The organism is Elusimicrobiota bacterium (genome assembly GCA_026388095.1).
Lineage (GTDB): Bacteria > Elusimicrobiota > Elusimicrobia > UBA1565 > UBA9628 > UBA9628.
Map to the genome: position 1 here is coordinate 57,672 of JAPLKL010000069.1, position 51,015 is coordinate 108,686.

General features: G+C 67.4%; 62 protein-coding genes and 1 pseudogene (1 of these 63 cut by a window edge). 10 read left to right on the forward strand and 53 right to left on the reverse strand.

The genetic code is table 11. From position 1 onward, the window contains the following. The 6 genes in view from NTY77_17590 to NTY77_17615 are tightly spaced (at most 11 nt apart) and all read right to left on the reverse strand, a layout consistent with a single transcriptional unit that may run on beyond the window. Positions 1-381: the 5' portion of an AAA family ATPase gene (locus NTY77_17590; GenBank protein ID MCX5797308.1), read on the reverse strand. 2,022 nt of this gene lie to the left of the window's left edge; the window shows 381 of its 2,403 coding nt (coding positions 1-381); the start codon lies at positions 379-381; its stop codon lies beyond the left edge, outside the window. Further along, the gene (locus NTY77_17595) at positions 381-1,307 is read right to left on the reverse strand and encodes a radical SAM protein (protein MCX5797309.1); all 927 of its coding nucleotides are present in this window, start codon (positions 1,305-1,307) and stop codon (positions 381-383) included. Before NTY77_17595 ends, NTY77_17590 begins: the two co-directional genes overlap by 1 nt. Beyond that, on the reverse strand, positions 1,304-2,527 hold the full coding sequence (locus NTY77_17600) for a hypothetical protein (GenBank protein ID MCX5797310.1): 1,224 nt from the start codon (positions 2,525-2,527) through the stop codon (positions 1,304-1,306). Before NTY77_17600 ends, NTY77_17595 begins: the two co-directional genes overlap by 4 nt. Next, positions 2,524-3,462, reverse strand: a complete 939-nt coding sequence (locus tag NTY77_17605; GenBank protein MCX5797311.1) for a radical SAM protein — start codon at positions 3,460-3,462, stop codon at positions 2,524-2,526. Before NTY77_17605 ends, NTY77_17600 begins: the two co-directional genes overlap by 4 nt. Next, positions 3,455-4,588 (reverse strand): radical SAM protein, encoded by a 1,134-nt coding sequence (locus NTY77_17610; GenBank protein ID MCX5797312.1) that lies wholly within the window; start codon positions 4,586-4,588, stop codon positions 3,455-3,457. Before NTY77_17610 ends, NTY77_17605 begins: the two co-directional genes overlap by 8 nt. 11 nt (positions 4,589-4,599) lie before the next feature. Beyond that, positions 4,600-5,526 carry an AAA family ATPase gene (locus NTY77_17615; GenBank protein MCX5797313.1) on the reverse strand — a complete coding sequence of 309 codons (927 nt, stop codon included), beginning with the start codon at positions 5,524-5,526 and terminating at the stop codon, positions 4,600-4,602. A gap of 10 nt (positions 5,527-5,536) precedes the next feature. On the opposite strand from NTY77_17615, the gene NTY77_17620 reads away from it, so the two are divergent. Continuing rightward, positions 5,537-7,333, forward strand: a complete 1,797-nt coding sequence (locus tag NTY77_17620) for a M2 family metallopeptidase (GenBank protein MCX5797314.1) — start codon at positions 5,537-5,539, stop codon at positions 7,331-7,333. Then, positions 7,334-8,620: a cation:proton antiporter gene (locus NTY77_17625; GenBank protein ID MCX5797315.1), complete on the forward strand. Its 1,287-nt coding sequence runs from the start codon at positions 7,334-7,336 to the stop codon at positions 8,618-8,620. On the opposite strand, the gene NTY77_17630 is transcribed toward NTY77_17625, so the two are convergent. Genes NTY77_17630 through NTY77_17640 form a run of 3 tightly spaced genes read right to left on the reverse strand, consistent with a single transcriptional unit; the run spans position 8,583 to position 11,557 of the window. Further along, a complete protein-coding gene (locus NTY77_17630) occupies positions 8,583-9,236 on the reverse strand; it encodes an HAD hydrolase-like protein (protein MCX5797316.1) in 654 nt (217 codons plus the stop codon). The two genes, NTY77_17625 and NTY77_17630, sit on opposite strands and share 38 nt — an antisense overlap. A gap of 4 nt (positions 9,237-9,240) precedes the next feature. Beyond that, a complete protein-coding gene (locus tag NTY77_17635; GenBank protein ID MCX5797317.1) occupies positions 9,241-11,157 on the reverse strand; it encodes an aconitate hydratase in 1,917 nt (638 codons plus the stop codon). A gap of 49 nt (positions 11,158-11,206) precedes the next feature. Next, entirely contained in the window at positions 11,207-11,557 is a 351-nt protein-coding gene (locus NTY77_17640) for a hypothetical protein (GenBank protein MCX5797318.1), read from the reverse strand. A 140-nt stretch (positions 11,558-11,697) separates the two neighbouring features. Between NTY77_17640 and NTY77_17645 the strand changes: the two genes are divergently transcribed. Together NTY77_17645 and NTY77_17650 are read left to right on the forward strand one after the other, a co-directional pair. Continuing rightward, a complete protein-coding gene (locus NTY77_17645) occupies positions 11,698-13,140 on the forward strand; it encodes an aldehyde dehydrogenase family protein (GenBank protein ID MCX5797319.1) in 1,443 nt (480 codons plus the stop codon). Further along, positions 13,137-13,643, forward strand: a complete 507-nt coding sequence (locus tag NTY77_17650) for a hypothetical protein (protein MCX5797320.1) — start codon at positions 13,137-13,139, stop codon at positions 13,641-13,643. The genes NTY77_17645 and NTY77_17650 overlap by 4 nt, the downstream gene beginning before the upstream one ends. Positions 13,644-13,655: 12 nt before the next feature. On the opposite strand, the gene NTY77_17655 is transcribed toward NTY77_17650, so the two are convergent. From NTY77_17655 to NTY77_17665, 3 genes are read right to left on the reverse strand one after another with little or no spacing between them, the layout of a single operon-like run. Further along, complete coding sequence (locus tag NTY77_17655) at positions 13,656-15,386, reverse strand: hypothetical protein (protein ID MCX5797321.1); 1,731 nt, start codon at positions 15,384-15,386, stop codon at positions 13,656-13,658. Between the two features lie 6 nt (positions 15,387-15,392). Beyond that, positions 15,393-15,716, reverse strand: coding sequence for a hypothetical protein (locus NTY77_17660; GenBank protein ID MCX5797322.1), 324 nt, complete (start codon positions 15,714-15,716; stop codon positions 15,393-15,395). A gap of 2 nt (positions 15,717-15,718) precedes the next feature. Further along, the gene (locus tag NTY77_17665; GenBank protein ID MCX5797323.1) at positions 15,719-18,022 is read right to left on the reverse strand and encodes a protein kinase; all 2,304 of its coding nucleotides are present in this window, start codon (positions 18,020-18,022) and stop codon (positions 15,719-15,721) included. A gap of 106 nt (positions 18,023-18,128) precedes the next feature. On the opposite strand from NTY77_17665, the gene NTY77_17670 reads away from it, so the two are divergent. The 6 genes from NTY77_17670 to NTY77_17695 all read left to right on the forward strand — a co-directional run bounded on the left by NTY77_17670 (position 18,129) and on the right by NTY77_17695 (position 23,509). After that, positions 18,129-18,551, forward strand: a complete 423-nt coding sequence (locus NTY77_17670) for an NYN domain-containing protein (protein ID MCX5797324.1) — start codon at positions 18,129-18,131, stop codon at positions 18,549-18,551. Continuing rightward, positions 18,548-19,675, forward strand: coding sequence for an N-methyl-L-tryptophan oxidase (gene solA / locus NTY77_17675; GenBank protein MCX5797325.1), 1,128 nt, complete (start codon positions 18,548-18,550; stop codon positions 19,673-19,675). Before NTY77_17670 ends, solA begins: the two co-directional genes overlap by 4 nt. A 4-nt stretch (positions 19,676-19,679) precedes the next feature. Then, the gene (locus tag NTY77_17680; GenBank protein ID MCX5797326.1) at positions 19,680-20,399 is read left to right on the forward strand and encodes a cytochrome c biogenesis protein CcdA; all 720 of its coding nucleotides are present in this window, start codon (positions 19,680-19,682) and stop codon (positions 20,397-20,399) included. A gap of 8 nt (positions 20,400-20,407) precedes the next feature. Next, complete coding sequence (locus tag NTY77_17685) at positions 20,408-20,911, forward strand: ferritin family protein (GenBank protein MCX5797327.1); 504 nt, start codon at positions 20,408-20,410, stop codon at positions 20,909-20,911. 5 nt (positions 20,912-20,916) lie between these two features. After that, complete coding sequence (locus NTY77_17690; protein MCX5797328.1) at positions 20,917-21,630, forward strand: sulfite exporter TauE/SafE family protein; 714 nt, start codon at positions 20,917-20,919, stop codon at positions 21,628-21,630. A gap of 544 nt (positions 21,631-22,174) precedes the next feature. Beyond that, positions 22,175-23,509: a hypothetical protein gene (locus NTY77_17695; protein ID MCX5797329.1), complete on the forward strand. Its 1,335-nt coding sequence runs from the start codon at positions 22,175-22,177 to the stop codon at positions 23,507-23,509. Here the strand turns inward: NTY77_17695 and NTY77_17700 are convergent. The 41 genes and pseudogenes from NTY77_17700 to tuf form a co-directional block, all read right to left on the reverse strand. After that, the gene (locus tag NTY77_17700) at positions 23,476-24,432 is read right to left on the reverse strand and encodes a hypothetical protein (protein MCX5797330.1); all 957 of its coding nucleotides are present in this window, start codon (positions 24,430-24,432) and stop codon (positions 23,476-23,478) included. The two genes, NTY77_17695 and NTY77_17700, sit on opposite strands and share 34 nt — an antisense overlap. After that, positions 24,416-24,799, reverse strand: coding sequence for a Rid family detoxifying hydrolase (locus tag NTY77_17705; protein MCX5797331.1), 384 nt, complete (start codon positions 24,797-24,799; stop codon positions 24,416-24,418). Before NTY77_17705 ends, NTY77_17700 begins: the two co-directional genes overlap by 17 nt. Continuing rightward, entirely contained in the window at positions 24,796-25,932 is a 1,137-nt protein-coding gene (gene rho / locus NTY77_17710) for a transcription termination factor Rho (GenBank protein MCX5797332.1), read from the reverse strand. Before rho ends, NTY77_17705 begins: the two co-directional genes overlap by 4 nt. Before the next feature lie 50 nt (positions 25,933-25,982). Then, positions 25,983-26,780 carry a glutamate racemase gene (gene murI, locus NTY77_17715; GenBank protein ID MCX5797333.1) on the reverse strand — a complete coding sequence of 266 codons (798 nt, stop codon included), beginning with the start codon at positions 26,778-26,780 and terminating at the stop codon, positions 25,983-25,985. Beyond that, positions 26,780-28,387: an N-acetylmuramoyl-L-alanine amidase gene (locus NTY77_17720; GenBank protein ID MCX5797334.1), complete on the reverse strand. Its 1,608-nt coding sequence runs from the start codon at positions 28,385-28,387 to the stop codon at positions 26,780-26,782. Before NTY77_17720 ends, murI begins: the two co-directional genes overlap by 1 nt. Then, positions 28,387-30,498, reverse strand: a complete 2,112-nt coding sequence (locus NTY77_17725; protein MCX5797335.1) for an Rne/Rng family ribonuclease — start codon at positions 30,496-30,498, stop codon at positions 28,387-28,389. Before NTY77_17725 ends, NTY77_17720 begins: the two co-directional genes overlap by 1 nt. 31 nt (positions 30,499-30,529) lie before the next feature. After that, positions 30,530-32,410 carry a penicillin-binding protein 2 gene (gene mrdA, locus NTY77_17730; GenBank protein ID MCX5797336.1) on the reverse strand — a complete coding sequence of 627 codons (1,881 nt, stop codon included), beginning with the start codon at positions 32,408-32,410 and terminating at the stop codon, positions 30,530-30,532. Next, on the reverse strand, positions 32,407-32,877 hold the full coding sequence (gene mreD / locus NTY77_17735) for a rod shape-determining protein MreD (GenBank protein ID MCX5797337.1): 471 nt from the start codon (positions 32,875-32,877) through the stop codon (positions 32,407-32,409). Before mreD ends, mrdA begins: the two co-directional genes overlap by 4 nt. Further along, entirely contained in the window at positions 32,874-33,848 is a 975-nt protein-coding gene (locus tag NTY77_17740; protein MCX5797338.1) for a rod shape-determining protein MreC, read from the reverse strand. The genes mreD and NTY77_17740 overlap by 4 nt, the downstream gene beginning before the upstream one ends. 103 nt (positions 33,849-33,951) lie before the next feature. Next, complete coding sequence (locus NTY77_17745; protein ID MCX5797339.1) at positions 33,952-35,004, reverse strand: rod shape-determining protein; 1,053 nt, start codon at positions 35,002-35,004, stop codon at positions 33,952-33,954. Positions 35,005-35,008: 4 nt separating this feature from the next. After that, the gene (gene rplQ, locus NTY77_17750; protein ID MCX5797340.1) at positions 35,009-35,353 is read right to left on the reverse strand and encodes a 50S ribosomal protein L17; all 345 of its coding nucleotides are present in this window, start codon (positions 35,351-35,353) and stop codon (positions 35,009-35,011) included. Positions 35,354-35,383: 30 nt separating this feature from the next. Further along, a complete protein-coding gene (locus NTY77_17755) occupies positions 35,384-36,382 on the reverse strand; it encodes a DNA-directed RNA polymerase subunit alpha (GenBank protein ID MCX5797341.1) in 999 nt (332 codons plus the stop codon). 24 nt (positions 36,383-36,406) lie between these two features. Further along, positions 36,407-37,030, reverse strand: a complete 624-nt coding sequence (rpsD, locus tag NTY77_17760) for a 30S ribosomal protein S4 (protein ID MCX5797342.1) — start codon at positions 37,028-37,030, stop codon at positions 36,407-36,409. After that, positions 37,030-37,464 (reverse strand): annotated as a pseudogene (gene rpsK, locus NTY77_17765) (30S ribosomal protein S11). The gene rpsD and the pseudogene rpsK overlap by 1 nt, the downstream one beginning before the upstream one ends. Before the next feature lie 194 nt (positions 37,465-37,658). Next, complete coding sequence (gene rpsM, locus NTY77_17770; GenBank protein ID MCX5797343.1) at positions 37,659-38,060, reverse strand: 30S ribosomal protein S13; 402 nt, start codon at positions 38,058-38,060, stop codon at positions 37,659-37,661. A gap of 12 nt (positions 38,061-38,072) precedes the next feature. Beyond that, a complete protein-coding gene (gene rpmJ / locus NTY77_17775) occupies positions 38,073-38,186 on the reverse strand; it encodes a 50S ribosomal protein L36 (protein ID MCX5797344.1) in 114 nt (37 codons plus the stop codon). A 1-nt stretch (position 38,187) separates the two neighbouring features. Continuing rightward, a complete protein-coding gene (gene infA, locus NTY77_17780) occupies positions 38,188-38,406 on the reverse strand; it encodes a translation initiation factor IF-1 (protein MCX5797345.1) in 219 nt (72 codons plus the stop codon). Between the two features lie 12 nt (positions 38,407-38,418). Next, positions 38,419-39,192, reverse strand: a complete 774-nt coding sequence (gene map, locus NTY77_17785; protein MCX5797346.1) for a type I methionyl aminopeptidase — start codon at positions 39,190-39,192, stop codon at positions 38,419-38,421. 6 nt (positions 39,193-39,198) lie between these two features. Continuing rightward, positions 39,199-39,855 carry an adenylate kinase gene (locus NTY77_17790; GenBank protein ID MCX5797347.1) on the reverse strand — a complete coding sequence of 219 codons (657 nt, stop codon included), beginning with the start codon at positions 39,853-39,855 and terminating at the stop codon, positions 39,199-39,201. Continuing rightward, the gene (gene secY / locus NTY77_17795) at positions 39,852-41,186 is read right to left on the reverse strand and encodes a preprotein translocase subunit SecY (GenBank protein ID MCX5797348.1); all 1,335 of its coding nucleotides are present in this window, start codon (positions 41,184-41,186) and stop codon (positions 39,852-39,854) included. Before secY ends, NTY77_17790 begins: the two co-directional genes overlap by 4 nt. Next, complete coding sequence (gene rplO / locus NTY77_17800) at positions 41,183-41,650, reverse strand: 50S ribosomal protein L15 (protein MCX5797349.1); 468 nt, start codon at positions 41,648-41,650, stop codon at positions 41,183-41,185. The genes secY and rplO overlap by 4 nt, the downstream gene beginning before the upstream one ends. Positions 41,651-41,660: 10 nt before the next feature. Next, the gene (rpsE, locus tag NTY77_17805; GenBank protein ID MCX5797350.1) at positions 41,661-42,152 is read right to left on the reverse strand and encodes a 30S ribosomal protein S5; all 492 of its coding nucleotides are present in this window, start codon (positions 42,150-42,152) and stop codon (positions 41,661-41,663) included. A 115-nt stretch (positions 42,153-42,267) separates the two neighbouring features. Then, positions 42,268-42,627: a 50S ribosomal protein L18 gene (rplR, locus tag NTY77_17810; GenBank protein MCX5797351.1), complete on the reverse strand. Its 360-nt coding sequence runs from the start codon at positions 42,625-42,627 to the stop codon at positions 42,268-42,270. Between the two features lie 12 nt (positions 42,628-42,639). Next, a complete protein-coding gene (rplF, locus tag NTY77_17815; GenBank protein ID MCX5797352.1) occupies positions 42,640-43,224 on the reverse strand; it encodes a 50S ribosomal protein L6 in 585 nt (194 codons plus the stop codon). Positions 43,225-43,231: 7 nt separating this feature from the next. Then, complete coding sequence (gene rpsH / locus NTY77_17820) at positions 43,232-43,627, reverse strand: 30S ribosomal protein S8 (protein MCX5797353.1); 396 nt, start codon at positions 43,625-43,627, stop codon at positions 43,232-43,234. Positions 43,628-43,635: 8 nt separating this feature from the next. Then, positions 43,636-43,821, reverse strand: a complete 186-nt coding sequence (locus NTY77_17825) for a type Z 30S ribosomal protein S14 (protein MCX5797354.1) — start codon at positions 43,819-43,821, stop codon at positions 43,636-43,638. Position 43,822: 1 nt separating this feature from the next. Further along, on the reverse strand, positions 43,823-44,470 hold the full coding sequence (rplE, locus tag NTY77_17830; protein ID MCX5797355.1) for a 50S ribosomal protein L5: 648 nt from the start codon (positions 44,468-44,470) through the stop codon (positions 43,823-43,825). A 135-nt stretch (positions 44,471-44,605) separates the two neighbouring features. Next, a complete protein-coding gene (gene rplX, locus NTY77_17835) occupies positions 44,606-44,920 on the reverse strand; it encodes a 50S ribosomal protein L24 (protein ID MCX5797356.1) in 315 nt (104 codons plus the stop codon). Positions 44,921-44,924: 4 nt separating this feature from the next. Further along, complete coding sequence (rplN, locus tag NTY77_17840) at positions 44,925-45,293, reverse strand: 50S ribosomal protein L14 (protein MCX5797357.1); 369 nt, start codon at positions 45,291-45,293, stop codon at positions 44,925-44,927. Further along, positions 45,290-45,598 carry a 30S ribosomal protein S17 gene (gene rpsQ, locus NTY77_17845; protein MCX5797358.1) on the reverse strand — a complete coding sequence of 103 codons (309 nt, stop codon included), beginning with the start codon at positions 45,596-45,598 and terminating at the stop codon, positions 45,290-45,292. The genes rplN and rpsQ overlap by 4 nt, the downstream gene beginning before the upstream one ends. An 8-nt stretch (positions 45,599-45,606) precedes the next feature. Continuing rightward, entirely contained in the window at positions 45,607-45,834 is a 228-nt protein-coding gene (gene rpmC, locus NTY77_17850) for a 50S ribosomal protein L29 (GenBank protein MCX5797359.1), read from the reverse strand. Next, positions 45,831-46,247, reverse strand: coding sequence for a 50S ribosomal protein L16 (gene rplP, locus NTY77_17855; GenBank protein MCX5797360.1), 417 nt, complete (start codon positions 46,245-46,247; stop codon positions 45,831-45,833). Before rplP ends, rpmC begins: the two co-directional genes overlap by 4 nt. Then, a complete protein-coding gene (gene rpsC, locus NTY77_17860) occupies positions 46,234-47,037 on the reverse strand; it encodes a 30S ribosomal protein S3 (GenBank protein MCX5797361.1) in 804 nt (267 codons plus the stop codon). The genes rplP and rpsC overlap by 14 nt, the downstream gene beginning before the upstream one ends. A gap of 3 nt (positions 47,038-47,040) precedes the next feature. Then, positions 47,041-47,403: a hypothetical protein gene (locus NTY77_17865; protein ID MCX5797362.1), complete on the reverse strand. Its 363-nt coding sequence runs from the start codon at positions 47,401-47,403 to the stop codon at positions 47,041-47,043. Positions 47,404-47,413: 10 nt separating this feature from the next. After that, entirely contained in the window at positions 47,414-47,698 is a 285-nt protein-coding gene (gene rpsS, locus NTY77_17870; GenBank protein ID MCX5797363.1) for a 30S ribosomal protein S19, read from the reverse strand. A gap of 9 nt (positions 47,699-47,707) precedes the next feature. Continuing rightward, on the reverse strand, positions 47,708-48,550 hold the full coding sequence (rplB, locus tag NTY77_17875; protein MCX5797364.1) for a 50S ribosomal protein L2: 843 nt from the start codon (positions 48,548-48,550) through the stop codon (positions 47,708-47,710). Positions 48,551-48,559: 9 nt separating this feature from the next. After that, positions 48,560-48,874 carry a 50S ribosomal protein L23 gene (gene rplW, locus NTY77_17880; protein MCX5797365.1) on the reverse strand — a complete coding sequence of 105 codons (315 nt, stop codon included), beginning with the start codon at positions 48,872-48,874 and terminating at the stop codon, positions 48,560-48,562. 1 nt (position 48,875) lies between these two features. Continuing rightward, on the reverse strand, positions 48,876-49,601 hold the full coding sequence (rplD, locus tag NTY77_17885) for a 50S ribosomal protein L4 (protein ID MCX5797366.1): 726 nt from the start codon (positions 49,599-49,601) through the stop codon (positions 48,876-48,878). Positions 49,602-49,609: 8 nt separating this feature from the next. Further along, a complete protein-coding gene (gene rplC, locus NTY77_17890) occupies positions 49,610-50,404 on the reverse strand; it encodes a 50S ribosomal protein L3 (GenBank protein ID MCX5797367.1) in 795 nt (264 codons plus the stop codon). Between the two features lie 11 nt (positions 50,405-50,415). Beyond that, a complete protein-coding gene (rpsJ, locus tag NTY77_17895; GenBank protein MCX5797368.1) occupies positions 50,416-50,739 on the reverse strand; it encodes a 30S ribosomal protein S10 in 324 nt (107 codons plus the stop codon). 36 nt (positions 50,740-50,775) lie between these two features. After that, positions 50,776-51,015 (reverse strand): elongation factor Tu (tuf, locus tag NTY77_17900; protein ID MCX5797369.1); only part of this gene is annotated, 240 nt, incomplete at its 5' end.

A 51,015-nucleotide genomic window follows, 5' to 3' on the forward strand; every position in this document is an offset into this window, starting at 1 on the left:
CCCGAGCACGTCGAAGAGCGCCACGTCGTGGCGCCCCTCGCTGAGGATGCCGGCGCCGTTGAGGAGCTCGATCATCCGGGAGATGCCCCGACCCGCGCAGCCGATGCCCGGCTCCGGCCCCCCGGCCTCCACGCAGTCCACGCCCAGCCGGCCGCGCACCAGCAGGCCGGAGAGGTCCCGGGCGTTGGCGTCCATGAAGGCCGACTGCTCCACCACGGTCTTGATGGGGCGGCCCTCGGTCAGGGCCACGGTGGTGTCGTGCTTGGGGTCGCAGCCCACCAGCAGAACCTTCTTGCCCTGCCGGGCGTAGACGGCGGCAAGGTTGGCGGCCAGCGTGGACTTGCCGATGCCGCCTTTCCCGAAGATCGCTATGCGCTGCATCAGATGTTCCCCTTGAGATTGGTCTTCTTCTTGAGTACAGGGTGGAACTCGTCCCAGCCGAACAGGTCGGGATACTCCCGCCAGGGCCCCTCGCAGGCCTGGAAGTGCGCGCACTCCGGGCAGCGGGGCCCCTTGGTCTTACCCTCGGTCCGGCGGGTCTTGGTGTAGTCCTCGATGATGGTGTCGGCGTCGAATATCTTGGTGGCCGGGATGATGCGCTCGGCCACATGGTCCTCGTAGCCCGACATGAAGCAGTAGGGGATGGCCTCGGTCATGACGCGCCGCCCGGCGGCGATGCCCACGTCGAGCCCCTTCTTGACCCAGGGCTCGATGAGCGTCTTGCGGGCGGTGAGCCATTCCTTGTTCTGGCCCGCGCGGCCGGTCATGTGCATGAAGGCGAATTGGAACTGCTCCACGCCGAGGGAGACGAGCAGACGGGCCACCTCCGGCAGATCGCGGTAGTTGACCTTGGTGACCACCGTGTTGGTGATCAAGCGCGCCCCGGCCTTCTTGACGTTGCGCATCCCGGCCGCGGTCTGCAGGAAGCTGCCCGGGACGCCGGTCAGGAAGTCGTGGAGCTCGGGCCGCGAGCCGTGCAGGGCCGGCCCGAACTCGCTGACCCCGGCCGCGACGAGTTTCTTGACCAGCCCGGCGTAGCAGAGGGTGCGGCCGTTGGTCTGGATCTGGACGTCCTCGTAGCCCAGGCCGCGGGCGTGGCGCACCGCCTCGATGAGGCCCTTGTGCAGGGAGGGCTCGCCTCCGGTGAAGACCACTCCCGTGGCCCCGGAGCGGCGGCCCTCGGCCAGGGCCCGGCGCAGCTCGGCCCCGGACTTGGCCGGCAGCTTCTCGCGCTTGTCCCCCTGCACGCAGAACCGGCAGAGGTTGTTGCAGGCGAAGCCCACCTTCAAGTCGATGCGCTCGGTCAAGACAGGGCCCTCGCGGCTCCGGATTTGAACAGGTCCCAGGCCCGTTCGCCATAGGGGATCAGCAGCGAGACCAGGTTGCCCCGGCGCGCCACGGTGTACAGGGAGCCGAGGAATATCCATAACGCAAAGGGGATCGTCTGATAAAAGGTGTATTCCGCCGGGGCCGGCCGGGAAGCCAGCCAGGTCTTGAGCGCGTCCACCTCATCCTGCGTGAGTCCGTCCGAGAAGCGGCCCCCCAGTTTTTCGGAGAGGTCCTGGTCTTTCTGAAGGGTCCTCCAGGTCTCGTCTGAAAGGACCACTCCGGGCTGGAGGTGCTCGGGCTTGAGCTCCCGCAGGCTCTCCAGCTCGATGTACCAATGGAAGACCAGGCGCGCCACGGACAGGAACACGCCGAAATTGAACGTCATCTTCAGAGCCCTCACGATGATCGCCAGGATGTCCCAATGGCCGTAGACCGCGCCCCCGGACATCGCGGCCGCGATGCAGGCCAGCGCCAGATAACCCACCCGGCGGTCGCGCAGGACCATCGTGATCTTGCCCCAGGCCACGAACATGAGCAGGAAGAGCACCACGTTGCCGAAGGGTCCCCAGGCCAGCTTTTGCGAATAGCGCTGCGAGGTCCCCGTGAGATAGAACAGGGCGTAGAGGTTCACCACCAAGGTGAGGTACTGGTAGCGGTAGGGCCAAGCCTCGCGGACGCGGACCTCGATGACATCGGCCTTGGCCTTGAGCCAGACCTTCCAGTCGATCCTCCGCAGCCCGGACGTCCGCAGGAGCAGGTGCCCGACCGTCTCCGCGGCGAAGACCAAGCCGGCCGGCACGAAGATGTTGACCAGCAGGAGCATGAACAGCAGCAGAGGATAGCCGGGGATGTTGGGGTTGATGAGCGCGACCAGGAAGGCGAAGAGGGTGAAGAGCTTGGCGTCGCCGGCGGGCCAGATGGCCAGGCGCCACATGGTGAAGGCGGCCGTGAAGCTCAGGGCCATGTGGATGAGCATCTTGGAATAATAGCGCCAGGGCATGTAATGCTCCCCGATGCGCCCCAGGCGGACGCCCTGGTGGCCCAGGATGGAGTTCCAGAGCAAGAAGGCCAGCCCGGCCGCGCCGGCGAGCAGCCCCAGGACGATCCAGCTGTTGCGGACCCGGCGCTGCGACCAGTCCTCGTAGGAGACCACCAGGCCCAAGGCCAGGAAAAGGTAGTAGTAGAACTCCGCGATCACGAGTCCTCCCGGACCCGGCGCGCGACCCAAGCCGGGTCCGTGAAGACGGGGCAGAGTTCCGCCTCCGAGTAGTAGACGCCGAGCTGATAGAGCCCCGCGCAGAGGGCCTGGAGCCGGCACTGCGGGCAGCGCTCGCCTTTCTTGTAGGTCCAGGCGCTGCGGTCCTGGACGCGCAGGCCCTTCTCGTCCAGGAAATAGATCCGGCGGCCCTCGTTCTTGACGAGCTTGCGCGTCTCGGTGGAGCGGTAGGGGAACTCGGACATGAAGCACAAGGGGACCCGCTCCACCCGGAAGGACCGCCCGGTGGCGGCGAGCCAGGTCATGGCCTTGTGCAGTTCGACCTCGAAGTCCCGCAGACGGGGCACGAGCTCGTCCTTGGCCGCGCTCTCGTTCATCAGGGGGTCGAGATTATTCCAGACGAAGTGCCGCACCTGCGGGGCCTGTTCGACGACCCAGCGCACCAGCTCGCTCAGATGCCCGGCGTTGGCCTTGCTGATCACCGTGTTGATGTCCACGCGGATGCCGAGCTTGCCGGCATGACGCAGGGAGCGCCGGATGTTCTCAAAAGAGTCGGGGTTGGAGGAGAGCCGGGCCTGCACCTCGGGACGGCAGGAGTAGATCGAGATGTGCATGTGCGCCAGCCCCGCGCGCGCCAAAGAGCGGAGGTAGCGCGGGTCAGCGGTCTTCTGCCCGTTGGTGATCAGCCGCGGGATGAGCCTGCGCTCGACCGCGTAGGCCACCAGCCGCGGCAGTTGGGGGAACATGGTGGGCTCGCCGCCGGTCAGGATCACGCCCGAGGCGCCGTCCTTGGCGAAGGAATCGATCCAGGTCGCGGCCTCCTTCCAGGAGATGACCCGGCCGTTGGCCGGGTTGGAGCAGAAGAGGCACTTCTGGTTGCAGACCCGGGAGACCTGGAGGTAGGCGAGCTCAGCCATGCTTCCTCTTGACGGGCCGCAGCCCTGAGAACCCCTTCTCGCGGACCTCGCGCACGCTCATCCCGTCGCAGCGCGCGGCCCGGGCGCAGCGCGCGCAGGCCGAGCCCTTGGCGAAGAACCGCGCCCGGACGAAGAACTCGGCGAATCCGACGATGTCGGGCTTGCTCCCCAGCCGGAAGACCTCGCCGGTCCCCTTCTGCCCCAGGCACAGCGGCCCGACCTTGGCCGGCAGGCGCCCGGCCCGGCGCAGCCGCGCGATGTCCGGACAGAAATCGCGCATGAAGCACTGCGGGCAGGACGCCCCCAAGCAGCTGGGCGCCTTGCCGCCGCCGAGGTAGCGCCCCAGCAGGCGGCGGCGGCCGCGCACCTCGTCGAGGATCTTCTCCGGGGACTGGATGAGGGCCTCGAAGCCCTCCAGGTAGTCCGCGCGCAGCCGGTTGGTGAAGATGTGCAGGTCCGGCCGCCGCGCCAGCCTCAGCGCCCGGTGCAGGCGCGCCAGGTCCCGGGGGTCGGAGAAGTCGCAGAAGAGGTCCTCGCGGTTGCGCCAGGCGTCTCCGAACGGGACCAAGGCCAGGAGGTCGAACTCGCGCACGCCCACCTTGATGTAGAACTCGAGGAGCCGGCGCAGGACCGGCAGGTTGAGGCGGTTGATGACCACGTCCACGCTCACGATGAGCCCGGGCACGGCCAGGGCCGCGCGCAGGCCGGCCAAGGCCTGGACGAAGGAGCCCGGGACCCGGGTGAGCCGGTCGTGCAGGGCCGCGGTGTGGCCGTGCAGAGAGAAGGTCACTTCATCGAGCCCGGCCGCGACCGCCGCCTGGAGGAAATCCGGATAGCAGAAGCGGCGCCCGTTGGTGATGGTCTGGATGTGGGTATAGCCGAGCTCCTTGGCCAGGCCCACCGTCTTCAGGTAGCCGGGGTGGAGGGTGGGCTCGCCGCCGCTCAGGACCACGCGCCGCAGTCCCTGGCGCCGGCCGCGGGCCAGCTCCCGGCGCAGGGTGTCCCAGGGCACGGTGTCGCCGTCCTGGGCCCCGCGGTCGTGGCAGAAGAGGCAGCGCTGGTTGCAGCACCGGGTGAGCCTCACCCAATGCCGCTTCTCGGCCACGCCCTGCCCTGTGTCAGCCACCGTGATCGCGCCTACCAGGCCCCGTAGAAACGCCGGTCATCCATGGGAGTGGGGACCGGGCAGTCCTCCTTGCGCACGGCCAGGATCTTGGCCGCCAGGGACTTGATGCTCTTGGCGAAGGGCGACTTGGGCGCGCGTTCGACCACGGTCTTGTGCCGGGCGAACTCGGCTTCGCGCACGGCCAGGTCGCGCGGCACGTACTCCAGGATGCGGGTCCCGATGATCCGGGCGAAGTGCTCGAGCCGCTTGCGGTCGACCTTGCCGTCCTTGAGATTGGCCACCAGGCCCGCGAGGTAGACGCCGTTGGAGGCGTAGGTGCGCACGGACTTGGCGATGTTGTTGGCGGCGTAGAGGGCCATGAACTCCTCGGAGACCACGATGACGATCTTCTCCGCGAAGCCCTTGCGCAGGGGCGCGGCGAAGCCGCCGCAGACCACGTCGCCGAGCACGTCGAAGACCGCGATGTCATAGCCTCCCCCCCCGAGGACCCCGAGGTCCTGGAAGGCCTCCAGCATCAGCGAGATCCCCCGGCCCGCGCAGCCGACCCCGGGCTCCGGGCCGCCGGCCTCGGCGCAGTCGATGCCCAGCCGGCCCTTGACCAGGAGGTCGGCGGCCTTGAGCTCGCCGCGGTCGCGGTTGCCGAAGGTCCGGGCGTGCTTCTCCATGAAGGTCTCGATGAGGCTGCCGTCGACGAGTCCGACCGTGGAGTCGTGCTTGGGGTCGCAGCCGATGTGGAGGACCTTGCGCTTCTGCAGGGCGTAGACGGTGCTCAAGTTCGCCGCGATGGTGGACTTGCCGATGCCGCCCTTGCCGAAGATGACGATGTTCTGCGTCTTGGCCCTGCGTTTATTCTCGATATTATAATGATACCAATCTGCGGACAGGCGCGGACAGGGCCGCGCGGGGAGGCTCTTTACCGGGATGGCGCAAATTGCCACAATACGGCCCATGAGAACAAAACTCCTGCTCGCCGTCTTTTTGGCCCTCCCGGCCGCCGCCCGCGCCGCCACCTTGCAGGAGCAAGCCGCGCAGTTCGTCGCGGACTATTCCCATCTTTACCAAGGCGTCTACACCGCGGCCCAGGAAGCCTCCTGGAAAGCCTCCACGGACGTCACCCCCGAGCACGAGGGCCTGCGCACCGGCGCCAACCAGGCCTTGGCGTCGTTGACCGGCAGCCCCTACATCATCGCCCAGGCCCGGGAATTCCTCAAGCGCAAAGCCGAGCTCGCCCCGCAGACCGTGCGCGAGCTCCAGCGCATCTGGTGGATGGCGGCCGAGGACCCCGGCGACATCCCCGAGACCGTGGCCAAGCGCGTGGAGGCGGAGAGCAAGCGGTCCAGCGCCATGGACTCCTTCTCGTTCTGCGTCGAACGCTCCAGCGACGGCAAGGCCTGCGCCAAGCCCACCACGCCCAACGAGATCGACAACATCCTGGCCTCGACCGCCACGGACGCGGCCACTCACCTCAAGTACTGGCTCGCCTCCAAGGAGATCGGCCCCGCCCTCAAGCCCGGCCTGGTCAACCTGCGCGGCTTGCGCAACGAGGTGGCCCGCCACTTCGACTACCCCTCCTATTTCGACCTCCAGGTGGCCTGGTACGACATGACCACGCCGGAGATGATGGCCATGCTCGAAAGCGTGCTCAAGGACATCCAGCCCCTCTACGAGCAGGTCCACTGCTACGCCAAGTACGAGCTGGCCAAGCGCTACCATGAGCCCGCGCCCAAAGGCCCCATCCCCGCCCAATGGCTGGGCAACCGCTGGGCCCAGGGCTGGCCCGGTCTCGTGGAGGGCGTGGACCTCGACCCCTACTTCAAGGGCCGCACGCCCGAGTGGATCGTCAAGCAGGGCGAAGCCTTCTACACCTCGATGGGCCTGGCCCCCCTGCCCGACAACTTCTGGCAGAACTCCGACCTCTACCCCGTGGCCCAGAGCCTGCGCAAGAAGAACACCCACGCCTCGGCCTGGCACATCGACCTCGACCACAACGTGCGCTCCTTGCAGTCCGTCGAGCCCAACGCGGAGTGGTGGGCCACCGTGCACCACGAGCTCGGCCACATCTTCTACTTCCTGGCCTATGCGCGGCCCGAGGTGCCCATCCTCCTGCGCGACGGGGCCATGCGCGCCTTCCACGAGGGCTTCGGCGACATGGCCGCCATCGCGGCCAACCAGGCGCCTTACCTGCGCCAGGTCGGGGTCCTGCCCAAGGACGCCAAGATCGACGAGAACCGCTGGCTGCTCGCCGAGGCCATGGATTCCATAGTCTTTCTGCCTTTCTCCGCCGGCACCATGACGCATTGGGAGCGGGACCTCTACGCGGGGGACATGCCTCCCGAACAGTGGAACGCGCGCTGGTGGCAGTACGCCCGCCAGTACCAGGGCATCGCGCCCCCCGAAACCCGCGGCGAGGAGCTCTGCGACGCCTGCACCAAGACCCACATCAACGACAACCCCGCCTACTACAACACCTACGCCATCGGCACCGTGTTCAAATACCAGCTGCACGACCACATCTGCCGCAATATCCTGCACCAGGACCCCCGCCGCTGCGACTACTACGGCAGCAAGGAAGTCGGCGACTTTCTAAAGGACCTGCTCTCCAAAGGAGCGACGGAGGATTGGCGCGCGCTCATGCGCGAGAAGACCGGCGCGGACCTCTCCAGCAAGGCCATGATGGACTACTTCAGCCCGCTGATGGACTATCTCAAGAAGGAGAACAAAGGCCGCGCCTGCGGCTGGAAGTAGATGGAGCTCTCGGCCCGGTTCTTCATCCAGCTGGCCGTCATCCTGGCGGCCTGCCGGACTTTGGCCTGGCTGGGGCGGCGGGCCCTGCAGCCGGCGGTGGTCTGCGAGATCGTGGCGGGCATCCTGCTGGGGCCGTCCCTCTTGGGCCTGCTCTGGCCCGCGGCCTACGCCTGGCTCTTCCCCAAGGCCGGGCTGGCGGCCCTGTCCGCGGCGAGCCAGGTGGGCCTGGCGCTCTACATGTTCGTAGTCGGCCTGGAGTTCCGCACCGACCTCCTGGCCGCGGGCTGGCGCAGCTCCGCGGCCGTGTCGCTCGCCGGCATCGCCGCGCCCTTGGCCCTGGGCGCCTGGCTGGGCGCCAGCCTCACGCCGGCCGCCGCTTACTTCGGAGCCGGGATCTCCCGGCCGCAGGCCATGCTCTTCACCGGGGCGGCCCTGTGCATCACCGCCTTCCCGGTGCTGGCGCGCATCATCACGGAGCGGGGCTTGACCGGCACGCGCCTGGGCACCATGGTCCTGGGCGCGGGCGCCTTCAACGACGCGGCGGCCTGGGCGCTCTTGGCCGTGCTCCTGGCCGGCCTGGACTCGGCCCCCAGCCTGGCGGCCCTGGCCGTGGGCGGCGGGCTCGCCTATGTCGCGCTGGTCTTCTGGGCCGTGCGGCCGGCGGCGCGCTGGTTCGTCGCGCGCCATCCCAGGGCGGCGCTGGGGCCGGGGGCCCTGCCCGTGGCCTGCGTCGCGCTGGCGCTGGCGGCCTGGTACGCGGACTTCATCGGCCTGCACGCCGTCTTCGGCGCCTTCCTGCTCGGCGCGGCCATGCCGCGGGGCACGTTCGCCGACGCCCTGCGCGCCAAGATCGAGCCGGTGACCACGGCTTTGCTCGTGCCGCTGTTCTTCGCCTTCTCCGGCATCAACACGCGGCTGGGCCTGCTCGCCGCGCACGGGATGTGGGCCACGGCCGCGGCCGTCTTCCTGGTCGCCACCGCGGGCAAGGGGGCGGCCTGCGCGCTGGCGGCCCGGGCCGGAGGCTGGCCCGCGGCCGAATCCGCCGCCGTGGGCGCGCTCATGAACGCGCGCGGGCTCATGGAGCTCATCCTGCTCAACATCGGCCTGCAGCGCGGCCTCATCACCCCGACCTTCTTCACCGTGCTGGTCCTGATGGCCGTGGCCACGACCATGGCCGCCTCGCCCGCCTTCGAGCTGCTGCGGCCGCTGCTGAAGGACGCGACGACGCTCCCCGCCCCGGCTCCCGCGCCTACAGCAAGGCCAGGAGCTCCCCGGGCCGGCGGATGAGGACCCGCGCGCCGAAGCGCTCGAGCTCCTCGGCGTCGCGGAAGCCCCACAGCGCTCCCACCGGGAACATGCCCGCCGCCACGGCCGCCTTCATGTCCACGCAGGTGTCCCCCAAATAGAGTACCGCGCCGGGTCGGACTCCCATGGCCCGAGCTGCGGCCAAAGGCCCGGCCGGGGCCGGCTTTAAAGGGACCTTGGGCCGCGCGCCGCGCACCACGGCGAAGCGCCAGCGCGGCAGGAGCTCGGCCACGCACTCCTCGGTGAACCGTTGGGGCTTGTTGGAGACCACGGCCATGGGCAGGCCCCGCCGGGCCACTCCTGCGAGCATCCGGGCCACGCCCGGATAAGGCCTCGTCTCGTCCATGCTGTGCTGTTCGTAGAGCTCCTCGAAGCGCCGGGCCCGGGCCCGCAGGCCGGGGCCGCGCAGGGCGCGGGACGGGAAAGCCCGCACCAAAAGCTCGGTCAGGCCGTCACCCACGAAATGCTTGTAGGCCTCCTTCGGATGCGGCGGCAGGCCCAGTTCGGCCCGGACCAGGTTCACGCAGCTCGCGATGTCCGCGAGCGTGTCGAGCAAGGTCCCGTCGAGGTCGAAGAGTACGGCCTTGAAGCCGGGCATGGCATCAGCCCCGGGCCAGGTTGAGAACGCCGCCGGCCAGCAGGATGTCGCGCTCCCGCGGCGCGACTTCGAGACGGGCCTTGATGCGCAGTCCTCCCGCCTGGACCTCGACCTGCGTCTCCCCCTTCTGCAGGGCCGCGCGTATGCCGGGGATGCTCAGGGTCTGTCCCTGGGAGAGGCGGTCGTAGTCCGCCGCGTCGGCGAAGACCAGCGGTACGATGCCGAAGTTGATGAGGTTGGCGCGATGGATGCGCGCGAAGCTCTTGGCCAGCTTGGCCTTGATGCCCAGGTAGCGCGGCGCCAACGCCGCGTGCTCGCGCGAGGAGCCCTGGCCGTAGTTCTCGCCGCCCACGATGAAGCCCCCGCCCGAGGCCTGGGCGCGCTTGGCGAAGCCCTCCTCGATGATGGCGAAGACGAAATCGCTGATGGCCGGGATGTTGCTGCGCAAGGGCAGGACCTTGGCGCCCGCGGGCATGATGATGTCCGTGCTGATGTTGTCGCCGACCTTCAGCAGCACCTCCCCCTCCAATGACTCCGGCAGGGGCGGCGTCTCGGGCAGAGGCTTGATGTTCGGCCCGCGCACGATCGCCACGGAATCCGGGTCTTGGGCCGGCCGGATGAACCAGTCGCTCTTGAAGGTATAGAGCTTAGGATAGTCGATCTTCGGGTAGGTCCCGTGCCCGCGCGGATCCGTGATGCGGCCGGTCAGGGCCGAGGCGGCCGCGGTCTCGGGAGAGCAGAGGTAGACCTGGTCGTCCTTGGTGCCGCTGCGGCCCTTGAAGTTGCGCGGGAAGGTGCGCAGGGAGTTGACCCCGGTGCCTGGCGCCTGGCCCATGCCGATGCAGCCCAGGCAGCCCGCCTCGCAGATGCGCGCGCCCGCCTCGAGCAGGGCCTTCAAGCCGCCCATGGCCAGGACGTTCTCCAAGGTCTGGCGGCTGCCCGGGTTGATCTGGAGCTCGACCGAGGGGTGCCGGAACTTGCCCTCCAGCATCTTGGCCGCGACCATGAAATCCCGGTAGCTGCCGTTGGTGGAGGAGCCGATCAAGACCTGCTGGACCGGGACGGCGGAGAGTTCCCGGGCGGGCTTGACGTTGTCGGGGTTGCTGGGGCAGGCGACCAAAGGCTCGACGCTCCCCAGGTCCAGCTCCGTGGCCTCGTCCCAGCGCGGGTCCGGGCCGGTCTTGAGCTCCCGGAAATCACTCTCCCGGCCGTTGCGCGCCAGGTACTGCCGCGTCACCTCGTCGCAGGGAAAGATGCCGGCGGTGCAGCCCATGTCCACGGCCATGTTGGCCACAGCGGCGCGGTCCGCCATGTCGAGAGCGGCCACCCCGGGGCCGAAGAACTCGAGGATCTTGCCGATGCCCGCCTTGCAGGTGTGGCGCCGCAGAAGCTCCAGGATGAGGTCCTTGCCGGAGACGAAGGGCGCCAGCTTGCCGGTGAGGCGCACGCCCCAGACCTTTGGGGTCATGAGGTGGTAAGGCCGGCCCGCCATGGCCAGGGCCACCTCGACTCCGCCCGCGCCCATGGCGAGCATGCCCAGGCAGCCCCCGGTGGTGGTGTGGCTGTCCGAGCCCAGCAAGGTCCGGCCCGGGACGCCGAAGCGCTGGCGATGCACGTGGTGGGACACCCCGTTGCCGGCCGGGGAGAGTATGACGCCGAACTTGGCGGCGCAGGACTGCAGGAAGCGGTGGTCGTCGGCGTTGCGCGAGTCGGTCTGGATGATGTTGTGGTCGATGTAGCTGACCGCCAGGTCGACCTTGACCTTGGGCAGCCCCAGGGCCTCGAACTCGAGATAGACCATCGTTCCGGTGGCGTCCTGGGTGAGGGTCTGGTCGATGCGCAGGCCGATCTCGCGGCCCGGCCCGGGCGTGCCCTCTATGAGGTGCTCCGCGATGATGCGGCCGGCGATGGTATCTTTCATGTTCCGGGTCTCCTACCCGGAATTCTAGCGGATTTTTGGAGGAGAAGGGCTAGCGGGAGGCGAAGGACCCCGGCACCCAGTCTACGATGACGCGCCGGGCCGAGAAGACCGCGCGGCCCGAGGTCGGGCGCGGAGGCAAAGACTGCTTGACGGGATTGAGGAGAGAGGGGACTTGCGCCCCACGGCTGAGCGCCGCGGCTTGGAGCCAGCCGCCCGCGGCCATAGGCAGGGCCGGCGAGGCCACGGCGTCGCGCATCCCGCTATCGGACACGGCGGCGATATCCGACGCTGCCGAAAGCGTGGGCATCCGGTCCATGTGCGTGACCACCCAACCGGCCACGAGGACGACCCCGGCGGCGCCTATGAACAGCTTGGTCGGTAAAGGGGAATCCCAGTTCATACCGACATTATAGGGGACACCCCCCGTTCGAGAAAGGGTCGAAGGTCCTACCCTCCTAGGCCCCTGCCCGCACCGCCGCCTTGACCCTGGGGGGTGATTTTGAGGATACTCTGGACAGCGACGTCTTCCCGGGGGAAGCCATGAGCACGAAGAAGCTGCCGGTCATCAATCCAGCGACCGAAGAGGTCGTAGGCGAGATCCCCAATCAAGGGGCCCCGGAGGTCTGCGCCGCGGTGGCCCGGGCGCGCGCGGCCTTCCCGCAGTGGCGCCGGACCCCGGCGCATGAGCGGGCCGAGCTCATGCAGCGCGTCGCCCGAGGCTTGCGGGACAGGACGGAGCGCTTGGCCGTGCTCCTCACCAAGGAAGGCGGCAAGCCCCTGCGCGAGAATCGCGACGAGGTGGGCTGGTGCGCCTCGGCTTTCGACTACTACGCCGGGCTCTGCCGCGCCGAGCGCGGCCGGGTCATCCCCTCCATCGAGGCCAGCCAGCTGGCCTTCGTGCTCCACGAGCCCTACGGCGTGGTGGGCGCCATCGTGCCCTGGAACTATCCTCTGCTGCTGGCGGCTTGGAAGCTCGCCCCGGCTCTGGCCGCGGGCAACACCGTGGTCCTCAAGCCGCCGAAGCAGACGCCTCTGTCCACCGTGGCCTGCCGGGAGATCTACTCCTGCCTCCCCGCGGGCGTCGTGGAGATCGTGACCGGCGCAGGCGTGCCCACGGGAGAGGCCTTGGTGCGGGATCCCGGCACGGACCTCATCGCCTTCACCGGCTCTTTGGAGATGGGCAAGCAGGTGGCCGCGGCCTGCGCGGGGATGGCCAAAAAGACGCATCTGGAGCTGGGCGGCAAGGACGCGTTCGTGGTCTGCGAGGACTCGGACCTGGAGGTGGCGGTCAAGGCCGTGGCCTGGGCCGCGTTCCTCAACACGGGCCAGGTCTGCACTGCGACCGAGCGGGTCTACGTGCACCAGTCCATCTACCGGGAGTTCCTGGAGCGGCTCAAGGCCTTCACGCAGAGCCTGAAGGTCGGCGACGGCATGGACCCGCGGACCGACGTTGGGCCGCTCATCGACGCGGCGGGCCGCGAGAAGGTCGAGGCGCAGGTGGCCGAGGCCCTCCGGCTCGGAGCCAGGCTGGTCTGCGGCGGCCGGCGGCCGGCCAAGCTCAAGAAGGGCTTTTTCTACGAGCCGACGGTGCTCTCCGGCGTGGACCACGGGATGGCCGTGATGCGCGAGGAGACCTTCGGCCCGGTCTGCCCGGTCATGCCTTACCAGGACTTCGACGAAGCCGTGCGCCTGGTCAACGACTCGCCCTACGGCCTGGGCGCCAACCTCTACACCCTGGACGCCCGCAGGGTCAAGCAGTTCTTCGAGGGCGTGCAGGCGGGGAGCATCTGGATCAACGACCCGCTGACCGACAACGACGCGGGCCCCTTCGGCGGCTTCAAGGCCAGCGGGGCCTCGCGCGAGCTGGGCGAGGAGGGTCTGCGGGAGTTCCAGCAGGCCAAGCACGTGCACTGGGATTTCGAGCAGAAGGCCAAGCCGTGGTGGTATCCCTACGGGGCCAAGGGAAAGAGGATCGAACCATGAAAAAGAGATTAACCCAGATCCTTGGGGTCGTGCTGACCAGCCGGCCCTCCATCGTGCTCTTCAACCTCATCATCGTGGTCATCTCCACCCTGACCATCTATCACGCCGCCCGCCTGCTGGCCACTCCGGCCAACGACTACAACGAGATCGAGCTGATGCTCGACGGGATAGGCACCATCCTCATCGCCTACGGGGTGGCTATCGAGGAAAGGGCCTCCTTGCTCAAGTTCTTCAAGCTCTGCCCGCTCCATGAGCATGTCGAGGAACGGTTCGAGAACCAGACCTGCCACTTCTACGGCTTGCTGCTCCTGATCCTCGGCCTGCTCATGGAGACCACCGTGCAGGCGGTCAAGCTGCCCAACCGCATACTCAACACCGAGGGCCTGGAGGGCGTCATCTTCGGGATCGGCGTGTTCTTCTGCTCGATCGCGGTCGCGCTCCTCTGCCGGGCCTCCCAGCTGCTCGTGACCGGCGCCGCCGGAGAGGACGCGCCGGGAGGCTGAAAGGAGCGGACCCTAGAAGAGCAGGTCGATCTCGCCGTAGAAGTTGTAGGCGGGCTTGGCCCCGACGGCGTAGTTGGGGTTGAACACGAACTTCAGCGGGACGATGAGTTGGAGGGGCACCCAGAGCCACCTGGGCAAAGTGTAATTGTCGAGGCCGATGAGCGGACCCAACTGCAGGCCCACGGCCGGGCTCAGCAAGAGGTGCTGCTGGCCGCTGCGGCTTTGCAGGCCGGTCTCCAGGTAGGAGTAGACTCCGAAATACCTCTTGCGCGAAACCCAGACGTCGCAGTTGTAGGTGCCGCCGACCTTGTACTGCGAGACGCTGGCTTCGGAATATTTCGCAGCGAGATTGACGGACCCCGTGTAGCCCACCCATTGGTCCACGGTCCCGGTCTTGTCCGGCGCGTCATGATAGTTGTTGTACGAGCTCATGTTGAGGCGCAGGCCGTAGAAGTCCCGGGGGGTCCCCCACATGTCGTAGGTGCCCAGGTTCAATATCACGGAATTAGCCACCCTGGTCCTGACGAAATTCCGCTGCGACAGCGGGGCGTTGACCTTCTTGAGTTCGGCGAGCTTGGCCGGGTCGAGCTTGTAATCGTCGAGGTCGCTGCCGAACGGGACCGGCATCATGGAGAGCGCCGCGAAGTTGTCTATGAAGAACCCCTGGAACTTTTCCTCATCGTCCGGGACCCGGGCGAGGATATCGTCGGGGTCGCCTTGCCGGGCCCGGTCATAGGCCCGCCAGACCTCGAGCAAGGACTGCGTCACCGCCGCGGTCACCTTGACCGCCGCCTCGGGCATCTCCCGCCAGGCGAGATGGTCGTAGGTGTCCGCGGATTTCCAACGCTTTCCGCCCCGGAAGAGCATGTGGTCGCCGTAGGTCTTCCAGATCTCGCCTCCGAGGTTCATCACGTCCAGGCCGATCCTGTTGTAGAAATCGTGGAGCGCCTTGTTGTTGATGATCCCGCCGAATATGGTGCGGTTGACGACCATGTGGCCCGAGGCGAAGGAGTCTTCCAGGAAGTGGTCGGCGAAGGCGTTGTACATGAAGGCATAGGACAGGTCCGTGGCGGATCGGGCCTTGTCGCTTTGCGCGCATTTACCGGCTTCCTGGGCCAGGTGGATGGCGAAGGCGTGCAAAGTCAGATATTCTCTCAGCAGATTGTCGGAGTCGAGGTCGCGGAACACGTCCGGGCCGTTCTTCGGCGACTTGAGCAGTTCCAGGTCCGGCTTCTCGAATTGCCGGATCTGGTCTTCCAGGGAATCCCCGTAGTCGAAGAAATGGCCGTTGTTGATCAGAGCCATGTAGGGGAATTTGGGCTTGATCTTGATGATATCGGAATAGGCCGCGCTGTCCTTGAAATCCGCCATCGCCACGTTCTGCAGGTGGATGATCGCGTTGGTGTCCGAGTATCTGTAGGAGAGGCCCTCGTTGAGGGTGAACAGGTTCTCCTCATAGTCTCCGGAAAGGGCGTTGAGGACGCCGCAAGTGGCGAGGTTCGGAGGGTTGGACAGCTTGGTGAAATACACCGTATCGCTCTCCCGGTCATACTGGGCCCCCAGGTTCTCGGAGAAGAACGAAAGAGCCGCGTCCGTGCTCGGGAAAACCCCGTCTTGGACCAAGGCCTGGATGAAATTCCGGCAAGCCTTGTCGCCGACGGCCTTGTGCTCGCTGTAGACGAAACCGAAAGCCCCCGGGCTTGCGGCGACCATGATGCAGACGACCGCGAAGAATCTCTTCACAAGGTGTCAGGGCGCCTGCGGCTTAGGCACCAGCCCGGTCCCCGCGCACTGCCGGTAGTCCACCACGGCCTCGATGAGGCCCGCCACCTCGGCCGGGGCCTTGGGGGGGCAGCCCCGCACCGGCACCGCCAGATAATCCGAATAGGCTTTGTGCCGCTCGCGGCAGTAATCCTCCAGGGAGAACGAAGAAACGCGCGACAGGGGCAGTTCCACCTGGGCCGAGGACTTCTCCCGCTCAGCCTTCTGCCTCAGGGAAAGATAATAGCCCCCGCCGATGGCTCCGCCCGCCACCAGCAGCGCAAGGGTCAACGTGGTCCCGGAACTCGCCATGGTCAGGAAGTGCGCACCGCGTCGAGCAAAGCCCGGAAATCCGCCGCCGTGCGGATGCGCTGGTCCGGGTCCGGATGCAGGGCCCCGTCGATGAGCACGTCGAAGGAGCGCGGCAAGGACGGCTCCAAAGCCGAGGGCTTGGGGTAGTCGGCGGCCATCTTCTGGGCGAAGCTGGCCGGCGGCGGGTAGGGGCGGCGGCCCGTCACCATCTCGTAGAGGCAGGTCCCCAAGGAGTAGATGTCGGACTCCGGGCGGACCATCCCGTGCTCCTGCTCGGGGGCCATGTAGTAGGGCGTGCCCGCCACCGTGTTGGTGACCTCGAAGCCCAGCTTGCGCCCGGTGAGCGTCTGCAGAGTGTCCTTGACCCGCCGGGAGATGCCGAAGTCCATCACCTTGACGATGCCCTGATCCGTGATCATGATGTTGGCCGGCTTGAGGTCGCGGTGCACCACGTGGTGGCGGTGCGCGAAATCGAGGGCCGCGCAGACGGGCTTGAGGAGGTCCCGGGAATAGGCGAGCGGGAGCCGGCCCTGGCGCGACAGGAGCTCGGCCAGGGAGCGGCCCGACAGGAACTCGAAGACCAGATAGAGCCCCCTCTGGTCGGAGACGATGGAGTGGATGTCCACGATATGGGGATGGTGCAGCGCCGCGACCGTGCGCGCCTCGTCGAGGAGCTGCGCCTTGGCCGCCGCGTCGATCTGGAACTCATCCAGGAGCATCTTGATGGCGACCTTGCGGCCCAAGGCCTTGTCCACGGCCTCATAGACCACGCCCATGCCGCCCTGGCCCAACGCCTGGCCGATGGCGTAAGACTCGTCTATGGCTGACTTCACGCGCAGGTCCCGCACCCCCAGTCCCACGGGCGGCGCCGGCGGCGCGGATCGCGCCCAGCGCGCGCCGAAGACATGCAGCAGCCCCAGCGCGATGAGCAGCCCCCCCGCCACCGAGCTCAGCAGGATGACCAGGAACTGCTTGCGCCGGGGCGTGACCACAGGCGCCGGCGGCGCGGCGGCCCGGCTCGCGGTGGGCGCCAGGTCCAAGCCGTAGGCCGCGGCCGCGTCGTGATAGACCGGCTCGAACTGCGGGTTGATCTCGGCCGCCTTCTTGAGGTCGGCCACCATGGACTCCAGGTCCCCCATCTTCTCGTGGGCGAAGCCCCGGTTGGCGAAGGCGTAGGCGTTCTTGGGGTTGAGCTCCAGGGAATGGTTGGCGTCGGCCAGCGCGTCGTTGAAGCGCCCCAGGTGGTTGTAGGCGAAGGAGCGCGCGTCGCGCGCCGCGGTCTCGGTGGGATTGATGGTCAAGGCTTGGCTGGCGTTGGAGACCGCGTTGTCGTACTGGCCGATGAGGTTATAGGCCGCGGCGCGGTAGTAGTAGGCCGCGGTGTTGTTGGGGTCCTCGTGCAGGACCTTGTCCGCGGCCGCCACGGCGGCGTAGTAGTCCTTGAGCGCGATGCGGCTGGCCGCGTCGTGCAGAAGGCGCCCCACCGCCGCGGAGTTCGGCGCGCTCAGGGGCTCCTGGCTGCGATTCTCGACCTGGTTGAGCTGGGTCACCATCCCATGATACTCGCGCTGCACCTCCACCTCGAGCCGGCTCTTGATGTCGTGGATGGTGATCGGCGGCACCCGGCCTTCGGCCAGGCGCATCAGAGCGTGGGCCGTGCGGTCGTTGGGGTTCATGGCCAGGGCGCGGCGGGCGTCCTCCATGGTCTGCAGGTAATCGGCCAGGCCATAGGAGGCCAGGGCCCGGGCCGTGTAGCCGTCCGGGTCGTTGGGATCGAGCTTGACGGCCTGGTCGGCGTATTCGAAGGCGCTCTTGAAGTTCTTGAGGCCGTACTCGGCGTTGGAGCGGTTGAGCAGGGCATCGCGATTGACCGGGTCCAAGCTCAGGACCTGGGCGGAGAGCCGGGCCGCCTCGTCCCAGCGGTTGGCCCGGTTGTTCATATAGGCGGCCCGGTTCTGGATATTCTTGAGGACATCCTTGGGCACGGCGTCGGGAGAGAGGCTGGTGGCCAACGAGGTGAGCTCGGGGAGGTTCTCGGTGACGAAGGCCTCGCGCTTGTCCTTGGGCAGCCGCGTGGCGGCGTCGTCTATGCGCTGTAGGACCGGCAGGACCTTGGTCTTGACCGTGCTCTCCGGCAAGGCCTGGAACATCACCCGCAAGGTCTGGACCGTGGCGTGGGCATCCGCGCTGCGGTCGACCGGGGCGCTTTGAGGCTGGGCGTCGGGCGACGGCGGAGCCGCGCCGGCGAGGGACCCCAGCAAAAGGAAGAAGACGCCTGCGGCCCCAAGGGCCGCGCGCGGGAACATGGCAGCTCCAGTCTACCAAAAGTGTAGGGAGCGCCGCCGAGTCTGTCAAGGGCCGACCCGGCCATTTCTGAGACGGGGGCGGCGATTTCCGGGCCGCCGTTTTTTTGTGGACGGGACCAATGTGGTCCGGGTGCTCTGGGGCTACGGCGGCGCCGAGTTCCGGGAGCAGGAGGAGAGCGACTGCGTCACCTTGGTCGAATCCTTCGCCGTGCTCTGCGGCAGCTTGGCCGGCCGGGCGGAGGTCGAGATCTTCTTCGACGGGGAGGGGCGGCGCTGGAAGCGGGTCCCGCGGGAAGCCGCCAACCTGCGCGTGCGCTTCGCCTGGGAGGAGTCGGCGGATTCGCTCATCCTCGACCGCGTCCGGGCGGGGTCGTTCGGGCGCGAGGGTAGCGTGACGGTGGTCACCGCTGACGGGGACCTCGGCCGCCGCGCCCGGGAGGAAGGCGGCCGCTGGATGACGGTCCGCGCCGGAGAAGGGCTGGAGAGACTGTTGCGCAGCATCGAGAGGCGGTTCACGGACAAGCCATGAAGAACAGAGTCATCGTCGTGGGCGGAGGCATCATGGGCGCCAGCGCGGCCTACGCGCTCTCCCAGCTGGGCCGGCAGGTCACCGTGCTCGACTTGGCCGATGTGCCCAACCGGCACGGGGCCTCGGGCGACCAACTCCGGACCTTCCGCATGACTTATGGGAAAGACGCCTTTTACACCGAGATGGCGGCCAAGGCCCTGCCCCTCTGGCTCGACCTCTGCGCGCAGAGCTCGGACAAGTTCTTCGTCCAGAACGGCTTCCTGGATCTGGCCGTGCAGGCCCACGGCTACGTGGAGCACTGCGTCCAGGTGCTCAAGGACCACCGGATCCCCTTCCAGGTCCTGCAGAAAGAGGAGATCCGCCGCCATTACCCCATGATGAACTCCCGGGCCTTCCGCTTCGGCCTGCTGCACAAGGACGGGGGCATGATCTGGGCCATGCGCGCGGTCTCCTCGATCCTGGGCCTGGCCCAGCGCAAGGGCGCCAAGGTCCGCACGCACACGCAGGTCGCCTCCTTGGTCAAGGCCAAGGGCGTCATCACCGCCCTGAAGGACACGGCGGGCCGCCTCCACGAGGCGGGAAGCTTCCTGTTCGCGCCCGGGGCCTGGACGACGGAGCTGCTCAAGGGCTACCGCCTGCCCCTCAAGGTGACCCGCCAGCAGCAGCTCTACCTGCGGCCGCCGTACAACCGGGGCCGCTACCGCCAGGAGCATTTCCCCCCGTTCTACGTGCAGAGCCAGGGCTTCTACGGCGTTCCCATGCACATCCACGGCTTCATGAAGATCGCGGAGAACCGCAAGGGGCCCCCGGGCAAGCCGGGCGACGTGGACGAGCGCGAGATCACGCCGCAGTTCGAGCGCAAGGTCCGGACCTTCCTCAAGCGCTTCATCCCGGAGCTGGCGGGCTTCACCGAGCAAGAGGGCCATGTCTGCTACTACACCAGCACCAAGGACGAGGATTTCATAATGGACCGCCTGCCCGACGTGTCCAACGGCTATCTCATGACCGGCTTCTCGGGCCATGGCTTCAAGTTCGCACCGCTGGTGGGCCAGGCCATGGCCCAGCTCATGGTGGGCGGCAAGTCCGACCTGAACCTGCACCGCTTCCGGCTCAACCGCTTCTAGCGCCATGCACTCGGTGAGCGTCACAGCGGCTTTCCTGGCCGGCCTGGCCTCCTTCCTCTCGCCCTGCGTCCTGCCTTTGGTGCCGGGCTATATCTCGTTCATGTCGGGCCTGTCCCTGGAAGAGCTTGCCTCCGGGGAGATCCAGCCCGGGGTCACGCGCCGGGCCGCCTTGGCCGCGGTCTTCTTCGTGCTGGGCTTCTCTCTCGTGTTCACCGCGCTGGGCGCCTCGGCCTCGTTCGTGGGGCACCTCCTGGGCGCGCACCAGGTCCTGCTGAGCCGGATCGCGGGCGTTCTGGTCATCGTCTTCGGCTTGCACATGACAGGCCTGGTCCCCATCAAGTGGCTCTACTACACCAAGCGCGCGGACACCTCGAAGGTGGGGCCGGGCCTGCTGGGCTCGTTCCTGATGGGATTGGCCTTCGCCTTCGGCTGGACGCCCTGCATCGGGCCCATCCTGGCCGGCATATTGGCTCTGGCTTCCACGCAGGAGACCGTGGCCCAGGGCGTGGGCCTGCTCCTGGTCTACTCCATGGGCCTGGGAGTGCCTTTCATCCTGACCGGCCTGGGCATCAACGCTTTCCTGAGCTTCTTCGCGCGCTACAAGCGCTTCATCCGCTGGGGTGAGATCGCGGCGGGCGTGCTGTTGATGGCTCTAGGCGTCCTGATCCTTTCGAACCGCATGAGCTGGCTGATGCGCCTGCTCCCATCCCCCTCTCCGCACTGAGGTCAACCATGACCAAGAACGCGACCCCGAAGGTATTCGCTTTCGCCATCAAGATGGAGCAGGACGGGGAGAGGTTCTATCGCGACCTGGCGGCGCAGTCCCCGGACAAAGGGGTGCAGTTCATCCTCACCGGCTTGGCCGACGACGAAGTGAAGCACGCCCATATCCTGCGCGAGCTCGAGAAGGGCGCCTCCCCGACCCTGACCGAGACCAGCGTATTGAGCGGCGCCAAGAGCGTGTTCTCCGGCATGGCCGCGCGCAAGGCCTTCGCGGCCGTGGGGACCGACCAGAAGGCGCTCTATCTGCAGGCCCTGGAGATAGAGCGCAGGTCCCGGGACTTCTACAAAGCCCAGGCCGACGGCACGGCCCTCAAGCCCCTCCGGGACGTGTTCCTGCGGCTCTGCGACCAAGAGAACCGGCACATGTTCCTGCTCGACAACATGATCCAGTTCATCTCCCGCCCCCAGATGTGGCTGGAGAACGCGGAGTTCAACCACCTCGAAGAGTATTGACCCCAGTGACCCGCGACATCCAGGTCCTCTGCCTCACTGCGGCTTCCGTGGGCTTCTTCCACACCCTCATGGGGCCGGACCATTACCTGCCCTTCATCGCCATGGCCAAGGCCCGGGACTGGTCCTGGCGCAAGACCGCCTTCATCACCTTCCTCTGCGGGATAGGCCATGTGGGGGGTTCGGTGGTCATCGGCATGGTCGGCATCGCTTTGGGCGCGGCCCTGAGCCGTGTGGTCCCGCTGGAAGCGTACCGCGGCCAGGTCGCGGCCTGGCTGCTTTTGGTCTTCGGGCTGCTCTACATGGTCTGGGGGCTTCGGCAGGCCCTGGCCGGCAAGCCGCACAGCCATCGCCATGCCCACGAAGAAGAGGGCGTCCACGAGCACGTGCACGACCATCTGGGCGCGGCCCACGTGCACGTCCATGAGCGGCCCCGGGCCAACATCACGCCCTGGGTGCTCTTCACGATATTCGTGTTCGGCCCCTGCGAGCCGCTCATCCCCATCCTGATGTACCCGGCGGCCACCCGCAGCCTGTGGGGCCTCGGCCTGGTGACGGCGAGCTTCTTCGCCGCCACCATCTCCACCATGCTCGCGGCCGTGTTCCTCGGCCACAAAGGGTTGAGCCTGGTCGGCCTGGGCCGCATGGACCGCTACACCCACGCCTTGGCCGGCGGCTCCATAGCCCTCTGCGGCGCCGCCATCGTGTTCCTGGGCCTCTAGGCCATCGGCCCGACCCGCCAGCGGGCTGCTGACAAACCCGCAATAACTGCGGGGGCGCATGCCGGTCCGTGCCCGTATACCAACTGGCCGCCCAGTTGATACGAGGGAGCAGTCGAGGCGACTGTGTCCGGACACAGCATGGCCCAGGGTATAGACCAGACGGATAGCCGACGGACCAGGCCCGGTGCCCCGCTTTGATCTCAGCCGCGCGCCTGCCCTCAAGGAAGGCGGGCGGGTACCGTGCGTCCACAAGGCACGGAAGCGGGTCGGCAGGATCGCTTCAGCCCGACACGCCTTAGGCTGTCTTCCCCGATAACGCAGGACCGGCAGGCCGCATTGTGCTGCTTCAGAAGATGGCAGAGCCAAATGGTCCTGCCGCCCAGACACTCCGTGTCTGGCGGTTGCGGGCGAGCAAAGCTCGCCCGCGAGCAAGACGGACTTCATCAGCACCCTGGAAAGGGCTAGGACTTGTGGCCGGCCCCGATGGGCCATCCGACCCTCGCCGCAGGATGGCATCCGTCTATACTATCGTGAGAACTCTCACATGCTGACCACCTTGTTCCTAGCTCTGGCCGCGCTCCCCGGGCCGAGCTGCTCGGCCGCCGTGGTGCGGACCTCCGTCCAGACCGGCGCCGCTGCGACCGCGATCCCCGTCATATCCGCCAACGCCGCCGATTTCGGACACGGAGCAGTTTCCCTCATGGCCCCGGCCTCTCTTTCCAATGCGTTTGCCATACCGCAGGCTCCGAAGGTCGCGGGCGCCAAAGTCACAGTGAGCGCCGCCGCGATCCTGCCTGCGGCGCCCATCTTCGCGGCGCAGGCCGGGGTCATGGCCGCGGCGCCGGGCCCAGGCGCCGCTCCCGCGTCTCCCATCGTCGAAACGCCCCAGGTCGCACTTGAGTCCGAAGGCGCTGCCGTGAAGACACCGATCGCCTCGACCCAGGACCCCAGCTTGGTGGACCGCCTGGCCAAGGCCGTGGAGACGCCGCAGGCGGACATCTTCGACAACTCCGTCCGCAGCGCCGCCCCCGGGGTCAAGGTCTGCGGGGTCAACGAGAAGGCCAGCGTGCTTGCGGCGCTGAGCGCCGCGCGCAGCGCCCAGGCCGACAACCTGATCATCGGCCTGCTGGTCGGCATCACCCATTTCTCCCGGGAGAAGGTCGCCACCAAGGACGCCCCCGAGCTGGTCCGCTACATCCGCGACACGTCCAAGAGCATGGGCGTGCCGGTCCGGATCGCCTTCGTGACGCACGCCGTGCGCGCGGCCTCGCTGATCGGGATGATCGGCCGGATCGCTCGGCGCGTCCAGCCCGGCCGGGCCGGGCGCTCCTCTCCCGCCGACATCATCCAGATCCACGACGCCATGCCGCTCGGAGAGATCGCCAAGGTCAAGAAAGCCTTCCCCGGGTCCAAGATCATCAAGGCCCTGAGCCTCCCGCGGACCGGGGAGCCGGCCGACCTGGGCGGGCTGCTCGCTCAGGCCGTCGCGCTGGCTTCGCAGCCGTTCATCGACGGATTACTGCTGGATTCGGCCAATCCCGCCCGGGACCAGATCGGAGGCACCGGCCTGACCAACGACTGGAACGTCGCCCGTTCCATCATCGACCGGGTGCACGAGCAGACCGGCAAGCCCGTGGCCTTGGCCGGCGGGCTGAATCCGGAGAACGCGACGGCGGCGTTCGCGGCGACCCACGCGGACATGCTCGACGCCAATTCCGGCTTCCGCCTGGACCCCGAGCACTCGGCGCTCAAGGACCCCGCCGCGATCTTCTCCGTGCTCCGGCAGATGAAGGGCGAGGTCTCTCTTTACTTCCGGAAGCTCTGGGCGCGAATGCCGCCGCAGGCTCAGACTTCCAGCCGGGAGGTCAGGAAGGCGTAGTAGAAGAGCACCTTGGACGGCCAATCGCACAACAGCCCGGACCAGAAGGCCATGCGCGGGTCGTCTGAGGCTCCGAATATCTTGAGCAGGAGCAGTGTCCCGAACACGCGGAAAGCCGCCGCGGCCAGGACCGGCCGGCTGCGCCGCATCGGCTCGTCGCTGTAGATGTGCCGGTCGCGCCAGGTCACCCACGAGAATATCCCCAGAGCCGCGAGCCAGAAGGTCTCCACTGTGTAGGACAGGACCTTGGGCGCCGATAAGCCCAGACACGCCTCGGCCAACAGCCCCGAGCCCACGAACCACAAGCCCAGCCCCGCCAGGACCCAGACCCACGCCGGATGGTGGTAGGAGGGCTCATCCAGGCTGCGCCGGTAGCGGCGCCACAGCCACACCGCCGCGCCCGCCAGCAGCAGGTCGTCGATGAGCCACATCGGCCCCAGGGAATGCTCCACCCGGAAATGGCCGAAAGCCGACTTCCAGAGATAGACCACGGCCACGAGCGCCGGGATGCCGACCACCAGCGCCTTCTGCCCCGGCAAGCCCGCCGGCTCCTCATCCCGGGGCACCAAGGCCTGCAGGCAGTGCAGCCAAACCACCACGGTCATGCCCCACTCCAGCGGCCCGCCCAGCACCGCCACCCAGTCCAGCCCGGAGATGGCGAAGCTGTCCTGCATCCGCTTGGTCAACAGGCCGTCGTAGACGAAGGAGAAGGCGCCGCCCAACAGGAACACCTGCCCGTCGCTCAAGGCCCGGCGCGTCACCCGCCCCTCGATGAACAGGTAGAGCCAGAGGTAGGGAAAGACCAGCGTGCGCCACTCGGCGAGGACTCCGACGCCGCGCGAGAGCACCAGGCCGCTCAAAAGCGGCCCCAGGATCAGGGCCGCGGCCAGACGCAGCAGGGCTCTCTTATTTTGTCCCAGCAAACGCCACCGCCTCGATCTCCACGGCGGCGCCCTTGGGCAGGGCCGCCACCTGCACGGCCGCCCGGGCCGGGCAAGGGGCCGGGAAATGTCTCGCGTACACCTCGTTCATGGCCGCGAACTGCTTCAGGTCCGTCATGAAGACCGTGGTCTTGACCACATCCTTCATCTCCAGACCGGCCTGGCCCAGGATGGCGGCCACGTTGCGCAGACAAAGCTCCGTCTGCTCCGCCACTGGCGCGGGCATGGCCCCGCCCGCTGGATCCAACGGCAGCTGTCCCGAGACGAAGACCCAGTCCCCCGCTTGGACCGCCTGGGAGTAGGGCCCGATAGCCTGCGGCGCGCCGGACGTCGCGATCGCGGTCCTCATTTGAGCGAGGCCAGCAGAGCCTTGTTGGTCTTGTGCGTCATCAGCAGGTCGTGCATGGCCTTGGTCGCATCCAGCTCGCTCAGCGGCGCCAAGGCGCGGCGCAGCTTATAGACGCCCTCCAGGATGTCGGGAGGCAGGAGCTTCTCCTCCTTGCGAGTGCCGGTGTCGCGCACCTTCAGGGCCGGGAAGATGCGCATCTCGGCCGCCGAGCGGAAGAGCACCAGCTCCATGTTCCCCGTGCCCTTGAACTCCTGGAAGATGATGTCGTCCATGCGGGAGCCCGTGTCGACCAGGATGGAGGCGAGGATGGTCAAAGACCCCCCCTCCTCCAGCTTGCGCGCGGCGCCGAAGAAGCGCCGCGGGATCTCCATGGCCCGCGAGTCCAGGCCGCCGCTCATCGTGCGGTTGCCCACGGCGAACTGGTTGTGCACGCGCGCCAAGCGGGTCAGCGAGTCGAGCAGGATGAGCACGTCGGCGCCCTGCGCCGCCGCCGTGATGGCCGCGCGCATGAGGTTCTCGGCGACCTCCCGGTGGCGCTCATAGGCCTGGTCGCTCGACGAGGCCCAGACCTCGGCCGGCACGCTGCGCTTGAAGTCCGTCACCTCCTCGGGCCGCTCGTCGATGAGCAGGCAGAACTGCTTGATGGCCGGGTCCACGCCGTGGACCGCGTTGGATATCTGCTTGAGGAAGGTCGTCTTGCCGGCCTTGGGCGGCGAGACGATCAGGCCCCGGGTGCCCTTGCCGATGGGGCAGAGCAGGTCCAAGGCCCGCATGGACGGGTCCGTCGAGCCCTTCTCCAGGTTGATCCACTGATGCGGATCGACCGGAGTCTTCTCCATGAACGCGACCTCGTCGGCCGTGCGCACCGGCTGAGCCGGAGGACGCGGGACGTTGGGCTGGCCGCCGTGCGGCTGCGGCCGGCGCTGCTGATGCTGGTGCTGCGGGTTCTGCTGATGCTGCGGGTTGCCGCCGCCGCCGCCGCCGCGCCGCCGGCGGAACCGGAAGTGCCGGCCGCCGTGGCCCCCGTGCCCTCCGCCGTGCCCATGGCCGCCAGGCCCGGGCTGGCCGCCCTGATTGCCTGAGCCGCCGCCCGGTTGACCGCCGCCTTGTCCGCCCGCCTTGTCTTCGTTCATGTTCCTTACCTCTCCATACAGCCCGACCTATCCAGTCGGAAATCGTCGCGTCAATCGAACGCGTGCAGCTCAACGCTCCCCACCCGCACTCCCAGCAGACGCCGCGCCAGCTTCAAGAACCGCCGGGGAGCATCGGAGACGAAGAACCGGCGCCGCCCGCGACCGCCCGCCCGGCGCAGCCCCAGGCTCAGAAGCAGGCGCTCCGTCTCCAGGGCGGTCTGCTCCGCCGAGTCGATGAGGCGGACGCGCGGCCCCATGATGCGCCGCAGGACTCCTTTGAGGAGCGGGTAATGCGTGCAGCCCAAAACCAAGGTGTCGATGCCCGAGCGCTTGAGGCCGCCCAGATAGGCGCGGGCCACCAGCGTCGTGGCTTGGCGGCTCCACCAGCCCTCCTCCACGAGCGGCACGAAGAGCGGGCAGGCCGCGGTCGCCACGCGCACGCCGGGCAGGCGCGAGCGCAGCGCCGCCGTGTAAGCCCCCGAAGCGATCGTCGCTTCGGTGCCGATGATGCCCACGTGCCCGTTGCGCGTGGCCGCGGCCGCGGCGTCGGCCCCGGGCTGGATCACGCCCAGCACCGGCACCTCGAGGCTCCGCGCCACCGCGCGCAAGGCCAGGGCCGAGGAGGTGTTGCAGGCCACGACCAAGGCCTTGATGCGCTTACCGGCCAGGAAACGCGCGACCTCCAAGGAGTAGCGGGTCACGGTCTCCCGGGACTTGGATCCGTAGGGGACATGGGCGGTGTCGCCGAAGTAGATCAGGTTCTCCTCCGGCATGCGGCGGCTCACCGCCTCGAGCACGGTCAGCCCGCCCAGTCCCGAGTCGAAGATCCCGATCGGTCTATCCTTCATCATCGCGCGGCGCTCCGGGCGCTCTGGGCCAGCCAGCCCTGGCGCTTGGCATAATCCACCAGGCCGGCGTATATCCCATCGACGAGGCGGCTGCGGTAGCGCGGGCTGCCCAGCTTGGCCTCGTCGCGGCGGTTGCTGAGGAAAGCCATCTCGATGAGGACCGCGGGAGCGTCGGTGCCGCGCAGCACGTAGAACCCCGCCTGCTTGACCCCGCGCTGCGCCAAGTCCACCCGCTTGTGCAGGTCCCGCGCCACCAGGGCCGCCAGTTCGGATGCGGCGTTGATGCTCTCGGTCTTGATCATGGCGTGCAGGATCAGCTCCGCCTCCGCATCGGCGGGAGTCTTGCCCTCCAACTCCAAGGAGGAGTTCTCGAACTGGGCCAGGCGCTCGGCTTCCGGGTCCGAGGCCTTCTCCGACATGAAATAGACCTCGAAGCCGTTCTCCCTGGCATTGCGGTGAGCGTTGCAGTGCAGGGAGACGAAGAGGTCGGCATGCCCGTCGTTGGCGAGCCGGGAGCGCTCGTCTAGAGGGACGAAGGTGTCGTCGTTGCGCGTGAGCATGACCTCGAAGACCCGCTCCTGCTCCAGGAGCTTGGCCAGCTCCTTGGCCGCGGCCAGGTTGACATCCTTCTCCAGGGTCCCCCGCCGGCCCGTGGCCCCCCCGTCCTTGCCTCCATGCCCAGCGTCTATGATGATGATGCGGCGCAGGGGCTCGCCGGCCGGCACGGCCGCGGAGACAGGGGCGGCGGCGGGAGCGGCCGCCGGCCGGACCGCGGCGGCCGTGGAGGCCAAGACGGGGGCGGCCGGGGCCGCCGGCGGAGCTCCGGCCGCGCTGGGAGCATCGTCCTCAGAACCCTCCGGCACCACCTTCCCGGGGTCCGCGGCAGAGATCTCCAGGGCCAGGCGCCGCGGCTCGGAGAGCTCGCGCAAACGCCACTTCAGGCCGGGCCGGGCGAAGCGCACGCTCCAGCGCACGGCCTTGGGCTCCTGGCGCAGGCCGAAGCTTGCGACCAGGCCGTCATCGACCGTCTCCTGCTCGGAGGACTCGATGACGCCGAAAGGGATGCTCACCTCGACTCCCTGGACGCCGCGCGCGGCCGCGCTGTGTCCCAGCGGCTTCTTGAGCTCCAAGACCACCCGGGTGTAGTCCTGGTAGGAGTACCAGCGCACGCCGCCCACGCTGCTGCGCCGGTCAACGGTCAAGAGCCGCGCGCGCGCGTCGAAGCGGCTCTCCATCCCGGAAAGCTCGCTGAAATCCTTCCCCAGGAAGAAGGCGAGCGGCGCGTAGGCCTGCGCGGCGCGCAGCAGCACCGGATCCTCCAAAGAGACCGTCCGGCCGTCGATCGAGGCTTCGGCGGAGCCCGCCACCAGCTGCAGGACCCGGCTCCGGAAGCCGAACTGCACCCGCCCCGAGACCGGATACCAGTACACCTGTCCGCCGTAGAGCTCACCGACCTGCTTGGCGTTGATGAACAGGCGACCGCCGACCTTATAGGCGGTCAGCGGCTCGTGATAGCGGCCGCCGAGCGTGACCTGCAGCTCCTCGCCGCGCGCGCCGGCGGCGGCGAGGAGGAGGGACAGCGTCAACGTCCAGAATCGCGCGGGCATCATTCCAGCACTATGCGGTACTCCTCCCAGGGCAGCGACGGGTCGCTCTGGATCTTGACGGTCCGGGCCACGTTCTTCTCGATGGAGACCTGCTGGCCGCGGAACTGTTCGGCCAAGCCCGGGTGCAGCAGGAGCCGCACTTGCCCGCCGGGCCGGCCGCCCGTCATCTGCTTGATCTCGCGCTGGATGCGGATGCGCAGGGTCTCGCCGGAGAGGACCCGGCCGCAGCCCTTGCACTGCGGGCATTCGTCGGTGATCAGGCTCACCGTGGACTCCCGCTTGCGTTCGCGCGTCAGCTCGACTAGGCCCAGGCGGGTGATGGGCAGGATGCGGATCTTGGCCCGGTCGCCCTTGCTGGCGTGGGCGAAGGCCTCCATCACCTTCTGGCGGTTGGAGGCCTTGCGCATGTCGATGAAGTCCACGACTATGATGCCGCCGATGTTGCGCAGGCGCAGCTGGTGCGCCACCTCGTGGGCGGCCTCGATGTTGGTCACGGTGACGGTCTCCTCCTGGGACTTGGAGCCCGTGAAGCGCCCGGTGTTGACGTCGATGGCGCAGAGGGACTCGGCCTCCTGGATGATGATGGAGCCGCCGTTGGGCAGAGGGACCTTGGTGCGGCGCATATCCTCGATCTCGCCCTCCAAGCCGAAGGCCTTGAACATCGGGGTCTTGGCGTCGTAGAGCTTCACCTTCTCCTTGAGCTCCGGGGAGATGGCCTCCACGAACTCCGTCACGTTCTTGTGCTGGTCCTTGTTGTCGAGCAGATAGACGTAGACCTTGTCCGAGAGCAGGTCCCGGGCCACCTGCAGGGCGAGGTCCAGGTCCTTGTGCAAAAGGCCGGGCGGCGGGTCGCTCTCGAACTTCTTCTGGATCTGGGCCCAGCTCTGCGCCAGGTACTTCACCTCGCGCTCCAGGTCGGCCTCGGTCGCGCCCTCGGCCTCGGTGCGCACCACCACGCCCTTGCCGCCCAGGTGCTCCGCCACCAGACGGTCGACGATGGCGGAGAGCCGCGCCCGCTCCGCCGCGTCGCCGATCTGCTTGGAGATGCCGACGTACCCCTGGAAGGGGGTGAAGACCAGGTAGCGGCCGGGCAAAGAGACGTCCATGGTGACCTTCGCGCCCTTGGTGCTGATGGCCTCCTTGGCCACCTGGATCATGATGTGCTGCCCCTTCTTGAGGGTGGCGTCGATGGCGGCGCCTTTCTCCCCCAGGACGTCGGAGATGTAGAGATAGGCGTTCTTCTCGAAGCCGATGTTCACGAAGGCCGAGGAGATGCCGGGCAGGACGTTCTCGACGACTCCCTTGTAGATGTTCCCGACGATATTCTGGCTGCTCTTGCGCTCCCACAAGAGCTCGGCCATGCGGCCGTTCTCCAGGATCGCGATGCGGGTCTCCTCGAAGTTGGTGTTGGCCAGAAGCTCGCGCTTGACCGCGGGCCCCGGGCCGCGATGGTCGCTGCGGTATTCGCGCTCGCCGCCGCGCTCGGAACGGCCGCGATGCCCTTCGCCGCCCCGCCGGTCATGCTCCGGCCGGTCGCGCTCCGGGCGCTGGCGCTCCTGTCGGCCATGCTCCTGCCGGCCTGGCTCCTGGCGGCCCGGTCCCTGGCGGCCCTGTTCCTGGCGGCCCTGTTCCTGGCGGCCGTGCTCTCCGCCGCGTCCGCCGCGGCCGCGCCGTCGGCCCCGCCCCTCGTGCCGGGGCTGTTGGGCAGGCGGCTGCTGCGGCTGAGCGGCCGGCGGCGGCGGCGCGGACGGCGCGTCAGGACGCGCCGTCCCTGAAGGGCTGGCGTTCTCCGCTCCCGGAAGGGGTGCGGCGTCTTCAGCCTCAGGACCGAGTTCATCGTCTTCCCCAGCCTCATCGATGATGATTTCCTCATCCTCACCCTCGACGGTCTCCGGCGCGGTCCCGTAGTCCGGCTCCGGTTCGCTCGCGATGACCGCGTCCGCTCTCGGATACAGCTCCTCCCGCTGGCTGCCCGTGTCCTCCGGGACCTCCGGCGCCGCCGCGGGCGGCTGTGCCGGGGCCGACGCGGGCTCTGCGGGCGACGCCGCGGATGCGGCGTCGGCCGTCGCGGGCGGAGTCGTCTGCGTCAGATCCTTGTCTTCGTTCGTCATGGCAAATCCCTCACTTTGGAAAAGGTATCCTTCAATGCACCCTAGGCGGCACTGGAGCGCTTGCGCCCCGGATGCCGCGAGGAAGCGCGTCGGGGTTCATGGCCCCGGGTTGCGGAACGACCGGCTCGGCGGACGCCGGCTTCTTGTCCTCCATGCCATAAGCGGCCATCATGACCGCGCGCGCGATCGGGCCTGCGGCCGAGGCCCCATGGCCGCCATTCTCGACCAGGACCGCCACGGCCACGCCGGGGAGCTCCCCCGGACGCGCGGCGAACGAGATGAACCAGGCATGGTCCGGGGCTCCCGTGGTCTGCGCGGTGCCCGTCTTGCCCGACACGTCCAGGCCCGCGGTCCTCGCCGCCACTCCGGTCCCCGACGAGATGACCAGCCGCAAGGCTTGATGCAGGTCCTGCCACACCTCATCCTTGAGCACCACTTGGCTGAGCTTCTCCGGGCTCTGCTTGAACTCGGGCCGGCCGTCCGCGTAGGCGATGCGGTCGATGTAGTAGGGCCTCCAGACCGTGCCCCGGTTGGCGACCGCCGCGGCCAGCACAGCCATCTGGATGGGGGTCACCGTCATCTGCCCCTGGCCGATGGACAGATTGATGGTGTCTCCATCGTACCAGGCCAGCCCGGCCTTTTCCCGGATGCTCGGGCCGAAGAGCTTGCCCCGCTGTTCCCCCTTGAGGGCCACCACCCCCGTCTTCTCGCCGAGGCCGAACATGCGTGCGTATTTCTCGATGAACGCGCCGCCCGTGCGCATGCCCATGCGGTAGAAGTAGACGTCGCAGGAGTGGGTCAGGGCGGGGAACCAAGTCATCGTCTTGTGGCCCTTGTGCTCCCAGCACAAGAAGATGTTCTTGCCCCATTCGAGGTAGCCCGGGCAGTAGACGGCGTCGTCGACCGTGAAGCGCCCCTCGTTCAAGCCCGCGGCCCCCACCACCACTTTGAAGGTCGAGCCGGGGGCATAGGTCCCGGCGATGGCGCGGTTGAACTCCTCCGCGGAGGCCGCCGCGTCCTTGACGACCGCGGGGTCCGACGACAGGAAGGCGTTGGGATCGAAGTCCGGCGCCGAAGCCAGGGCCAGGATGGCTCCGCTGCGCGGGTCCAGCGCGACCACGGCTCCCTTGCCGGTCGCGGAACGGCGCAAGCCTTCGTCAGCCGCCTTCTGCACGGCTTCGTCGATCGTCAGATGGATGCTGCTGCCCGCCAGGCCGGGGAAGCTCTCCAGCTTCTTCTTCAGGCGGCCCTGGGCGTCGACCAGCATGCGCAAGCCTCCGTCATGGCCCCGCAACTCCGCCTCCAGGGCGGCCTCCAGCCCGATCTTCCCGATGCGCGCATCGACCCGATACCCCTTGTTCTTGAGCGCCCGCCAGCTGCGGGAGTCCATCTTCCCCATGTAGCCCAGCAGATGGCTGGCGAAGCGGCCGAAGGGATAGGAGCGCCGCGCCTCCACGATGAGCTCCACGCCGGGGTAGATGGCCTTGAGCTCGGAGAGCCGGAACATCGCGGTCCGCGGCAGGTTCTCGGCCAAGCGCAGCGCGGTCTCCTCATGCACCGCCTGCTGCAGGGTCTCCAGCAGATCGTCGCGATCGCGCCCGAGCTCGCGCGCCAACTGGCCGGCCAGGAACTCCAGGTCGGGGGTCGGCTGCCCTTTCTTGGGCGGTATGTAGATCAGCGAGAAGGCCTCCTGGTTGGCGGCCACCGGAGTGCCGCGGCGGTCGTAGATGAGCCCCCGCGGCGCGGTCTGGTAGATGATCTTCGTGGCGTTCATCTCCGCCAGCTGCTGGTACTCGGCCCGCTGCAGGATCTGCAGCTGGACCAGCCGCAGCCCCAGCAAAGCTCCGGTCAGGTAGACCATGACCCAAAGGGCCTCCAACCGCGCCAGACGCTCGCCGCTCTCCCGGCTCATCGGACCCTCAGCCACGCGCAGGCCAAGCCGGCCAACGGCACGATGAGGCAGTTGTAGAGCGGGTCGCAGAGGAACGCCGGCCAGCCGGCCCAGAGGAACTGCTTGGCGAAGACGGCTCCCAGGAGGCCATAGAGCAGGAAGTAACCCCAGGTCATGAAGAACACGATCACGTATTGGGAGACGACATCGAGCACGTCGATCTGCCGGCGCAAGGCCCCCGTGCCGTAACCGACCAGCATCAAAGCGCAGGCATTGCCTCCGAAGAGCTCCGGCCGTAGGACGTCGAGGAACAGCCCCCAGAGGAAGCCGTAGCACATCCCCGAATTGGCGCCCAGCCGGGCGGCCATGGCCACGGTCAAGACGAGCAGGATCTGCGGGCTCAGCCCCCAGAGCGAGAGCCTGGTGGACCACCACCACTGCAGGAGCGCCGCGGCCAGGAACAGCACGGCGCCTCGGAGATGGCTCACAGCCCCTCCATCCCGTCGTCCACGACCGGCGACGAGAGAGCGGTCCCCGAGCTCTTCTTGACCTGAGGCGCGACCGGCGGGACCTTGGACTTGCGCGCGGGCAGCAGGGGCAAGGGCGCGGGGCCGGAGGAAGCGGCCGCCTGGCCCGCCGCGCCGGCGGGCCGCAAGATCATCACCTGGCTCAAAGCCGCCGCGTCCGCGGCCGGCCGCACCTCCACCGATTGGAAGGTGAGGAAGGGATCGCGGGGATTGATCGCCATGACGCGCCCGAGCAGGATCTCCCCCGGGAAGGTGGCGCTGGTGGGCGAAGTATAGACCAGGTCGCCCGTGGACAAGGCGACCTCGGCAGGAAGATAGTTCATGCGCAGGCGCGGTCCGCCCTGCCCCTGGACCAAGCCCTCCACCGCGGAGGTGGAGAGGTAGGCCGCCACTGAGGAGGCCTCGTCCGTCACCAGGAGCACCAGGGCCGAGCCGGGCCGCACCTCGATGACGCGGCCGACGGCGACCAACGCTCCAGACTGCTCGCCGAAGACCGGCGCGTTGAGGGTCACGCCCTGCTGAGCGCCGGCGCTGATCATGATGCTGTTGTACCAATGCAGCGGGTCGCGTTCCATCACGTCGGCCCACAATGGGATATACCCCCGCGGCGGCGTCAGCCCCAGGGCCTGGGCCAGCCGCCGATTCTCCGTACGCAGGGCCTCCAGCTCGGATTTCTGCCAAAGGGCTTCGCGCAGCTGCGCCTGGAGCTGGATGTTGTCCAGGTCCGCGCGCAGCAAGCGCGCCAAGCCGGGCGGCGCGTCGGCCAGCCGCTGCGCGCCTTTGGCCCCGTAATAGACCGCGGGATTGAGCAGGTAGACCACGCCAGCCTTGAAGGCCCGCACGGGCGCGGACAGAGGCAGCGACAGGAGCGCCAGCGCCAGCGCCGAGAGTGCGGCCAGGAGATAGTTCGAAACTCGTGTCTCGCGATGCATTGTCAGCAGGGGCGGGAGCAGCCCGCCCGTGCTCGTCTTAGCCGTTCAGTCCGTTAGCGAACGGAACCTTCAAGAGGAACGGCCTTCAGGGTCCTGCGCGCGGTCAACTGCCGCGGTAGCGGTACGAGGTGACGAAGTCCGGGCGCCGATCCGTGATGTTGTCGAGCTCTTCCAGGAACTTCCCCGCCCCCATGGCCACGCAGCTCAAGGGGTCGGCGGCGCGATGCACGGGCAGCTCGGTCTCCTGCCGGATGAGGTCGGGCAGCCCCCGCAGGAGCGACCCGCCGCCCGCCAGCATGATGCCTCGGTCCACCAGATCCGCGGACCATTCCGCCGGAGTCTCCTCCAGTGTGTTCTTGATCACGTCGAGGATGAGCTGCACCGGCTCCATCATGGACTGGCGCACCTCTTCCGACGTGATCAGCACCGTCTTGGGCAGGCCGGTGGCTTGGTCCCGGCCCTTGACTTCCATGGTCTTCTCCTCCTTGAGCGGGAAGACCGAGCCGATCTGGATCTTGACGTCTTCGGCCGTGGTCTCGCCGATGAGGAGGTTGTACTTCCTGCGGAAATGCATCTGCACGGCCTCGTCCATCTCGTCGCCCGCGATGTCGCTGGATTTCGAGACGACCAGGCCTCCCAGCGAGATCACCGCCGCCTCGGTGGTGCCCCCGCCGATGTCCACGATGAAGTTGCCGTGCGGCTCGGAGATCGGCAGGTCCGCCCCGATGGCCGCGGCCATCGGCTCCTCGATGAGATAGACCTCCCGCGCCCCGGCCTGCTCCGCCGACTCCTGCACCGCGCGACGCTCGACCTCGGTGATGCCCGAGGGGATGCCTATGACGATGCGCGGATGCAGCAGGGAGCGCCGGTTGTGGACCTTGCGGATGAAGTACTTGATCATCTCCTGCGTCACTTCGAAGTCCGCGATGACGCCGTTCTTCAAAGGGCGCACCGCTATGATCGACGAGGGCGTGCGTCCCAGCATCCTCTTGGCTTCCGCTCCCATGGCCAGCACGCGCCGGGTCTCCCGGTCGATGGCCACCACGGAGGGCTCCCGGAGCACGATGCCCTGGTTCTTGACGTAGACCAAGGTATTGGCCGTGCCCAAGTCTATCCCCATGTCGTTGGAGAAGAGACTGAAGAGGAAGTCGAACATCGGTCTAGACGACCAAGCTGATCTGACCGCGGGACGCGTTGTCGCCCGCACGGCGGGCGAGCCGCAGGATGCGGGTGTAGCCGCCGGGCCGCTTGGCGTAGCGCGGAGCGAGGACGTCGAAGAGCTTGCGGTAGACGGTCTTGTCCTGGATCTCGCGCCGCACCAGTGGATGCCGCCCGCGCACCGCGTGCGTGATGAGGCGCTCCGCGAAGGGCCGCAGCTCCTTGGCCTTGGCGATCGTGGTCTCCACCTTCTCATGGAGGAACAGGCTCGTCGCCATGTTCCGAAGCATGGCCCGGCGATGCGAGCCGGTCACTCCCAATTTTCGTCCGCCCAAAGTCTTGATCATGACGGCCTCTCTTTGATTAGCGCAACCGGCTCAGGCGTTGACCTGCATGCCCAGGGAAAGCCCCATGTCCTTGAGGCGGTCCTTGATCTCATCGAGGGATTTCTGGCCGAAGTTCTTGACGGCCAGCAGCTCCTCGTCACGCTTGGAGACCAGCTCCCCGATGGTCTTGATGCGGGCGACCTTCAGACAGTTGGAGGCCCGCGAGGAGAGCTCGATCATCTCGATGGGCTGGCCCAGGATGTCCCTGAGCTTGGAATCCGAGCTCAAGGCCTCCCCCACGGGCGCGCCGCCTTCGCCGGCGCCGAAGGCCGCGCCTTCGGCCGTCGCTGGAGCCTCCTCGGGGATGAAGATATCGAGGGACTGGCGCAGCAGCTTGGAGGACTGGATGAGCGCCTCCGCGGGGTTGAGCGAACCGTCGGTCCAGATCTCCATGATGAGCCGGTCGTAATCCGTGACCTGCCCGACGCGCGCGTTCTCCACGTCGTAATGCACCTTGCCCACGGGGGAGAAGAGGGCATCCACGGGCAGGAACCCCGCCGGCCAGTGGTTCTGCTGGCGCAGGTCCTCCGCCGGGATGTAGCCCCGGCCCTTGGATATCTCGATCTCCATATCGAGCTTGCCGCCCGCCTCGAGGTTGGCGACGACCAGGTCCTTGTTGACCACCTCGACGTTGGAGTTGACGCGCACCGCGGCGGCGGTCACCTCGCCCTCCTTGTTGGCGGTGAGATACACCGTCTCCGGGCCGTTGGAGAAGAGCCGCACCCGCAGTTTCTTGAGGTTGAGGAGGATGTTCATCACGTCCTCCTTCACGCCGGGCAGGGTGGAGTACTCATGGGTGGCGCCATCGATGCGCACAGCGGTCACGGCCGCGCCCTCGAGGCTGGAAAGAAGCACCCGACGCAGGGCGTTGCCCACGGTATGCCCGTAGCCCCGTTCGTACGGCTCGGCGATGAACTTGGCGTAGTTTTCCGACATCGTCTTTTCGTCGACGCTGAGCTTCTGCGGCAGAATCAGTTCTTTATAAGCCATGGGCTCCTCTTCCCCCTCGCAACCCTACTTGGAATAGTACTCGATGATGAGCTGCTCGTTGACCGGGAACGACATCTCGGCCCGCTCGGGCAGACGCGTGATCTTGGCGGAGAACTCGCCTTCATTGTACTCCAGGTAGCTCGGCCTCTGGTTGAGCCTCTTGGCCGTCTCCAAGCTGAGCTTGATGCCCACGTTCTCCTTATACCTTTGGTCCAGGGCCACGGTGTCGCCGGCCCGGACGTTATACGAGGGAATGCCGACCCTCTTGCCGCCGACCTTGACGTGGCCGTGGCGCACCAGCTGGCGCGCCTGCTTGAGAGAGGTGGCCAGCCCCATGCGCCGCACCACGTTATCGAGACGCAGCTCGAGGGCGCGCAGGAGATGGTCGCCGGAAGCTTCCGGGCTCTGAGAGGCCGCTTCCACCAGCCGCTTGAAGGGCTTCTCCGTCATGGAGACCAGGCGGCGCAGCTTCTGCTTCTCGCGCAGGCGGACGGCGAAGGCCGAGGGCTTGCCCCGCTGGGGCCGCGCCGCGCCCGGCGGCATGGGGCGCTTGTCCAAAGTGCACTTGACCTGGCATTTGTCGCCCTTGAGGAACAGCTTGCTCTGCTCGCGGCGGCAGAGTTTGCAGACGGCTCCGGTGTAGCGCATTAGACCCTCCTGGCCTTGGGCGGACGGCAGCCGTTGTGCGGGAGGGGCGTGACGTCCTTGAGGCTGATGATGATGAGGCCGGCGTTGCCGAGGCTGCGCACCGCCGTCTCCCGGCCCGGGCCGGGCCCCTTGATGAAGACCGAGACCTGCTTGACGCCCATCTCCAGGGCGCGCTTGGCGATCTTGGTGGCGGTCACCCCGGCCGCGAAGGGAGTCCCCTTCTTGGTGCCCCGGAACCCGTTGCCCCCCGCCGACGCCCAAGCCAGCACGTCGCCGCGCTCGTCGGCCAGCGACACGATGGTATTGTTGAACGAGCACTGGATGTAGACCTTGGCGTAGGAAAGGCCCTTCCAGGACTTTTTGCCGCCCCCCCCGGCTTGCGGCCGGGCGGCCGGCGCGGCGGCCTTCTCGGTCGCGGGCGCGGCGGCCTTCTCGGTCGCGGGCGCGGCGGCCTTCTCCTTCGCGGGCGCGGCGGCCTTCTCAGTCGCGGGCGCGGCGGCCTTCTCCTTCGCGGGTGCGGCGGCCTTCTCAGTCGCGGGCGCGGCCGGCGGCGTCGTTTGCGACGCGGCCGGCGCGGGCGCTGGTTTCTTCTCCTCGTCTGCCATATCTTAATCCTTCCTCTCTAGGGTCACGCCTTGGGGGCTGCGGGTTTCTCGACGGACTTTCCCACGCCGACGGTCTTGCGGCGTCCGCGCCGGGTGCGCGCGTTGGTGCGCGTGCGCTGGCCCCGGACCGGCAGGTTGCGGCGGTAGCGGAAACCACGGTAGCTGCCGACCTCCTGCAACCTCTGCAGATGGCCCGCCACCTCGCGGCGCAGCTCGCCTTCCACCTTGAATTCCTTGACGATCAGGTTGTTGATGAGGCTGGCCTGCTGTTCGGTGAGATCCTTCACCCGGGTCTTGCCGTCCACCTGGCCGGCCAGCCGGCCGATGATCTCCTTGGCGGTCGTCCTCCCGATCCCATAGACGTAGCATAAAGCGACGTCGATCCTCTTGTTCTTCGGCAAATCCACTCCGGCTACGCGTGCCATCGTTCTATCTCCTTAACCTTGGCGCTGCTTGTGTTTGGGGTTGCTGCAGAGCACCCGCACCACCCCATTACGCTTGACGACCCGACACTTCTGACAGATCGGCTTGACGCTGGCTCTCACCTTCATTTTATTGCTCCCGGTAGACGATCCTGCCGCGGCTGAGGTCATAGGGAGACAGTTCGACGCGAACCCTGTCCCCGGGCAGGATCTTGATGTAGTGCATGCGCATCTTTCCCGAGATATGCGCCAGCACGACCTTCCCCGGCGCGATCTCGACGCGGAACATCGCATTGGGGAGGGCCTCCAGAATGCTTCCCTCCACCTCGATCTTGTCTTCTTTCACCATGTCAGATATCCTTTACTTCCGCCCGTGCCACGTCAGGACTTCAGGACCTTGGGCGGTCATGGCCACGGTATGCTCGAAATGGGCCGACAGGCTGCCGTCCTTGGTCACGCAGGTCCAGCCGTCCTCCAAGGTCCGAGCCTCCCAGCCGCCGGCGTTGACCATCGGCTCGATGGCCAGGACCAAGCCGGGCGTCAGCCGCGGCCCCGTCCCGGCCTTCCCGAAATTGGGGACCGGCGGGTCCTCGTGCAGGGCCCGGCCGATGCCGTGGCCCACGAACTCGCGCACCACGGAGAACCCGGCTGCCTCCACGTAGCTCTGCACGGCGTGGGAGATGTCGCCTAAGCGGCCGTCGGGCCGCATGGCGTCGATCCCGGCGGACAGGGACTGCCGGGTCACATCCAGGATCCGCTGCGCGTCGGGGCTCAGCTTCCCGGCGCCCACGGTCACGGCCACGTCGGTATAGAACCCGTCGTAGAGACAGCCCAGGTCCAGGCTGACCAGGTCGCCCGTCCGGATGCGGCGGTCCGCCGACGGGATGCCGTGGATGATCTCGTCGTTGAGGGACACGCAGAGAGAAGCGGGGAAGCCGTGATAGCCCAGGAAGGCCGGCTTGGCCTTGCGCCGGGAGAACTCCGCGGCCGCGATACGGTCGAGCTCCAAAGTGGAGGTCCCGGGCTGCGCCGCGGCCATGACGGCCGCCAGGGCCTGGGAGAGGATCTCAGCGCCCCGGCGCAAGCACGCGATCTCCGCGGCGCTCTTGAGCTCGATGGTCTTGGTGGAGAACATGATCCTCTACCGCGCACCCAACTGCGGCGCCACGATCTCGGCCAGGGCGGCGGCGACCGTCTCGGGACTGCTCGCGCCGTCGACCTCCTGGAGCGCCCCTTCGGCTTTGTAGTAGGCGACCAGAGGCCGGGTGAGGTCCTCGTAGACCATCAGCCGCTTGCGCGCCGTGGCCTCGGAGTCGTCCTCGCGCTGGATCAGGTCCTTGCCGCACTTGTCGCATTTGCCCTCGGCCTGGGGGGGACGGCTCAGGACGTTGAAGACCTCTCCGCAGCCGCCGCAGATGCGTCGCGAGGTCAGCCGCTTCATGGCATCCGCCGGGCTGAGGTTCAGGAACAGGACCAGGTCCACGGCCGCTTTGCGCTGCGCCAGCAGGCCGGACAAGGCCTGGGCTTGGGCCAGATTGCGCGGGAAACCGTCGAGCAGGTAGCGCCCCCCCTGCGGGTCGGAGAGCTTGCCGGCCACCATCTCAGTGACGACCTCGTCAGGGACCAGTTTGCCGCTGTTGACGTATTCCGCGGCCTTGCGCCCGATGTCGCTCTTGGCGGCCATCTCGGCGCGGAAGATGTCTCCCGTGGACAGATGCGTGAAGGCGAAGTGTTCGCAGAGGACGGACGATTGCGTCCCCTTTCCCGAGCCCGGCGTCCCGATCAGTATGACGATCATTGGCTCCCCACGTTGAACCAGCGTTGCTGGATGCGGCCTTTCTTGAGGAATCCCTCATAATGGCGCATGATGAGGTGCGCCTCGAGTTGCCCCATGGTGTCCAAAGCCACGCCCACCACGATCAGAAGAGACGTGCCGCCGAAGAAGAAGCCCACGTTGAGCTGGGTGCGCATGTAGTCCGGCAGGACGGCGATGGCGGCCACGAACAGGGCCCCGCCCAAGGTGATGCGCTCCAGAACCCACTCGACGTACTTGGCGGTCGGCTCGCCCGGCCGGATGCCCGGCACGAAGCCGCCCGACTTCTTCATGTTGTCGGCCAGGTCGGTCGGGTTGATGGACACCGAATTATAGAAGTAGCAGAAGAAGATGACCAGGAGCGCGTAGACGATCTGGTAGAGCCAGTTGCCCCGGCTGAACCACTCCATCATCTTGGCCGCCCAGGGCGCCTGGGGCGCGAAGGTGACCACCGTCATGGGCACGGTCAACAGCGACACCGCGAAGATGACCGCGATGACGCCGGACTGGTCGACTTTGAGGGGCAGGTAGCTCGAGGCCCCGCCGTACATCTTGCGCCCGATCACGCGCTTGGCGTACTGCACCGGGATCTTGCGCTGGGCCGTCTCCACCCACACCACCAGCAGGATGACCCCGATGAGCAGCCCCAGCATGACGATCTCCGAGATCAGCCCCTTCTCCTCCAGGCGCACCAGGGAGATCTCGCTGAAGATCGCGCTGGGGATGCGCTCCACGATGCCCGCGAAGATCAGCAGCGAGATCCCGTTGCCGATGCCCTTCTCGGTCATCTGCTCGCCCAACCACATGATGAAGATGGTCCCGGCGGTCAGGGTCAGGACCGTCACCATGTAGAAGTCCCAGGTCGGATTGGAGACCACGGGGATGCCTCCCGGCGACGGCATCTTGGAGACCGCGATCGTCAGACCGAAGGATTGGAACGCCGCCAGGAAGAGGGTCAGGTAGCGGGTGAGGCTGTTGAGCTTGCGCCGGCCGAGCTCCCCTTCCTTGTGCAGCCGGTCCAGATAGGGCAGCACATGGGCGCCCTGCAGCAGGCTCATGATGATGGAGGCGTTGATGTAGGGCATGACGCCCATGGAGAAGATGGAGAAGCGCCCCAGCGCGCCTCCGGAGAAGATGTTGAGGAAGCCCAGCAGGCTGTTCTTCTGGGCCTCGAAGATCGCCCGGATGGCGTCGGCGTTGATGCCCGGGATGGGGATGCCGGCGCCCAAACGATAGACCGCGACGGCACCCAAGGTGAAGAGCACCCGCTTGCGCAGGTCCGGGACGTCGAAGATGTCGGTGAAGCGTTGGATCATGGCTTGATGACCACGACCTCTCCGCCCGCTTTCTGGATCTTCTCCCGGGCGCTGCCTGAGAAGGCGTGAGCGCTGATCTTGAAGGCGGAGTCCAGGCTCCCGTCTCCCAGGACCTTCACCGGCAGCCGGCCCTTGACCAAGCCGTGGATGCGCAGGGCCTCGAGGCCGACCTCCTTCTGGTTCTTGAAGACCCGCTGAATGCTCGCCAAAGACACGACCTGGTAGAGCCGCCGGAACGGGCCGTTGGTGAAGCCCCGCTTGGGGATGCGGCGCAAGAGCGGGGTCTGCCCGCCCTCGAAGCCGGACATCTTGCCGTCTCCGGAGCGGCTGCGCTGGCCCTTCATGCCGCGCGTCGCCGTCTGCCCGGTGGTCGAGCCTTCGCCCATGCCCAGACGCACGCCCCGGCGGCGCGAACCCGGAGTGGGACGCAGATTGGTGAGATTGACGATGATCTTCTCGCTCATTTCCATGCCTCTATTTGCCGCGGAGCTTGGCCGTGGCTTCGCTGGTGCGCAGCTGGCGCAGGCACTCCAGCGTCGCGCCGACCACGTTGAACGCGTTGTTCGAGCCCAGGCTCTTGGTGAGGACGTTGCGGATGCCGCCGGCCTCCAGCACGGCCCGCACCCCGCCGCCCGCGATGACGCCGGTGCCCGGAGCCGCGGGCTTCATCCAGACCTTGCCGGCGCCGAATTTGGCGACGATCTCGTGCGGGATGGTGTCGCCCACCAGGGGGAACTTCAAGATGTTCTTGCGCGCTTGATGGTTGGCCTTCAGGATGGAGCCCTGCACTTCGCGGGCCTTGCCCAGGCCGAAGCCCACGGTGCCCGCGCCGTCGCCGATGACCACCAGCGCCGCGAAGGAAAAGCGCTTGCCGCCCTTCACGGTCTTGGAGACCCGGTTGATGGCCACCACCGTCTCCCGGAAGCCGTCCTCGGCGCGGGCGTTGGGATCGCGCCTCTGGCGCATCCGGGGGTCGGGGCGGCGGCCGCCGCCTTGCGACGGCGAGGACGGGGCGCGCGGCGCCTGCGGCGCCGGGGCGGGGTTCTGCGTGCTGGGGGTTTCCGCGCTCATGATGGCTCTCCTAGAATTCCAATCCGCCGGCCCGCGCCGCGTCGGCCAGGGCCTTGATGCGGCCGTGGTAGACGCGGCCTCCCCGATCGAAAGCGACCTTCTTGACTCCCGCGGCCAGCGCCTTCTTGGCGATCAGCTCGCCGACCTTCTTGGCCGAAGCGAGGTTCTTGCCCGGCTTTTCGCCCTTGAGCTCCTTGGACAGGGAGGAGGCGAAAGCCAGGGTCTTGCCCTGGCCGTCATCGACGACCTGGGCATAGAGGTGCTTGAGGCTGCGGGTCACGCTGAGCCTCGGCCGCCCGTCCGGGCGCTGCGCGAGCTTGTCGCGCGTGCGCTTCTGGCGGTACTCGTATCGCGTCCACTTGTCTTTCATGGTGATTGGTCCTTATTTCTTGGCTCCCGCCGCTCCGGCGACGCCGACCCCGGCTCCCGCCGCGGTCTTGCCCGCCTTCTTGCGGATGTACTCGCCCTGATAGCGGATGCCGGTGCCCTTGTAGGGCTCAGGCTCGCGCAGGCCCCGGATCTTGGACGCGGTCTCGCCGACCAGGTCCTTGTCCGACCCGGCCACTGTGATCTGGGTCTTCTTGGGGTCGACGCCCAGGGTGATCCCGACCGGCGCCGTGAAGATCACGGGGTGGGACTTGCCCAGGCTCAGGGTCATCTTCTGGCCCGCGACCTCGGCCCGAAAGCCGATCCCCACGATGTCCAGGGTCTTGACGAAGCCGCTGGACACGCCCACGACCATGTTGTTGACGCGCGCCCGGCTCATGCCGTAGATGGCGGAGGCTTCGCGGGCGGCTTTGAGATCGGCGGTCAGAAGGACCTGGCCGTCCTTGACCTCGGCGCGCACGAGCTGGTGCAGGCGAAGTTGGAGCTGGCCCTTGGGTCCCTTGACGGTCACCACGCCCTCGGCGATGGAGACCTGGACGCCCTGCGGAATCACGACCGGCATCTTTCCTATTCGGCTCATGGCTGCCTCACCAGACCTGGCAGAGGATCTCTCCGCCGACTTTCTTTTCCTTGGCCTGCTTGCCCGTGAGCACTCCCTGCGGGGTGGAGAGGATGGTCACGGCGAAGCCGCCGCGCACCCGCGGGATCTCGCGGTAGGAACGGTAGATGCGCAGGCCGGGCTTGGAGACGCGCTGGATGCCCCGGATCACGGCCTCTTTCTCCGGGGAGAACTTCAGGAACACCCGGATGGTGCCGCGCTTGTTGCCGTTGGCGAAGAAGGTCTTGTAATTGGCGACGAAGCCCTCCTCCTTGAGGATGCGCACGACCTCGAGCTTGAGCTTGCCGTGCGGGACGTCCACGCGGTCCTTCTGCCGGAGGCTGGCGTTGCGTATGCGCGTCAACAGGTCGGATAATTGGTCCATGGGTCACCCTACCAGGAGGATTTCTTGACGCCGGGGAGCTGCCCCTGATGCGCCATCTTGCGGAAGCAGATGCGGCAGAGGCCGAAATCCCGGTACACGGCCCGGGACCGGCCGCAGATCTGGCAGCGGTTGTGCTGCCGGGTCGAGAACTTCGGGACCTTTGCCGCCTTCGCCTTCCAAGCTGTCGTGGCCATATCAGTCTCTCCCCGCGCCCGCGGCCGCCGTCTCCGGAACCGTCCCGACGGCCTTCGCCGTCGGGGCCGGCGCCGCCACCTTGAACGGCATCCCCAGCGCGCGCAGCAGAGCCAGACTCATCTCATCGCTGCCGCCGCTGATCACGAAAGTCAGGTTCAGGCCCCTGGGCTTGCTGACCTTCTCCACGTTGATCTCCGCGAAGATCGTCTGCTCGCGCAGCCCCAGGTTGAAGTTGCCGGTGCCGTCGAAGCCGCGGGGCTCCAGGCCCCGGAAGTCCCGGATGCGGGGGATGGATACGGAGATGAGCCGGTCCAGGAACTCGTACATGCGGTGCCCGCGCATGGTCACGCGCAGGCCGATGGGCATGCCCTGGCGCAGCTTGAAGTTCGAGATGGACTTATGCGCCCGGCGCAGCTGCGGCCATTGGCCGGTGACCATCGCCATCTCCTCGCGGGCGCCGTCGAGCATCTGGACGTTCTCGCGCGCCTCGGAGACGCCCACGTTGAGCACGATCTTGACCAGGCGGGGCACCTGCAAGGGGTTCTCAAGGCCGTGGGCCTTCATCAGGGCCGGCACGACCTCCTCGTGGTAGCGCTTCTGGAGTCGCGGGACCGGATGCTTGACCTCGCGGCCGTCGGAGACGGCCATCGCGGGTCCGGCGGACTTGGCCGCCTTGGCGTCGGGGGCCTTCTTGCCGCCCGGAGCCTTCGCCGGAGCCGGCTTCTTCGCCGGCGCGGCCTTTTCCTTCGCGTCCTTCTCAGCCATGATATCCTCTGCTTTCCTCTAAAGTATGGTCTCGCCGCAGCGGCGGCAGAGCCGAACGGTCTCGCCCGTGGCGAGCTTGTCGAGCTTGGGCCGCACGGGCTTCTCGCACTTGGGGCACATCAGCATGGCGTTGGAGTAGGCGATCGCCGCCTCCATCTTCTGCAGCCCGCCCGGCTCGGTCTGCTTGGGCTTCTTGTGCTTGGTCACCATGTTGATCTTGCCGATCAGGATGCGGCCCTTCTCCGGATAGATCTTGAGCACCTCGCCGGTCTTGCCCTTGTCCTTGCCGGCGATGACCATCACCTTGTCCTTCTTGCGCAGCTTGAGTTTCATCACTTCAGACCACCTCGGGAGCCAAAGATATGATCTTGAGATATTCCAGGTCGCGCAGCTCGCGGGAGACCGGGCCGAAGACCCGGGTGCCCCGGGGCTCCCCGTTCTCGTCGATGAGGCAGGCCGCGTTGTCGTCGAAGCGGATGTAGGAGCCGTCGGGCCGGCGGCGTTTGTGCACCGTGCGCACGATCACGGCGCGCACCTTCTCGCCTTTCTTGACGGCGCTGTTGGGCATGGCGTCGCGCACGCTGGCGACGATGACGTCGCCCACCGTGGCGTAGCGGTGATAGTGGCCCTTATTGACGTGGAAGCACTGGATCTTGCGGGCCCCCGAGTTGTCGGCGACGTTGATGATGGAGCGCAGCTGGATCATGGCTTGGCCTCCGTCTCGACAGCGGCGGGCCGGCGGGGCGCGGCCTTGATCACGCGGACCACGCGCCAGCGCTTGGTCCGGGAGAGCGGCCGGCTGCCCATGATCTCGACCAAGTCGCCCTGATGGGACTGGTTGGTCTCGTCATGCGCGCTGAAGCGGCTGCTCTTGCGCATGATCTTCTCGTAGAAGGGATGCCTCACCGATCGGGAGACCTCCACGACCCGCGTCTTGTTCATGCGGTCCGACACGACGAGGCCGGACATGATCTTGCGCCGGCTACGCTCCACGGCGGTTTCAGGGGACATGGTTGACCTCACGATTTCTGGGGCGCCGGCGCCGCGGCGGCCGTCTTCTTCTCTTGGATCCAGGTCTCGAGCCGGGCCGCGTGGCGGCGCAGGTTGCGCAGCTCCAGCGGGTTCTTGGCCGGCGCGACCCCGTTCTTGAACTTCAGGCGGAAGAGCTTCTCCCGGGCCTGCGTCAACTCGACCCGCAGCTCCGCCGCCGTATGATTGCGCAGGTTCTCTCTTTCCTTGGCCTTCATATGTGCTCCCGCACGACGAACGCGGTGCGGATGGGCAGCTTGAAGGCTGCCACGCGCAGAGCGATCTTGGCCTCTTCCAGGGTGACGCCCTCCATCTCGAAGAGCATGCGTCCGGGCCGCACCACGACGGCCCAGTGGTCCGGGGCACCCTTGCCCTTGCCCATGCGGGTCTCGGCCGGATGCTTGGTGATGGCCTTGTCCGGGAAGACCCGCAGCCACATCTTGCCGCCCTTCTTCATGTGCCGGCTGATGGCGACGCGCGCCGCCTCGATCTGGCGCACGGTCACCCATTTCGGCTCCAGCGCCTTCAAGCCATACTCCCCGAATGCGATGGAGAAGCCCTTCTTGGCCGGCCCCTTGATGCGCGGATGGCTGTGGGGCTTGCGATACTTGACGCGCTTAGGCATCAGCATGAGGAGTGCCTCCTTCCGGGACGGCCTGCGCCGAAGGCGCAGGTGCCGGGGCCGCAGCGGCCGGCTGGGCTACGGGCGCCGGGGCCGCCGCGGTGGCCAGAGCGGCCTGCGCGGCCGCGGCGCTCTCCGCGGCCTTGGCCAGCTGCTGGAACTCCTTGGCGCCCTTGACGAAATGCAGCTTCTTGAAGATCCAGACCTTCACGCCGATGATCCCGGCGGTGGTATAGGCCTCCGCGGTCCCGTAGTCCACGTCCGCGGAATACGTATGCAGGGGCACGCGGCCCTCACGGGCCCACTCGCGCCGCGCGATCTCGGCGCCGTTGAGGCGCCCGCCCACCATGACCTTGATGCCCAGGGCTCCGGACTGCATGGTGCGCTCGATGGACCGCCGCATGGCGCGGCGATACGCGATGCGCTTCTCGAGTTGGATGGCGATGGCCTCGGCCACCAGCCGCGGGTCGAGCTCGGGGTCCTTGATCTCCATCACGTTGATGAAGGTCTTGCGCTGGGTGAGCCCCTCGATCTGGCCGCGGATGCCCTCGATGTCGGCCCCGCGCTTGCCGATGACCACGCCCGGCCGGGCGGTATGGATGTTCACGCGCAGGTAGGAACCCGCGCGCTCGATGCCGACCCAACTGACCGCCGCCATGCGGAAGGTCTTCTTGACCAGGTTGCGGATCTTGAAATCCTCGCCGATCAAGGCCGGCATCTCCCGCAGCGAGAACCACTTGGATTCCCAATCCGCGGTGTAGCCCAGGCGCATCGCCTTGGGATGTGTTTTGTTGCCCATGATTTATCTCCCGGCCTCGTCCGACACCACGACGGTCAGGTGGCAGACCTTGCGTTTGAATGTGTTGGCCCGGCCCATGGGCGCGGGCATGACCCGGCGCATCTGGCCCATCGGCCCCTTGCCCGACCAGCAGGACTTGATGTAGACCCGCTCCGGGACCAAGGTCTTGCCCGCGAGCCTGGCCTTGATGGTCAGGTTGGCGGCGGCGGAGCGCACGGCCTTGGCGATCATGCCGCCGCAGGCCCGCGGGATCAAGGGCAGCATCTGCTCGGCTTGCAGCACCGACTTGCCCCGGATCTCCTTGAGGACCTGCGCGACCTTGCGCGTCCCGAATCTCTGGAATCTGGCGTAGGCTGTGGCTTCCATGTTATTGGCCTCAGGTCAGGGTGGTGGACTCTTTATGGGCCCCACCATGTCCCCGGAAATACCGGGTGAAGGAGAACTCCCCCAGCTTGTGGCCCACCATCTGCTCGGTGATGTAGATGGGCAGGAACTTGCGCCCGTTATGCACCGCGAAAGTGTGCCCGACGAACTCCGGCGGGATGGTGCTGCGCCGAGCCCAGGTCTTGATGGGCCTTTTCTCCCCGGAGGCGGTCATCTTCTGGACCTTTATGAGAAGTTTGGCGTCGACGAACGGCCCCTTGCGGCTGGATCTGCTCATAGCTCCCTCTTAGGCCTGGGTCTGGCTGCGCCGCCGGTCGGCGACGATCATCCAGCCCCACAGCTTCCTCTTATTGCGCGTCTTATAGCCCTTGGACAGCTGCCCCCACGGCGAGCGCGGGTGATTGCCGCCCTTGGACTTGCCGCGGCCGCCCCCCAGCGGGTGGTCGGTCGCGTTCATGGCTCCGCCGCGCACCGTCGGGCGGATGCCGCGGTGACGCGAGCGCCCCGCCTTGCCGAGGTTGATGGTGTTGTGCTCCGTGTTGGAGACCTGGCCCAAAGTCGCCAGGCAGCCCTCCGGCACCAGCCGGATCTCGCCCGAAGGCATCTTGAGCTGGACGTAGCCCGCATCCTTGGCCATGAGCTGCGCCTGGGTGCCGGCCGAGCGCATCATCTGGCCGCCCTTGCCCGGCGAAAGCTCCACGTTGTGCACGAAAGAGCCCTCGGGGATCTTGGCCAAGGGCAGCGTATTTCCGACCTTGATGTCCACGCCGGGCCCGCTGAGGATGGTATCGCCCACCTTCAGCCCCACGGGATGCAGGATGTAGCGCTTCTCGCCGTCGGCGTAGTTGACCAGACAGATGCGGGCGCTGCGGTTCGGGTCGTACTCGATGGTCGCCACCTTGCCCGGGATGCCGAACTTGTCGCGCTTGAAATCCACCAGACGGTAGGCCCGCTTGGCGCCCCCGCCTTGATGGCGGACCATGATCATGCCGGTGTTATTGCGCCCCCCCTGCCTCTTGAGCGCGCGCACCAGGGCTTTCTCCGGCCGCGTCGCGGTCAGTTCCGAGTAGTCCGCCGAGGTCATGTTCCGGCGGGACGGCGTGTACGGCCTAAAGGTTTTGAGTGGCATAGATCCTTCCTAGGAGGCCTGCTCCGCGACCTCGATTTTCTGACCCTTGCCGATGGTCACGATGGCCTTCTTCCAGTCGGGGCGCATGCCGCCGCCGCGTCCGTAGCGGCGGAACTTGCCCGGCACCACCATCGTGCGCACGGCCAGGACGTCGACCTTGAACAGGGCCTGGACCGCCCGCCGGATGCTCCCCTTGTCGGCGGCGCGCGCCACCTCGAAGGCGTACTGGTTGTACTTCTCCTTCTGGATCGTGCTGCGCTCGGTCAGCAGCGGCCGCACGATGACGCCGTAGGTCTCGTCCGAAACGGGGATGGTCTTGGCCATGTCAGTCTCCCTTGCTCTTGCGGCCAGCCCGCTCCGCCTTCGGCGCGGCGGCCTTGAGGTCGGCGGCCTTGCCCGCGATGGCCTTGGCGTCCCCCAAAGACGCGCAGCGCGCCTGCAGCTTCTCCAGCGCCGGCTGGGTGACCACCAGACGCCGGGCCCGCAGCACGCTGTAGGCGCTGACGTCGGCGGCCAGGGCCAGCTCCACGTTCGGGATGTTGCGGCTGGCCTGGGCGAGCTTGGCGTCGGGAGCGTCGAGGACCAGCAAGGTGCAGCCTTTGCGGTCGCCGCACTTGAGGGACTCGAGCAGCGCGAGCACGGCCTTGGTCTTGGCCTCTTCCACGCCCAGGCTCTCCACGAACACGAAAGCGCCCTCCGCCTGCTTGGCGGACAAGGCGTGGACCAGGGCCAGGCGGGCCTTGGCCCGGGGGAAGTCCAGGTGCACGTGCCCGGCGCGCGGACCGAAGGTGACGCCGCCGTGGCGCCACAGCGGCGAGCGGAAGGAGCCCGCGCGGGCCCGTCCGGTTCCCTTCTGCTTCCAAGGCTTCTTGCCGGACCCGGAGACCTCGGCGCGCGTCTTGGTGTTCGCCGTGCCCCGCCGCTGGTTGGCCAGGTAGACCGTCACGTACTCGTGCAGGAACTCCGGCGAGGGGCGCCGGCCGAAGACGGCGTCGGTGAGTTCGACCTTGCCGACCTCCGCCCCCTTGACGTTCAGTAGTTGCGCTTGCATGGAATCCTCTATGGCGCGGCCTTGGTGGGCTTCTTGCCGCTGATGATGTTGCCCATCTTGTCCTTGCGGACGGTGGGCAGGACAGGAGCGGTGTAATGCTTCTTGGCCATCACGGTCTCGGAAATCGTGACCAAGCCGCCCCGGGGACCGGGCACGGGACCGGCGAGGTAGATCAGGTTCTCGCGGGGGTCGACCTTGATGACCTCGAGCTTGAGCGTGCTCTCGGTCACGGCGCCCATGTGGCCGGCCATGCGCTGGCCGGGCAGCACGCGGCCCAGAGACCGGCGGGACGCCAGAGAGCCCGGCGAACGCTCCTTGTCCGAAGCGCCGTGGGAGGCGGGCATGCCGCGGAAGCCGTGGCGCTTCATGACGCCGGCGAAGCCCCGGCCCTTGGTCGTGGCCTGGACGTCGACGTAGTCGCCCGGCTTGAAGACGCCGTCGAGGCTGACCGTCTGGCCCGCTTCCAGGCCCTTGACGTCGGCGACGCGGACCTCGCGGGTCCAGCGCGCCGGCGCGCAGCCGGCCTTCTTGAACTGCCCCAGCTCGGGCTTGGTGAAGTGCTTCTCGGGGCGCGCGCCGAAGCCCAGCTGGACCGCGTTGTAGCCGTCCGGGCCCTGCGCCGATTTGACCCGCACCACCGGACAAGGCCCGGCCTTGACCACGGTCACGCCGAACAGGCGGTTGCTCCGCCCATACATCTGGGTCATGCCGACCTTCTCGCCCAGGATGGTGCGGAAATTGACGGGCGCCCGCTTGTCGACGGCGGCCGCCTTCTCTTCCGGCTTCGCTTCTTCTGCGCTCATAAATCCTCTTATTAAAGCTTGATCTCGACGTCCACGCCCGCCGGCAGATCGAGCTTCATCAGTTCATCGACCGTTTTCTGCGTGGTCGAATTGAGCTCGATGAGACGTTTATGCACCCGCATCTCGAACTGCTCACGCGATTTTTTGTCGACGTGGGGAGACCGGAGAACCGTGTACTTCTTGATGTGAGTGGGCAACAAAACGGGGCCCGATACGACGGCCCCGGTGCGTTGCGCCGTCTCGACGATCTTGCCTACGCTCGTGTCCAAGACCCTATGATCGTAGGCACGAAGGCGGATACGGATTCTCTGCTGCGGATGATTCGTCTCTGCCATAGCTATTATACCTTAATTCCCCTGGATTTTTACGCCCTAATCCATGATGTCGCTGACCACGCCGGCGCCGACCGTGTGGCCGCCTTCGCGCACGGCGAAGCGCAGCCCCTTCTCCATCGCGATCGGGACGATCAGCTCCGCCTCGATGTCGATGTTGTCGCCCGGCATGATCATCTCCACGCCCGGAGGCAGCGTCACCGCTCCCGTCACGTCCGTGGTCCGGAAGTAGAACTGCGGCCGGTAGCCCTTGAAGAACGGCGTGTGCCGCCCGCCCTC

Excerpts from the sequence above, each read along its gene's own strand:
- infA (MCX5797345.1), bottom strand. The coding sequence starts at position 38,406 with ATGGTGAAAGAAGACAAGATCGAGGTGGAGGGAAGCATTCTGGAGGCC.
- rplB (MCX5797364.1), bottom strand. The coding sequence starts at position 48,550 with ATGCCACTCAAAACCTTTAGGCCGTACACGCCGTCCCGCCGGAACATG.
- rpsD (MCX5797342.1), bottom strand. The coding sequence starts at position 37,030 with ATGCGCTACACCGGAGCCGTCTGCAAACTCTGCCGCCGCGAGCAGAGC.
- mrdA (MCX5797336.1), bottom strand. The coding sequence starts at position 32,410 with ATGAGCCGGGAGAGCGGCGAGCGTCTGGCGCGGTTGGAGGCCCTTTGG.
- rho (MCX5797332.1), bottom strand. The coding sequence starts at position 25,932 with ATGAACGAAGACAAGGCGGGCGGACAAGGCGGCGGTCAACCGGGCGGC.
- rpmJ (MCX5797344.1), bottom strand. The coding sequence starts at position 38,186 with ATGAAGGTGAGAGCCAGCGTCAAGCCGATCTGTCAGAAGTGTCGGGTC.
- murI (MCX5797333.1), bottom strand. The coding sequence starts at position 26,780 with ATGAAGGATAGACCGATCGGGATCTTCGACTCGGGACTGGGCGGGCTG.
- NTY77_17680 (MCX5797326.1), top strand. The coding sequence starts at position 19,680 with ATGCACTCGGTGAGCGTCACAGCGGCTTTCCTGGCCGGCCTGGCCTCC.
- rplQ (MCX5797340.1), bottom strand. The coding sequence starts at position 35,353 with ATGATCAAGACTTTGGGCGGACGAAAATTGGGAGTGACCGGCTCGCAT.
- rpsQ (MCX5797358.1), bottom strand. The coding sequence starts at position 45,598 with ATGTCCCCTGAAACCGCCGTGGAGCGTAGCCGGCGCAAGATCATGTCC.
- NTY77_17825 (MCX5797354.1), bottom strand. The coding sequence starts at position 43,821 with ATGGCCACGACAGCTTGGAAGGCGAAGGCGGCAAAGGTCCCGAAGTTC.
- rpsH (MCX5797353.1), bottom strand. The coding sequence starts at position 43,627 with ATGGACCAATTATCCGACCTGTTGACGCGCATACGCAACGCCAGCCTC.
- solA (MCX5797325.1), top strand. The coding sequence starts at position 18,548 with ATGAAGAACAGAGTCATCGTCGTGGGCGGAGGCATCATGGGCGCCAGC.
- NTY77_17790 (MCX5797347.1), bottom strand. The coding sequence starts at position 39,855 with ATGATCGTCATACTGATCGGGACGCCGGGCTCGGGAAAGGGGACGCAA.
- rpsS (MCX5797363.1), bottom strand. The coding sequence starts at position 47,698 with ATGAGCAGATCCAGCCGCAAGGGGCCGTTCGTCGACGCCAAACTTCTC.
- rpsJ (MCX5797368.1), bottom strand. The coding sequence starts at position 50,739 with ATGGCAGAGACGAATCATCCGCAGCAGAGAATCCGTATCCGCCTTCGT.
- rplC (MCX5797367.1), bottom strand. The coding sequence starts at position 50,404 with ATGAGCGCAGAAGAAGCGAAGCCGGAAGAGAAGGCGGCCGCCGTCGAC.
- rplW (MCX5797365.1), bottom strand. The coding sequence starts at position 48,874 with ATGGCCAAGACCATCCCCGTTTCGGACGAGACCTACGGCGTCATCGTG.
- NTY77_17705 (MCX5797331.1), bottom strand. The coding sequence starts at position 24,799 with ATGAGGACCGCGATCGCGACGTCCGGCGCGCCGCAGGCTATCGGGCCC.
- NTY77_17630 (MCX5797316.1), bottom strand. The coding sequence starts at position 9,236 with ATGCCCGGCTTCAAGGCCGTACTCTTCGACCTCGACGGGACCTTGCTC.
- rplO (MCX5797349.1), bottom strand. The coding sequence starts at position 41,650 with ATGAGCGAGAAGATCATCGTCAATCTCACCAATCTGCGTCCCACTCCG.
- NTY77_17755 (MCX5797341.1), bottom strand. The coding sequence starts at position 36,382 with ATGGCTTATAAAGAACTGATTCTGCCGCAGAAGCTCAGCGTCGACGAA.
- NTY77_17720 (MCX5797334.1), bottom strand. The coding sequence starts at position 28,387 with ATGCCCGCGCGATTCTGGACGTTGACGCTGTCCCTCCTCCTCGCCGCC.
- NTY77_17725 (MCX5797335.1), bottom strand. The coding sequence starts at position 30,498 with ATGACGAACGAAGACAAGGATCTGACGCAGACGACTCCGCCCGCGACG.
- NTY77_17640 (MCX5797318.1), bottom strand. The coding sequence starts at position 11,557 with ATGAACTGGGATTCCCCTTTACCGACCAAGCTGTTCATAGGCGCCGCC.
- rplR (MCX5797351.1), bottom strand. The coding sequence starts at position 42,627 with ATGAAAGACAAGTGGACGCGATACGAGTACCGCCAGAAGCGCACGCGC.
- NTY77_17635 (MCX5797317.1), bottom strand. The coding sequence starts at position 11,157 with ATGAAAGATACCATCGCCGGCCGCATCATCGCGGAGCACCTCATAGAG.
- NTY77_17745 (MCX5797339.1), bottom strand. The coding sequence starts at position 35,004 with ATGTTCGACTTCCTCTTCAGTCTCTTCTCCAACGACATGGGGATAGAC.
- map (MCX5797346.1), bottom strand. The coding sequence starts at position 39,192 with ATGTTCTCCACCAAGACCATCGAGCTCAAGAGCGCCGCGGAGATCGCG.
- rplN (MCX5797357.1), bottom strand. The coding sequence starts at position 45,293 with ATGATCCAGCTGCGCTCCATCATCAACGTCGCCGACAACTCGGGGGCC.
- NTY77_17645 (MCX5797319.1), top strand. The coding sequence starts at position 11,698 with ATGAGCACGAAGAAGCTGCCGGTCATCAATCCAGCGACCGAAGAGGTC.
- rplF (MCX5797352.1), bottom strand. The coding sequence starts at position 43,224 with ATGAGCCGAATAGGAAAGATGCCGGTCGTGATTCCGCAGGGCGTCCAG.
- NTY77_17660 (MCX5797322.1), bottom strand. The coding sequence starts at position 15,716 with ATGGCGAGTTCCGGGACCACGTTGACCCTTGCGCTGCTGGTGGCGGGC.
- NTY77_17695 (MCX5797329.1), top strand. The coding sequence starts at position 22,175 with ATGCTGACCACCTTGTTCCTAGCTCTGGCCGCGCTCCCCGGGCCGAGC.
- NTY77_17650 (MCX5797320.1), top strand. The coding sequence starts at position 13,137 with ATGAAAAAGAGATTAACCCAGATCCTTGGGGTCGTGCTGACCAGCCGG.
- NTY77_17740 (MCX5797338.1), bottom strand. The coding sequence starts at position 33,848 with ATGCATCGCGAGACACGAGTTTCGAACTATCTCCTGGCCGCACTCTCG.
- rplP (MCX5797360.1), bottom strand. The coding sequence starts at position 46,247 with ATGCTGATGCCTAAGCGCGTCAAGTATCGCAAGCCCCACAGCCATCCG.
- rpsM (MCX5797343.1), bottom strand. The coding sequence starts at position 38,060 with ATGGCACGCGTAGCCGGAGTGGATTTGCCGAAGAACAAGAGGATCGAC.
- secY (MCX5797348.1), bottom strand. The coding sequence starts at position 41,186 with ATGATCCAACGCTTCACCGACATCTTCGACGTCCCGGACCTGCGCAAG.
- rplD (MCX5797366.1), bottom strand. The coding sequence starts at position 49,601 with ATGCAAGCGCAACTACTGAACGTCAAGGGGGCGGAGGTCGGCAAGGTC.
- rpmC (MCX5797359.1), bottom strand. The coding sequence starts at position 45,834 with ATGAAGGCCAAGGAAAGAGAGAACCTGCGCAATCATACGGCGGCGGAG.
- NTY77_17605 (MCX5797311.1), bottom strand. The coding sequence starts at position 3,462 with ATGGCTGAGCTCGCCTACCTCCAGGTCTCCCGGGTCTGCAACCAGAAG.
- NTY77_17865 (MCX5797362.1), bottom strand. The coding sequence starts at position 47,403 with ATGGAAGCCACAGCCTACGCCAGATTCCAGAGATTCGGGACGCGCAAG.
- NTY77_17685 (MCX5797327.1), top strand. The coding sequence starts at position 20,408 with ATGACCAAGAACGCGACCCCGAAGGTATTCGCTTTCGCCATCAAGATG.
- rpsE (MCX5797350.1), bottom strand. The coding sequence starts at position 42,152 with ATGCGCCAGAGGCGCGATCCCAACGCCCGCGCCGAGGACGGCTTCCGG.
- NTY77_17625 (MCX5797315.1), top strand. The coding sequence starts at position 7,334 with ATGGAGCTCTCGGCCCGGTTCTTCATCCAGCTGGCCGTCATCCTGGCG.
- NTY77_17665 (MCX5797323.1), bottom strand. The coding sequence starts at position 18,022 with ATGTTCCCGCGCGCGGCCCTTGGGGCCGCAGGCGTCTTCTTCCTTTTG.
- rplX (MCX5797356.1), bottom strand. The coding sequence starts at position 44,920 with ATGAAACTCAAGCTGCGCAAGAAGGACAAGGTGATGGTCATCGCCGGC.
- rplE (MCX5797355.1), bottom strand. The coding sequence starts at position 44,470 with ATGGCCGTCTCCGACGGCCGCGAGGTCAAGCATCCGGTCCCGCGACTC.
- rpsC (MCX5797361.1), bottom strand. The coding sequence starts at position 47,037 with ATGGGCAACAAAACACATCCCAAGGCGATGCGCCTGGGCTACACCGCG.
- NTY77_17620 (MCX5797314.1), top strand. The coding sequence starts at position 5,537 with ATGAGAACAAAACTCCTGCTCGCCGTCTTTTTGGCCCTCCCGGCCGCC.